This is a genomic window from Puniceicoccaceae bacterium (assembly GCA_040224245.1).
In the GTDB taxonomy this organism is placed as follows: Bacteria; Verrucomicrobiota; Verrucomicrobiia; order Opitutales; family JAFGAQ01; genus JAKSBQ01.
This window is the reverse complement of record JBEGIR010000099.1, coordinates 1-57,671: the sequence shown is the minus strand read 5'-3', so window position 1 is coordinate 57,671 and position 57,671 is coordinate 1. Positions and strand designations below refer to the sequence as shown.

The following is a 57,671-nucleotide window of genomic DNA, read 5'->3' as shown; positions in this document are numbered from 1 at the left end:
CATTTGAAAAACGATTGGGCGTTGCGATAGGCAATGTTGCGCACGATGGAGCCAACATGCTCCATCTGGCCCGGGATGATACCCTTTTCGATGTCTTCACCGAGCAAGCTGCAGAGCAGTCGGCGGAAATACTCGTGGCGTGGATAGCTCATGAGGCTGCGCGAATCGGTCAGCATGCCCACGAAGTGAGCGAGCAGACCCAAGCTGGAAAGCGCATTGAGCTGCCATGTCATGCCTTCCCACTGATCCAGGAACCACCAACCACTGCCAAACTGGATTTTGTGTTTGACCCCCGCCTCGAAGAAGTTTCCGCACATGGTTGCAAAGGGGTAGTTTTGGGCGGGGTTGAGATTGTAAAGAATCGTGTGGGGTAGTTTTTCACGTAGGGAAAGCTCGCCGAGAAGGCAGGTCAGCCCGGTAATCTGGCTTTCGTCGTTGATGGAATCGCAACCGATGTCGGCGCCAAGGGTTTGGAAGAGGTGGGCATTGTTGTTGCGGGCGGCACCCAGGTGCAGCTGCATGACCCAGTTGCGCTCGGCGTAGCCCTCGCCGAGAAAGGCGAGCAGGTTACCGGCAAAACCTTCGGCTGCCTGTGGATTTGGAGTTTGACCCTCGCGGGCGTGAAGAAAGATACGTTCGGCTTCGGAATCTGCGGCGATGTGGGTCGGGCAGTGGCTCAGTCCATGGTCGGATGCGCGGCAGCCCATGGCGTCAAAAAAGTCCATGCGCTGCAGCAGGGCGGACTTGAGGTCGTTGAGGCAATCGATGGAGTCACCCGTAACGGACTGCAGCTGGTCAACCCATGCATTCCACGTAACAGTATGGTCGATGCCCAGTGCCTTGTCGGGACGAAAAGTGGGGGCAACGGTTGCCGGACAGTCGCTGCGTTGCAGTGTTGCGTGATCGTTGAGCGAATCGGTCGGATCATCCGTGGTTCCGATAAAAGCCACATTCATGCGCTTCAAGATGCCCCAGGTTGTGAGATCGTCGCCCTGTAGCTGAGCGTTCGCACGTTCCCAGATGGACGGAGCGGTGTCTGCATCGAGCAACTCGTGAATTCCGAAATACCGAGCCAGCTCGAGGTGAGTCCAGTGGTAGAGTGGGTTGCGCAGCGTGTAGGGAACGGTTTTTGCAAATGCCAGAAATTTTTCGTAAGGGTCGGCATCACCCGTGCAGTATTGCTCATCAATGCCGTTCAGGCGCATGGCGCGCCACTTGTAATGATCTCCGGCCAGCCAGATTTCGTAGAGGTTGGAGAAGCGACGGTTTTCGGCAAGATCTTTTGGCGAAAGGTGACAGTGATAGTCGAAGATGGGTTCGTTGGCCGCGTAGCTGTGATAGAGTTCACGGGCAGTTTCGGTGTGGAGCAGAAAGTGATCGTGAATGAAGGCAGTCATGGAATTTTGGGGTGTGGTGGTGACGTGAGCAGGTAGACTCAGTGGAGTTCGGACGACTCACTCAATCGATGGAGTGAGCCGTCCGATCCTGTTCATTTGGGTTCTGATGCAAAAGGGAAAAGGGGTAGAAAACAGATGAAGTTAGCTGCGGATTTCGTTGGCCTTGGCGAGTGCCTGACGGGTTTGCTCGGTGATGAGCTTCCACTCACCGTTGTTGATTTGTGAACCAGTAGCGAGCCAGGAACCCCCGATGGTGAAGACCTCTGGCAGGGCAAGGTAGTCGGCCATGTTCTTCAGATTCAGTCCTCCCGTCGGGCAAAACTGAATGCCGTAAGACTGGAAGGGAGCGTTGGCTGCCTTGAGGTAGCTGGCACCTCCCGCAGGTTCGGCGGGGAAGAATTTCAGCCTGCGATAGCCGTGTTCAAAGGCGGTGGTGATTTCGCTTGGAGTGCAGACCCCGGGAATGAAGGGGACATCGTTCATTTTGAACACCCGAAGGATTTTGCGGCTGAATCCTGGAGCCAGACCAAAGGTTGCACCCGCATCGATGGCTTGTTGGGCAAGGGCTTCGGTGATCACAGTTCCGGCGCCGACCCGCATTTCGGGGAGTGCTTTGGCGATGCGGCGGATGGATTCCAGAGCCGCTTCCGTGCGCAGCGTGATTTCGATCCAGTTGAGTCCGCCTTCCAGCAGGGCTTCCGCAAGTGGGATGGCTCGCTCGGCATCATTGATTACGATGACCGGCATAATGAGCGGATTGTTGGTTTGGTCAAAGAGGGACATGGAATGTTGGATTTTGGGATTCAGTGAAAAGTGGAATGATTTCGGAGGGTCGGTGACTTGTGCGGTTAAAGAGGTGCTTTTGGGATGATAAGGGAAAGAGGCCTCCGGTGACCGGAGGCCTGTTGTGAATTCTGGAGTCAGGCATTCAGTTGCGGACGATTGGGCTTGGGCCAGTCGATGTGAAACTTGAGTCCCCGTTCCTTGTCCGTGCGCTCATAGGTATGGGCGCCGAAGAAGTCGCGCTGTCCCTGGAGCAGGTTTTGTGGCAAATTGGCGGTGCGATAGCTGTCAAAATAGGCCAGGGCACTTGAAAAGCACGGTGCTGGAACCCCGTATTGCGCCGATGCGACCACGACCTTGCGCCAGTGGTCCTGTGCTCTTGAGATCTCATCCTTGAAGAAGGGATCGAGCAGCAGATTTTTCAGACCGGGATTGCGGTCATAGGCTTCCTTGATTTTTTGGAGAAAGCTCGCGCGAATGATGCACCCACCACGCCAGATCATGGCGATTTCTCCAAAGTTGAGTGTCCAGCCATATTCTGCTTCGGCTGCCTTCATCAATTGAAAACCCTGCGCATAGGAGCAGATCTTGGCGCAGTAGAGCGCATCGTGAATCGCTTCCAGCCAAACATCGCGGTTCAGTCCTTTGGGATGTTCGGGACCCTGCAGTTCGCGCGAAGCGCTCACGCGTTCCTCCTTGATTGCACTGATGCAGCGCGCAAACACGGCTTCTGCGATGGTTGCAGCGGGAACGCCCATATCCAGCGCACTCACGCTCGTCCATTTTCCAGTGCCCTTCTGTCCAGCAGCGTCAAGGATGACATCGACGAGCGGCGCACCGGTTTCCGGATCGCTTTGACCCAGTACCTCGGCAGTGATTTCAATCAGATAACTATTGAGCACCCCTTCATTCCAGCGCTTGAACACATCAGCCATTTCGGAAGGCTTCATGCCGAGCAGGTTCCGCATCATATCGTAGGCTTCGCAGATCATCTGCATGTCGCCGTATTCGATGCCATTGTGCACCATTTTCACATAGTGGCCGGCTCCATTTTCGCCGATGTAGGCAGAGCAGGGAGTGCCGCCCTTGACGGGATTGCCCGGAGTGGCTCCGCGAATTTCGTGTCCGGTATCATCCACCTTTGCGGCGATGGCGTTCCAGATGGGTTCGAGTGATTCCCATGCGGTGCGAGTGCCACCGGGCATGAGGGACGGACCAAAACGTGCGCCTTCTTCACCTCCGGAAACACCACTTCCGACAAAATGAAAGCCCTTGTCACTGAGTTCCTTTTCACGCCGGATGGTGTCTGTCCATTTGGAGTTTCCGCCGTCGATGATGATGTCTCCCTTGTCGAGCACCTGGGTAAGCTGTTCAATGACGGCGTCTGTCCCGGCACCAGCCTGCACCATGATCACGACTTTGCGTGGCGTTTTCAGTGAGGCGACAAATTCACCGAGATCTTCAAAACCGACAAGCGTATCGCCGAGATAGGTGTTGTCAGCGAGAAATGCCTTGGTCTTGGATGCGGTGCGGTTGTAGACCGAGATCCGGAAGCCGTGGTCGGCAATGTTCAAAGCCAGATTTTGTCCCATAACGGCGAGTCCGATGAGACCGATTTCTGATGTTCCTTCAGTCATGTTGTGATTGTGTGGTTGTGCGCGGTGCCTTCGTGCCCGCGTCAGTAATCAATGCGGAAAGTGGTCGGATGAATCAAGTGGATTAGTCAGCGTGATGGCGTTGGGGTGGGTTTAGATGGTCATGGCATTAAAACCGCCGTCGACGACCAGTTCGTGACCGGTGATAAAACTACCCGCCTTGTCGCTGGCGAGCAGCAGGGTTGCGCCGATCAGTTCTGCAGCTTTTCCAAAGCGTTTCATGGGGGTGTGTCCCATGATCTGCTCAACGCGTTCGGGAGTGAGCACCTTGCGGTTTTGCTCGGCAGGGAAAAACCCGGGAACGAGCACATTGACGCGCACTCCGGTGGCAGCCCATTCCCGCGCCAGATTTTTGCTGAGATTGTGCACTGCTGCCTTGGATGCGGAGTAGGTGAACACGCGGGACAGCGGCATCAGTCCGCTTGCCGAACCGAGATTGATGATGCTGCCGGAACCCTTGGCAACCATGTGTGCTCCAAAGATCTGACAGGCCAGAAAAGTGGCCTTGAAATTGACCTGCATGATCCCGTCCAGCTCGTCCTCTGAAACCTCGAAAAATGGAGTTGCCGAGTTAACACCGGCACCGTTGATCAGGATGTCTACCTTGCCGAATGTTGCGACGACCTCATCGAGTAATTGTTGCAAGGCGACCCGAGTGGAGACGTCGGTGCTGTGAAACGTAGCCGACCCTCCTGCTTCGGCGATTGCCTTGAGGCGGGCCTCGGCCTTGCTGGCACTGCGGCCGACGATCACGACGGTTGCCCCTGCTTCGGCGAGACCTTGGGCCATGGCGCCGCAGAGTTCGCCAGTGCCACCGATGACCACGGCGGTTTTTCCAGTCAGATCAAAGAGTTGTGCAGTGTGGGTGTTCATTGGGTGAGTTGGGGAAGTGTAAGGGTTTCAGCAGTAACACAGGAGGGAACCGCACAGGCGTATGATGCAGCGTGCGCAACAACGCCCGGGTTCCCACTTGGAAATCAGCGCACGACGCGTGCTCCACCACCTCCCATGATCTTCTCGACCTCCTTGACAGTTGCCATGGAAGTATCGCCGGGAGTGGTCATCGCGAGTGCGCCGTGGGCAGCACCATAATTGACTGCTTTCTCCGGATCACCGGTGGTCAGGAAGCCGTAAATCAAGCCACTGGCAAAGGAATCCCCACCGCCGACGCGATCCAGGATTTCCAGTTCCGGGTAAGCACGGGACTCAAAGAAGTTTCCATCATGCCAGACAATCGCACCCCAGTCATTGACTGTCGCCGTGCGCACCTGGCGCAGCGTTGTAGCGGTGGCCTTGAAGTTCGGGAATGCGGCTACGGCGGTTTGGATCATCTTCTTGAAGGCATCAATTTCAATGTGGGAGATGTTTTCATCCACGCCCTCGACCTCAAAGCCGAGAAAGGCGGTGTAGTCCTCTTCATTGCCGATCATCACATCCACGTATTTTGCGATCTCGCGATTGACCTCCTGTGCTTTTTTCAGCCCGCCAATTGCGTTCCAGAGGGAAGGTCGGTAGTTGAGATCGTAACTGACAATGGTGCCGTGTTTGTTTGCTGCCTTCACGGCTTCGATGGTGGTTTCGGCTGCGGTTTCGCTCAGTGCGGCGTAGATGCCACCCGTGTGAAACCAGCGAACTCCGAGCGTTCCAAAGAGATATTCCCAGTCGATGTCACCGGGTTTGATCTGACTGGCCGCAGTGTTGGCCCGGTCGGGCACGCCGACGGCTCCACGGATTCCAAATCCACGTTCAGTGAAGTTGAGTCCATTGCGCACCTCACGCCCGATGCCGTCGTATTTTTTCCACTGCACGAAGGATGTATCCACGCCGCCCTGAAGGATGAAATCCTCGATCAGGCGACCGACTTCATTGTCCGCAAATGCGGTGACGACCGCAGTTTTGAGTCCGAAGCACTTGCGAAGCCCTCGGGCGACATTGTATTCGCCGCCGCCTTCCCAGGCCTGAAACTGGCGGGTGGTTCGCACGCGGCCTTCGCCCGGATCGAGTCGGAGCATGACCTCGCCAAGGGAGACCTCGTCAAATTGACAGGATGATTTCGGTTTGATGGATAGTGGCATGATGGTCTGAAATGAATGAGTTTGGGTTGAATCTACAGCTTGCGTCATTGTGCGATGGAAAAATCGCTGAGGTTCCAGGGTGAAACCCCGCATTCGGACGCAACCTCCTGGAATGCTTCGATTTCTTTTTCGGAAAAAAGTAAACCGTTATTCAATTCGGATCGTTGGAAAAACTCGGCCTCCATCTGCCCGGGCAGCATGCAGTTCTCATTTCCATGACCCAGGATGTCCGCAATCACGGCTTTCACGTTTTCGCTCTGACTGCGACCCATGGCGAAGTTCCCACCGCTGAGTGCTTCGGGATGCATAACCTGGAAAAAGAAGGCGGGGGTGTGTTTTTCCTCGGGCTGCTGATCCCAGCGACTGCGCAGAGTTGGCAGGGACCCCCCGATATAGGCACCTACCAGTTCGTTGATCAGACTCAGTCCGTAGCCCTTGTGTGCTCCGAAGGGAACCAGGGCTTTCACTTGCGCAGGATCGGTGGTCAGCTTGCCGTCAGCATCCACGGCTGCGTTGGGCGGCAGGGACTTGCCCTCTCTCAGGAACTGCTGAACGCGCCCCATGGCAACGACGCTGGTTGCCCAGTCGACGACAAGATCGAATCCGATGGCCTTCCGGGTTGGAAAGGCCCAGCTGTGGGGATTGGTGCCCAGAGTCGGAAACTTGCCAGTAAAAGGAACCACTTCGGCGAGTGCCGCAGTACAGTTGGTGTAGGCGATATACCCCCGGCTTGCGGCCTCGAGCACATATCCGCCTCCCCAGAGATAGTGAAATGCATTGTCGACGCTCACCATGCCGATGCCGTATCGATCAGCCAGCGACATTGCGGTCTCGATAGCCTCGTAGGCTGTGGCCTGACCGAGTTTGCGGTTTGCGTTCCAGACTTCGGAAGCTGCAAATCGAGTGGGGATTTTTTCGATCTGGGCACCGGGCTGGCATCCCCCCGCGCTACTTCCAAACAAGTGATCGAGGTGCAGGGCCTTGAGAGCGTTATGCGTGCGAATGCCATGACGCGTGGCGTAGGCACTGAATCGTGCGGCATAATCTGCCTCGGTGGAATCGAATCCGCGCTGCTCGTAGGCGGCCTTGACCAGAGCGTTGTGCACGGATTCCGGAACGACGTAGAAGGTTTCAGTCATAGTGGATCAATGGATCGGAACGAAAGTGTTCGCTATTGCTAACACAGGGGTTTCGGGGTTGCAACGGGATCTTATTTGACAATGGGAACCTGATTCACCTGTGCCAGAGGCTGCTTGCCCTCAAATGCATTTTTCAGGTTTTGAATCGATTTGGTCGCCTGTCGCACCACACTTTCGTAGGTGCGTGATCCGATGTGGGGCGTGATGATGCAATTTTCAAGGGAAAGCAGGGCATGGTCGGGACGGGGCGGTTCATCGTCGAGAACATCGGTTCCATAACCGGCAACCTTTCCCGATTGCAGGGCCTGCACCATGTCCTGGGTGTGAACGATTTCTCCGCGTGCGCAATTCACGATGTAGACCCCGTCCTTCATTTTGGCGAGTGTCTCGTTTCGAACGAGGTGATGGGTCTCAGCATTGAGATTGGTGTGCAGGGTGATGAAGTCTGCATCGCTCCAAACCTGGTCGTAGGATGCCGCACGTGTGATCCCATGTTCGCTTGCAAATACATCATCCCAATACACATCATAGCCAATGACCTTCAGTCCGAATGCTTTCGCGCGCAGGGCAACTTCCTTGCCGATGCGGCCGAGACCGACAATCCCGATGGTTTTTCCCCAGATCTCATTGCCGGTCTGACGCTTCCACTGGCCCTGCCTCACCGCGTTGATGTGAAAAGGTGCCTTTTTGACCAGCATGAGCATGAGCATGAAGGTGTGCTCGGCAACGGTCGTGTGGTTGACTCCGGGAGTAAAAAAGACGGGGATGCCGAGTTCGGTGGCTGCCTGAACGTCGATTTTGTCTACGCCGATACCGTATTTGCTGAGAAATTGAAGACGAGGAAGCGCCTTCTCGAAGACACGGCGTGAGAATACATCGTCGCCGCAGATGATGCCGTCAAAATCTCCGACCAACTCCAGAATCTGGTTCTCGCTGAGCGGTCCCCGTGCATAGGATACCTGCCAGTTGCAGGAATTGAGCAGGTCCTGGTGAGAACCCGGAGTATCTTGAAACGAAGTGGTGGTGACGAGTACCTTTTTCATTGCACATCCAGACCAATCGAGCCGAACAAAAAAATCAAGCTCTATCTCAAACGTTTGAGTTGATTTTGTTTTGAACCTCCACTAGCATCCTGCTTTACCTTCGCAGCCTTGGCATTTTGTGGGTGCTGAATTGGCAAAACGATCCTGAATCATGGCACGTGTGACCCAGAAAGAAATTGCAGCCCGGATGGGAGTTTCCATCTCACTGGTATCCCGTGTACTGTCGGGAACTGCCCGTGAAATCGGGGTTCCGCTCGATACGATCGCAGAGGTTGAGCGCGTAGCCAGAGAGGTGGGCTATGTTCCGAATCGTGCCGCCCAGGCACTCAAAGGGAAATCGACCCAGACGGTGGGCGTGGTGGTTTATGACTTCAAGGACCCCTTTTTCAGTGATTTTGTCGGCACCCTACAGGACAAGCTGCACTCCAAGGGGTATTCAACGGTGCTGGTGGGATTTTCGGATCGCCAGATTGATGAGCGCGACCTCACTCCGCTGCGGCAGCACATTCTGGATGCGGTGATCATCCTTGGCAGTGATTTCAGTGGGGCAGTGCATCGGGACATCCAGGTCGCACCAATCTTTCGCATTGGGCATACGGTGCCGGGTGAAGATTCGATTTCCTACTGTCCCGATGAGACGGGAGCGGCACGGGAACTGGCTGACTATCTTGATTCGCTCGATTACCGGCGCATTCTGGTGCTCGGTGCGGAACTTCCCAATCACACGATTCGCGCACGCGCGATGGAAGCTGCCTTTCGGGACAAGGGTTTTGATGTTCGCATGGCGCTTGTGAAAGGGAAGCCATTTTTTGATGCGGGCAATACCTTCGCGGGGCAGCTCTGCGATGAGGGATCCCTGCCCGATATCATCGTGTGTACGATTGACCAGATAGCGCTTGGAGTGATGAAAGGACTGTTGCAGCGGGGCATTGCGATCCCGGATGACATTCGGGTGACGGGCTTTGACAACATTCATTTCAGCGGGCAGTTTTTCCCGTCGCTGACGACTTTTTCCCAACCCATGGACGACGTGGTGGACCGCATCCTGGAACGCATCCAGGAGCGGGATTTCCGGCATGGGGTTGAAATTTTTCAATGCCCGCTGCTCAAGCGCCGTTCCTGCTGAACGCGGAGCAGCTGGCCGCATGGATGCATCAGACCTCGGAATTGGCCTTAAGATAGTCGAGCAGGCCATCCACCTGGGTAAAGGCGACGGCGGTATAGGTGTCGGCAGCCCCGTAGTAGATGGCGATGCGCCCGGTTGCCCCGTCGTGCAGAGTGGCACAGGGGAAGATCACATTGGGGACAAAGCCGCTGATTTCATAATCCTTCTCGGGCGTGAGAAGGTAGTCGCGGGTGCGGTAGCGAACCTTCCAGGGTTCGTCGAGATCGAGCAGTGCTGCGCCCATGCTGTAGACGAACCCGTTGCAGGTGCCGGAGACTCCATGATAAAAAAGCAGCCAGCCCTCGCGGGTTTCAATGGGGACCGGACCAGCACCGATTTTGGTTCCCTGCCACCATCCTGATCCCCCATTTTTCATGACGGGACGATGTTTTCCCCAGTAGGTAAGATCCTTGGAGTGGCTGAGGATGATTTCGCCGAACGGAGTGTGGCCGCTGTCACTGGGGCGGCTCAGGATCATGTATTCGCCGTTGATTTTGCGCGGAAACAGAACCCCATTGCGGTTGAAGGGCATGAATGGGTTTTCCGCTTTGACGAAGGTTTTGAAATCGCGTGTGTAACCCATGCCGATCGACGCTCCCGGGAAATCATCACACCAGGTGATGTAGTAGGTGTCCTCTATTTTCACGAGCCGGGGATCATAGGCGTAAGAATTGCACACAGGTTTCCCATTTGCATCCTGCCACTGGATCATTTGCGGCTCGATATCCCACTGCAGACCGTCCTGACTGCGGGCAAGGTGCAGTTGGGGACGCCCATTTTTGTAGTCAACTCTCAACACGCCGATGAATGCACCGTCGTAGGGAAGGGCTGCGCTGTTGAAAACCCGTGCACCACATGGAATGGGATTCCAGGAAATGATGGGATTGGCAGAGCAGCGCCACACGGGATCCGGGCAGTTTTCAGGTCGCTCCTGCCATGGAAGGTTGGGAAGTGCGGGTGCTTTCAGGGTTGTGGATTGGGTCATACGTAAGGTGTTGATTCGGTTTTGAAAATGCGGCTCATGCTATCAGGTGATCTGCTGGCAATGAATGAGAAATTTATTCACATAACTGCAAGATCACGGCATGATTCAATCGGATTTTCCCTGAACGCGCTGACGGTAGCGATTGGGGGTCAGCTGGGTTGATTTTTTGAAAACCACACACATGTATTCCGGGTGTTCGAAGCCGACCAGCTCTGCGATGTGGGCAAGGGTGTAGTCGGTCTCACGAAGCAACTCCTTGATGCGCTGGATCTGCAGATTGCGGATTTCGGCCTGGGGTGAGCGTCCGAGAAATTTTCGGAATCGACGTTCGAGCAGGCTGCGGGACACGTGGATCTCCCGCGTGATTTCATCCACGTTCACTCCCTTGCAGGCGCGCTCGCGGATGATTTTGAGGGCGGCGGAGACATGGGGGTCGTCAATGGAAAGAAAGTCGGTGGATCGTCGGGTGACGACATCAAGGGGTTCGACAAACACCTCTTTTTCACCGATGGGTTGTCCATGAATCAGACTGGTGATCATCTGGGCGGCCTTCTGACCGTAGTATTCCGTATTGAGGGGGACGCTTGACAGTTGCGGCAGTGACAACTCGCAGCGACAGGTTTCATTGTTGGCACCGAGAACTGCGACCTCACCCGGAACCTCCAGACCATGATTGCGACAGGCATTGATGACCTGTAGGGCGCGCATGTCATTGCAGGCCATGATTGCGATGGGTTTGGGAAGGGACTCGAGCCATTTGCCGATCTCGCTTTCCTCCTGTTCTTCCCAGCCCGGGGTGGAAACTTTTGGGTATTCGTTCTCCAGACAATGGCAGTCATGCCCTGCCAACTGCAGGGCTTCAACAAAACCGATGCGACGTTCTGCCGCCCAGATTTCGTTTTGAAATCCGCAAAACCCGAAATGCCGGTATCCACGTTCGAGGAAATGTTCTGCTCCAGAATGCCCGATCGCGGCGTTGTCCGGGCGGATCTTGGGCACCCCGGGGGTGCGGTGGGGATCGTCACTGAGGTCGACCACGGGAATGCGCTGTTGAACGCAGGCATCGAAGAGGGCTGGTGCGGAGTGTCTGCAAATGATTCCATCCCACCGTGCTTTGCTCAGTAACCAGTCGGGATCCTTTTGGGCATGGGCTTGATCGTCGATGAAGGCACTCCATTTTTCATGGAATCGATTGTAGGTCGAAATTGCGTTGAGAATGGCGACATTTTCTTCCAGTCGCAGCATGAAGACGAGAGCGATTCGGGGAAGTCGGCTGATGGTCATCGGGTGGGAGTGGTGTGTCAGGATGGGGAGTGCGAAGGCAGGTGCACCTTGTGATCGCTGCGAGATGAGAATGGGGCATCATTGCAACAAAGCTGCATGAAATTCAACCTTCATTGTATGAGATCCGCTTGTCGCGAGAGGAAGGGTAAAGGTGTGCCGTGTCGCTTCAGCAACCTCTGTTCAGCGGTAGGATCTGTCGAGCATGCTCAGCGGTTGAGGTATTGGGTGAGAAATTCGAGGATTTGGGTGTAGGCTGCTTCGCGGGAGCGCTGTTTGCCTAATCCATGGGTCTCCCATCCGAAGTAGGATTCTTCAACGGGGGTGCCTGCTTTGCGTAGTTTGCTGGCCATGCGCTTGCTCTGGCTGATTGGAACGGTGCTGTCTTCTTTCCCGTGAATGAAGAGTACGGGAACGCGGATTTGATCGGCAAAAAAATAGGGTGAGATCTCCTGGATCCGCTGTTCGTCGAGCGTGGGATCACCGATTTCTTTCATCCAGAAGGCAGATGCACGCCGGTATTCCGGACGCGTGCTGTCGTTGCGGAACATGGCATGCCAATCACTGACTCCGGCAATTGAAATGGCACAGCGATAGCGCTCGGGTTGGGTGCCGACTGCAAAGAGTGCGCTGTAACCCCCATAGCTGTGCCCAAGGATGGCGAGGCGTTCTGGGTCGGCAATACCGGTCTTCACGATCCATTGGGTTCCGTCGTCGATATCATCCTGTATTTTTCCACCAATTTCCCGGGTTCCGGCCATGCGAAACTCGGAGCCGTAACCAATGGATCCACGGTAGTTCACTTGCAGCACCGCATAGCCACGGCTTGCGAGCAACTGCACGAGTGGATCAAAACTCCAGACATCCCTTACCCAAGGGCCACCGTGGGGGAGGATGACTGTTGGCAGAGCCTTGGGTTCGAGATGCTGTGGCAACGTGAGGTAGCCGTGCACCGTCAGCCCATCCCGGGTTTCATAATGGATTGCCAGCATCGGAGAGAGTTGATCAGGGTTTAGCCAGGGCATGCGCGAACCGATGGGACGAAGGGAACGCGCATTCTGGTCGAGCAGGTGATAGATCCCGGGTTGCACGTCAGACATGGAAAGGAACAGCAACTTCGATTCATCTTCGGAGGAGCCGATGAAAAGATTGACAGTCTCAGGCAATGCCCGGTCGACGCTTAACTGGATCTTGGCATAGTGCTCGTCAAACCACGCGACCCGAGGGGTCTCGCTGACCCAGTGCATCCCCAGCAGACGATTGTCTTTGGCAGAAGAAATGGGGGATGAAAGTGAAATGCCGGCGTAAGATGGAACCCGACCCTCGGGCACGGAATCATAGAGAGCATCCGACAAAATGGCATCTCCGAGCTGCTGAAGTTCGAGATCATAAGGGTAGAGGCACCAGCGGTCATGTTCGTTGAAGCCGCGCACATAGAATTGGGAGTCCCTGCCAAAACCCAGCACTCGCAGTTTTTCGCGTCCCCTGCCGGGCAGTGTGATGGAAGTCCACGGAGCGTCTGAATCCTTGCGGTAAATCAGCTCATTGGACGCTCCCTGTTTTACGCCAATACGAATGTCACCATTTGGATCGAGGATCCAAGAGGCGATGTCACCGGGATTTTCCTGGAGGGTTTGAAACGTCCCCGACACGGTGTTGAGACGAATGACATGAGGAAACATGCGATCCCGCCCATCCAAAGCCCGGCGGTCGAGCATGAGGATTTCATCCCCATTGTCGCCTGCAGTGGACAAGACTTCCAATGCGGCCACAACCAGGTTGGAATCGGGAGCGTTTTCGTAGCCGGTGAGTCCCTTCCACCGGGAACCGTCCTTGTTGATCGCGATACTGCCGTACGTGCGGTCCCATACCATCGTGGTCAACAGCAGACGGTCATTGTTGATCCATGTATAGCTGCCGACTTCCCGGGAAACACGGGTATGGTAGGCAGGGGCTGAGCCGAGTTTGAGACGGCGGATTTCTTCGGACTCGAGATCGAGGAAGCAGAGGTACGAAAGATTTCCAAATTCGCGAAGAAATGCGATGGAATCACCTTCCGGGGACAGCGAAGCGTGAGTGAATAACGGATCGGCGGCAAAGTGCTCGACCGGAATAGCAGCGGGATCACTGGCTTTTGAAGAAATATGGATACAAAGGAGGGTGAGGCAGGGAAGGAGGATTCGCATGTCGGTTTGGGATGGCTTGGGGTTGAGTGATGTCTGACATTGTGTTGTCCGGACAGGATCGTGCAAGGCCATCAGAAATCGTAACGTCAGATTGACTGACCCAGTCGAATTGGGGCTTTGCAGTCAAATGGGATTCTGACTTCGACAGGGTTGAAAATTTGTATTCCTTTTTGAAACATCTCTGTTGATGGTGACGTCTCCATTGAGAAGCCAATCAGGATTCCAATGTTCAGGAAAGCGAGATATCAAAAATGCGTGCTCGATCACAAGGATCGGGTGTTCCGCTACGCCTACTACACGTTGCGCAACGAGGCGGACGCGCAGGATGCGACTCAGGAAGTATTCATCAAACTTTGGAATCATTTTGACGAAATCCAGATGCTCAAGGTGAAGAGCTGGTTGATGCGAACGACCTACAATCACTGCATCGACATGATTCGCAAGCGACAGCGCACGGGAGATCGCCATGTGGAAATTCAAGAGTACCAGAATTTTGACATGGATCCACCTCATGATACCGATCCCCGGGATCAACTGGAGCACCAAACCTTGGGAAAACGTATTGAAAAAGCCATTGCGTCCCTTCCGGATAAAATCCGTCCGATTTTTCTCATGTATGAAATCCAGGGGCTGAAATACCGGGAGATTGCCGACGCGACGGGAATTCCGCTGAACACCGTAAAAGTGCACCTACTGCGTGCACGCAAACTTTTGCAACAGGAGCTGAGATATGAAAGGAACATTTAAAGGACGTCCATACCTGGTAACACCGGTCATGGAGGAGCGCATCCTGCTTGTCGCCTACGAAGACGGGAGCTGGTTTGACCGCCTGATCGTGCACCACGTGCGCCGACAGAATCCCCGGGTGGAAGCTCTGTATCAAGCGCATCGCAATGCGGTCAGGGACGTGCGCCTCGCAGCGCAGGAGATCTGTTGTCCGGATACCCTGAGTGAACGACTCGAATCCATTGCCGGAACGGATGAAGTCACGATTCCATGGTACGTGGGTTTAGGGCAGGGGCTTCGATCCCTCCAGGCGGTGAGTGCGGTTGCAGCGATTGCGGTGATGTCGTTTCTGATGGTGCAACACTGGCAGGAACCAACGATCACCGACTATGAGTTGCAGCAGGCTACTCTGGAGGCGAAGGCATCGCTCGCGCTGATTTCGGAAATCATGAACGGCACCCGCGACACCATGCATCGGGAAGTGCTGCTCGAACAGACTGCACGCCCGCTCCGGGAAAGTATTTATCAAGGAACCGTAACCATCAAAAACAACCTGTAATCATGAAATTCAAATTAATCAAAATGGCATGCCTTTGGGTGGCCATGCTCGGGCTGCCTGTGGTCGGTTCCTCTCAAGAGGAGGCGCCCATTGAGTCCCATCCGGGATACCTCAACATCGACAGTGTGTTGCAGGGATCGGAACGTTATCTGACTTCGGAGGTTTACCTTCGGAATTATATTCTTCGCATGATCGCAAGGGTTACCAAAAAGAGTGAACCCGATTTTGCCAAGATGTTGGCTGCGATCAAACTGATCCGTGTCGTCGAGTTTGAGTTTGATGCAGAAGGCATCAACAGCACGCTTGAAAAGGCGGAATCACTGGTCAATCACTTGCAGAAGAGCCGCTGGGATACTTTGGTACGCAGCAAGCAGTCCGATAAGACCCTGCAGATCTGTATCCAGTCTGACCGCGAGGATCACATCTATGCCTTGGCCATTGTCTCGTGGGATTCCTACAAGATGACGATTGTCAATGTCGTCGGTGACATCGATCTCGACATGCTCTCACGTTTGGGAAGCCAGTTTGGCATCGATGAACTCGAGGACCTTGAAGAATCCGAGCACGATGAATAGGAACGGAATCTGGACCCGTGCAGTCACCCTGATGGTGTCTGCACTGTGTCTGCTCAGCCTGACGGGCTGTTTTGGTGTGGATGGTTCATTCCATCGCCTGCGGGATTCTGTTGTTCGTGGGGCTGCATCGGGATATCAGGTCGAAGCCGAGTTTGGCATTGGCTCACTCATGCTGGGACTGGCCCGCAAGGTTATCTCCTTGTCTGACGATAGTGATGCTGACGTAGCACTGGGGATCTTGCAGCAGGTGAGCAAAGTTCAGGTGGGAGTCTATTCACTGGATCACTCCCTCGTGACCGGAGCGAATCCATCCTGCCGACAGCGGCTGGTCCACCTGCTGGAATCTTTGATGGGGGAAGGGTATGATGCCATCGTGCGCAACTATGAGGATACCCGTGGCAGTCTCATTCTGGTGAGATCGGACCCCAGGCACCTTGAGCGGGTTCGAGAGATCATTGTCGTGTCCTTGGAACAGCAGGAACTGCATCTGGTTCAATTGCGCGGAAACGTCAATGGAATCGTGGAACTGGTCGCCAGGGAACACGAGTTGTCGGGTGTCGATAAGGTCGTGGAGCAGGCACATTGAGTGAGATGTGCTCCAGCATTTGGATGTGCTTCGGAGTTGTCATATGATTTCAAAGTCATAGGTTAAGGTTGTTGCACCAACAACCTTACCAATCATTCAGCTTCATCCCCATCCAACTCTTTTTCTATGGTGAACTATCAAGCACTCAGCGACTTTGAAGTGAACTATCCGCACCCGCTGGAGGTTCGAATTGGGGATCAGGTAAGGATTGAAAAACGGGATACGACCTGGACGGAATGGGTTTGGGTGAACGTTGCGGGTGAGCGGGTTGGTGCATGGGTTCACGAATCCGTTCTAAAGGATGCGCAAGCCGCTCAAACGGAAGTGATCGAGAATTTCTCATCGCGTGAACTCTCCGTCAAAAAAGGCGATATTGTGCAGTCCCAGAAGGAACTGGGAGGATGGCACTGGTGCTGCAAGCAAGATGGAGCAGAGGGCTGGCTGCCTGACTATGTTATTTCACCTGTGTAGTGAATCTGTCTTGGCAGGAAAGCGATCCGTGCTGCCGTTGAAGGCCGCCTGCAAAATCACTCTCCCGGTGCGTTGGGATCTACGGGTTCAGCGACCGGATGCCGCTGCAGCACCTTTTGATCCTCGATACCACCCCTGATTGTCACAGGTCCATCCAGCACTTGTTTTGAAATGGCACTGTCTTTGAGGAAGGCATCAAAAAACATCACCTGCAGCGTGCGCGATTCCCGCAAGGCGGTCTGTGAAAAATTGTGACCTTCTCCCTGAAATTGAAACGCATACGTGGGGCCAGAAGTGTGCTGCAACCCCTCGAGCGCACGGTCTGGTGGTGCAACGGTATCACGCTCACCAACCACTGCGAGAAAGGGTGCTGTGATGTTGGCGAGGCTGGCATAATCGTCGGGGAAGGGGACATCGGGTCCTGCTCCCAGCCAGGGAACGGTTGCAAACCCGGCCTTGTAGCGAATATCGCTCTGTGAACTGGGGTGGTTTAGAAATTTTGCACCCAGTACGGTCAAACCCGTGAATCCGCCAAAACTGGTGCCCGAAATTCCCATGCGCTCAGAATCGATCATCCCGGTAAAGAACGGGTGAACGAGTAGATAGTGGGTGGCTGCCTTGATCATGAGTGGCCGCAGAAAACGCTCTGCCTGGCCATCGGAAATACGCCCGTCCCCGTGGAAAATGCCGGCCACCACATAACCGTGGCTGGCAAGAAAGCGCATTTCCTCAAGGTTTTGCAAGGCATGGGATTGATGCCCATGGGACATCATGATGAGTGGAAAACGCTTCTGCGGATGGAAGGGGATGGGCGGATGGCCCGGAGGCTGCATGCGCGGAAAAAGGGTATCAGGCTGTCCGTCATAGGGAAAGCGATAATCGTCGTGCGAATTGTCAGGGTGAGTGGGGTAGAGCACCACCATGAGGACGGGTAGGCTCTGGTCTGCATAGACGCCATACAGTTCAAAATCATTGGGAACCTGAACTGTTGTCATTGCGGCGGACAACGGGAAATCCAGCAGGGAGCTGACATAACGTGCTTCCCCATTGATGAAGGTACCACGCAGGTAGTGAGCCATGGTCGCATCGGTAGGGCGGTGAGCCTGCAGGTTGCTGGTTGCAACGGGATACGATCCGTGTTCGAGCGGGTCCACGGGGAAGGCGTTCAAGTGGATGCCTGCAGCAATCCACAACATCCAAAGCATACTGACTTTTCTCATACAATACCTCCCTGCGACACGGAAGAACCCCACGTTGTTCAAAAACAGTTGGAAACGCAAGGAGGAATGCAATGGGAGAAGCGACGGTTTGCGCTTTGAAATGACTGGGATCTGCATCTGCATGGCAAAATGCAGAGCAGGTTGCATTCCTGATCGATTCGCTCCTTGCTGAAAGTGGTCTCTGTAGGAATGGGAGAATTCCCCATTTCTGCAGGGAAAGAATTCATGCGCACTAGAGCGTGGGTTGGCGAAGGGAGTCGTCCAGTTGCATGGGGTAGGTTTCACCAATGATCCAGTCCCGCCGGCAGGGTTCGCGCAAGAATGCGTTGAGTTCGGGACGGTTGGTGATGCGTCCCTGTGCGGCATCCCAATCGAGACGCCCGCCGAAGCGTTGTGCAAGCACACCGAGAAGGGCCACCTCGGTGAGGCGTGCGGCGTATTCAAATCGGGAACCCGGCAGTGGGCCTTCGCCCTTGATGGCGGCGACCCATTCCTTGAAGGGATCTTTTTCGACGGTGCGTTCGTAGCGTTCTGCGGGTTGTCCGTTGCGGGAGAATGCAATCATTTCCTCACGGTTGACCAATCGCGGATTGTTGGAACGCTCATCGAGGAAAAGGGTATTCTCACTTCCCTCAAAATAGGAACCCCGTGCAGGGACTGGACCCCAGCTCCACTTTTCCGGGCGTTGTGGGCGAAGACCCCCATCATACCAGAAAAGGTCACAGGCAGGATGGTTTGCGCGTGCGGGGAAGTGCCACTTGACGATGGAGCGGTCCGGGATGAACGTCAGGCCGTTGTCGCCGTCCTTGCCGATCAGTTCCACGTATTCGGGTTGGTAGAGGCCCAGACTCCAGACGGGTCCATCACAGGTGTGGCAAAACCAGTCTCCCAGCATGCCAGTTCCCAAATCCCAGAACGAACGCCATTTCAGTGGATGATAGTAGGAGCTGAACTCCCGGGGGTAGAGTGGACCCAGCCAGAGATCCCATTCGAGTGTTTCCGGAATTGCTTCGAAGGGAGGTGGAAAACTGGGAGGTTTCTGGAACCAGCGGTTGCCCCATTTGGGACCCGATTCGAAACTGTGCACGGTTTTGACCTCACCGATGAGACCGTGTTCGATCCACTCCCGTGCCTGGCGAATTCCATCATAAGTATGACCTTGGTTGGCCATGTTGGTGATGAGGTGGGGCTTTTCGCTTGCCGCCTGGAGCAGTGCGCGGGATTCCCAAACGGTGCGGGTAAGCGGTTTTTGCGTACAGACATGACAGTCGTGCTGCATCGCCCAGAGCGTTGCGGCAAAATGCGTGTGGTCTGGAGTGGAAATGCAAACGGCGTCAATTTCGCCACCCATTTTGTCAAACATTTCCCGGAAGTCGCGAAAGGTTCTGGCGTTGGCAGCGTTGGCATGGGTTGCCTTGGCTTCGTCGAGATAGGTGGAGTCGACATCGCAGAGCGCAACCCAGTTTTCATTGGGGGTTCCCGCATAGGCCATGCTTGCAATGTTGCCCGCACCGATCATGGCGACATTGAGGCGGCTGTTGGCGGGAATTCCCGCTCGGCCAATGCTGAACAGTGGGGCTACAAACGCAGCGGCTGTGGCGCCGCTGGCAGTTTTTACGAAATCACGTCGATTCATGGGGTGAACATTCAGATTGCAGAAATGGGCGTAGCGAGGGGTGTTCGCAAATGCCGGAATTGAATGGATTGCAATAGGTACAGAAGGATGCCGCTGTCAACCCTGCATCGCTCAAGTGTCAGGGTGTCCAACCAGAGAGAATTTGCGGGGTTCTAGAACTCGGCATTGCCCGGGGTGCGGGCAAACGGAATGACATCGCGAATGTTGGGTACACCTGTCACAAGCATGAGCAGACGCTCAAACCCCAGTCCAAATCCGCTGTGAGGGACCGAGCCGTATTTGCGCAACTCGGTATACCACCAGTAGTCTTCAGCTTCGAGACCGTGGTGCTGAAGGTTGGATTCAAGCACATCGAGACGTTCCTCTCGCTGGCTTCCCCCAATCACTTCACCAATGCCTGGCACGAGCAGGTCCATGGCAGCGACTGTCGACTGGTCGTCATTCAGACGCATGTAGAAGGGTTTGATCTGCTTTGGGTAGTTGAAGACTGTAACAGGTGTGCCGAAGTGTTTTTCGGTGAGATAGCGCTCGTGCTCCGATTGCAAATTGGTGCCGTGAGCGACGGGGTATTCGAACTCTTGGCCCGACTTGAGCAGCAACTCAACCGCCTCAGCATAGGCGATGCGATGAAAGGGAGTGGAGCGAATCTTGTCCAGTCGATCCGTCAAACCCTTGTCGACAAAGCGGTTGAAGAGTTCCAGCTCGTCGGCACAGCTTTCGAAAGCGTCGTCGATCAAATATCTGATGAAGGTTTCGGCGAGATCCATGTCACCGATCAGGTCACAGAAGGCCATTTCGGGTTCGATCATCCAGAATTCGCTGGCGTGGCGAGCGGTGTTTGAATTTTCCGCCCGAAAGGTGGGGCCAAACGTATAGACTCGGGAAAGTGCGGTGGCAAAAATTTCGGCTTCGAGTTGCCCGCTGACGGTGAGGTAACTCGGACGTTTGAAAAAATCCCGGGTTGGGTCAATCAGTTTGCCATCACTGCGCGCCTGGTAGGGATCGAGTGTGGTGACGCGGAACATTTCGCCGGCGCCCTCACAGTCACTGGCGGTAATGATCGGAGTGTGGATGTAGTGGAAATCACGTTCCTGAAAAAACCGGTGAACGGCGAATGCCATTTTGCTGCGCACACGAAAGACGCTTCCGAACAGATTGGTGCGCGGGCGCAAATGGGCGATTTCACGAAGAAACTCGATGGAATGCCCCTTTTTTTGCAGTGGGTAGTCGCTTGGGCAGGCTCCGATGACTTCGATGGAATGTGCCTGAACCTCCCATTGCTGACCTTTGCCCTTGGATTCCACGAGCGCTCCCCGCACCCGGATGGAGGTTCCGGTGCCGATTTCTTCAATTTCCGCGTAGTTGGGAAGATCGCTTTGAGCAATGATCTGTAGGTTTTTGAGGCATGAGCCGTCATTGATTTCAATAAACGAGAACGACTTGTTGGATCGCCGTGTACGCGTCCAGCCGCAAACTTCTACCGAGTCCTTGGCAGACTCGCTATCAAGAATCGTTTTGATCAGCATGGTGTTTGGATCGGCGCAGCATGTCTGCACCGTGTCAATGTGTTGTCGTTGGAAGCTTAGTTCTGTGCAGGTTGTCCCAGTTTCAGCGACAGCAGTTGATCCATGATTGCCTGGTAGCGGGCGAAACCTGAAAAGCCCTCCAAGCTGCTGGAAATGGCGGCATAACGGGCATCTTCAGCCGTCACTTCCGGAGTGTTTCTTGCAGTAATTTTGAGAAAATATCCAGCATCACCAACGGTGATCATGTCGCTGACCTCACCCTGCTTGAGTGGTTCCATGGCCTGGAGCAGTTGGAAACTCAGACCTTCTGGCCGGTCGGCAAAGGTGAACGACTCGTAGGTTTCGAGTGCGAGACCCTCCGCTTGAGCAATGGCAGCAAGATTGTTGTCAGACTGTGAAATTGTATCTGCGATTGCCTGGCCTTTCGCAGCAAAGGCCTCCTGTTTTTGGGATTCTCTGTAGTCGGCTTCAACCTGTGCGCGTACCTCGCTGAGCTGCGGAATGCGCGCAGGAGCACGGGATTCGAGAAATCCTACCAGAAATTTGCTGCGATCACGGTTTGCGATCACATCGGTGAAGTAGCGGTTGCCGCCCAGGCGCATGGCAGCATCGTAGAGTTCGGCAGGCACCACGCCGATGAGTTGAGTGGATGCTGCTTCGGTGAACGGTGGCAAGTCCTTGAGGCGAATGCTGTGATCGAGAAGCATTTTCTTAAATTCGACGCTCTGGTAGGGAATGTTCTCCTCGAAGAGTTTGCTGATGAATTCGTTGGCAACCTCCTCTGCGAGGGCAGTGCGGCGTTCGGCGGCCCAGGTATTGAACACCTGCCCCCGGATTTGCGCAAAAATCTCAAGCGGAGCTGGAGCGACCGCATCCTCACCCTCTGGAGTCAGAGCCTCTTCGGCCTCAGCAAACTTGCTGCGCTGGGTGAGAAAGTAGCGCTGCAACTCCTCATCACCCGGATCTGCTACGGGTCCACTCACCTGATCAGCTCCAAATTCCACGAACTGGAGGGTGAACTCCTCAGGGATGCGATAGGTCAACTGCTGTTCTGCAAAGTAGGCTTCAATTGCGGCATCGTCGATCTCCAAGACTGGGCTGAAAGTGGTATAATCAAGCTTTGCAACTTCGACAGACCAGGTTGTCTGCTCCCGTGCCAGCGATGCGAGTACTTCTTCTTCAAAAAGAAATCCGGGTTGGGTCATGAGCGTGTCGAGCTGCTCGAGACGAAAATCTTCCTTGAGCACGGCCATGACAAATGAATCGTTGATCAAAGCGTCGGACTGGAGGGTGGAAACAAAATTCTCCAACAGTGCTTTTTCAAAACGTCCCGATGCATTTTGGAAGGCGCGCTTGCTTTTGAGGAAATCTGCGAGCTGTGACTCAGTGGGGTTGGGTATCGAGAGTTGGTCCGCAAGGTGCAAGCGCACTTGTCGTGTCAGCATCTGCTCCTGAAACTGGCTGTCATCAAACTGCCGGATGCCATCCAGATAGCGGCTAACCATGGTGGCACTTTGCAGTTGTTGCACCTGGCCGGAGGAGTTCAGATCGATTCCGTAGAAATCGCGCTGAAAGTTGGATCGCTCATCGGGCACGATTCCTGGTCCGGCACCAATGGTGAATACAAACGCAACAATGATGATAGCGAGCAGGACGGAGAAGATAATTTTCCCACGTTTTTGCAGGAGATTGGCAATCCAAGAAATCATAGTTCAGCTGTCTGGAAGTCAGTTAGGTGATAAAACCTTATGCCCTAACCATGCATCTGCCGATTAGCAAGCGCATTGATGAGTGTGTGGGAAAATCTGGAGTTTTTTGCATTCGATCCGGGAATGAAACGTGGGGTCTGCATCTTTTTTCAATCGATTGCAAGGATTGCGTGTACGAAACTCAGTGCTATTTGACATTGCATTGCGGTCGACCAAGCTTGCCTGCAACTGAAACTCACCCGGTTTACCATGATCAAAGACCTGATCCGATTCCTCTCTGAAGACATCTGGCGCCTGCGCCAGCGCGATTTGCCAAAAGGAAAGTCCATTGGACTCAAGGCCCTTCGTGTTGTGCTCTATGCATTCAAGGGGTTTAATGAAGACAAGTGTCAGCTGAGCGCGGCTGCGCTGACGTTTTGGACCTTGTTCTCGATCGTGCCGCTTTTTGCCATGGCCTTTGGCATTGCGAAGGGGTTTGGACTGGAGAAGTTGCTGCGGGAAGAGCTTTACCAGCAAATCCAGGGTCAGGAAGAGGTGATGGCGCGCATCATCGAGTTTTCGGAGCGCATGCTGGAAACCACCTCCGGGGGATTGATTGCGGGGATCGGTCTTGGCATTTTATTTTTCACGGTAATTCGGCTGTTGGGGAATATTGAAATGTCCCTCAATGAAATCTGGGGTGTGAAAGAACATCGCAACTGGGTGCGCAAGTTCAGTGATTACCTTGCGATCATGGTCGTGTGCCCCTCACTCTTGATCGTTGTCAGCAGTCTCAATGTCTACATCGCCACAAAAGTGGAAAACATGACGGAGCAGGTGGAAATCCTGAACATGTTCAGTCAGTTCATTCAGTTGGGGCTGAAAATCCTGCCGTTTTTTGTTCTGTGGAATCTTTTCTCGTTCATTTACGTCGTGATCCCGAACACTCGGGTGAACATTATTGCGGGAATCGTGGGCGGAGTGGCGGCTGGAACGATTTACCAGCTCTTTCAGGGACTCTATCTCAACCTGCAGTTCTGGTTTTCCAGCACCAATGCGGTCTATGGTAGTTTTGCAGCACTGCCGCTCTTTCTGTTCTGGCTGCAGACAAGCTGGCTGATCATGCTGTTGGGAGCTGAGATTTCGTTTGCTTACCAGAATGTCGATACCTATGAGCTGGAACCAGACTGTCTGAAGGCCAGTGAGCGCTTTCGCAAGCTTGTCGCGCTACAGATCGCCACAGTAGTGATCAAGGCTTTTGTGTCAGGCAAGGCACCTGTGTCTGAGTCGTCTATTGCGGAAAAAGTGGAGATGCCAAGCCGACTGGTCAAGGATCTGCTGCACCAGCTCGTGCAGTCGGGAATATTGATTGAATTGCGTTCTGCCGGGACCCGGGAGATGTCCTACACTGCAGCCAAGGATCCAGATTCGCTTACAGTGAGTCACGTTCTGAACGCCATGGAGATGCAGGGTCTGACGGAAGTTCCCGTTCCCGAATCTTCAGAATTTCAACGCCTCAAATCTCTCCTGAATGAATCGGATGTGCTGCTGCGGGATCAGTCGCTCTCCCTCGCGCTCAAGGATCTTTGACTTTCATTCCCGGAAGAGCGTGACGTTTCCGTGATATCCGCAAACAGGGATCAGGCACAAAAAAAGCCCCGAAGAAGGAGCTTTGAGAGATGAAAAATATGGTGTCAAGGGAGGGATTCGAACCCTCGACCTCAGGCTTATGAGTCCCACGCTCTAACCAACTGAGCTACCCTGACACACTGAGAAAGGCTTTAGCAAAAAGCTTGAAATGGAGATGTCAATACTTCGCTCGAAAAAGATGAAATTTGTCAATCATGCAGACATGCGTCCCGACCCGGGCCTGAACCTCAACATCAGCGAAGTCCGCGAGGCAAACCACCACCGCCCGGAAGGTTGGGCATTCCCCCCTGTCCCTGCATGGACTGGAGCTGTTTCATCATTTTGCGACCCTTGGCCCCTTGCATTTTTTTCATCATCTTGTTCATCTGGGTCTGCTGTTTGATGAGCTGGTTAACATCCTTCATCTGCACTCCAGATCCCTTGGCAATGCGCATGCGCCGACTACCGTTGATCAAGTTGGGATTTTGCCGCTCTCGCGGAGTCATGGAGAGGATGATGGCCTCGGTGCGCGCCATCTTGCGGTTTTCCTCATCCCCGATCTCGACGTTGCTCATCCCGGGAAGCAGGTTCATGATGGAACCAAGTGACCCCATTTTTTTGACCTGTCGAAACTGCTTGAGCATGTCCTCAAAATTGAAATTTGCCCGACGCATCTTTTCCGCGAGTGCTTCGGCTTCATCCTGATCGATGGTTTCCTGGGCGCGCTCGACGAGAGAGACCACGTCACCCATCCCAAGGATGCGGGAGGCGATACGGTCGGGATGAAAGACCTCAAAGTCTTCCACTTTTTCACCCGTTCCGATGAATTTGATCGGGAGTTCAGTGATTGATTTCATGGAGAGTGCGGCTCCACCGCGAGCATCTCCATCCATTTTGGTCAGCACCAGTCCGGTCAATCCGACAGATTCGTGAAAGGACTGGGCTACGTTGACTGCCTCCTGTCCCAAGGCACTGTCGGCAACCAGCAGAATCTCATCGGGTTGAACGGTTTTTTTGAGATCCTTGAGTTCCTGGATCAGCTTGTCATCGATCTGCAGGCGACCTGCGGTATCGAACAGGAAAAGGTCTGCATTGCCCTTGAGCAGCTGGGCATGACCTTTTTTGGCGATGCCCGGCACGTCGCGACTGTTGCGGTCACCGTAGAAGGCGAACTGATTGTGGGTTGCGAGGGTTTCGAGCTGGTCGATGGCAGCGGGACGGTAGATATCGCAGGCGATGAGTCCGGGGCGATACCCCTTCTTTTCGAGAAGCTTTGCCAGTTTGGCTGCAGCGGTGGTTTTCCCCGCACCCTGCAGGCCGACCAGCATGACCTTGAGCGGTTTTTTGTCGAGCAGGGTGGTGGTTCCCTCACCGAGCAGTTTGACGAGTTCGTCGTGAATGATCTTCACTACCTGTTGCCCGGGAGAAACGGACTTGAGCACCTCCTGCCCCACGCAGAGTTCCTTGACGTTGTTGATGAACTCACGGGCTACCTTGAAGTGCACATCAGCAGAGAGCAGGGCGGTGCGCACTTCTTTGAGTGCCTCTGCCATGTTGTCCTCGGTGAGCTTGTTTGTGCCGCGCAGTGAGCGAAGCGCAGCATTCATCTTGTCAGTCAGTGATTCGAGCATGGTAATTAATGGTCTTTGCCTTTGGAGGAACGCTATGTCACACCATTTTCTCTGGATGGCAACAAGAGTTTTCCGGTAGGAGCACGGGGTTGTTGGGATAGAAATCCAAGTTTCCTCGGATGGATTGTTCTGCCTGTTTCAGCCCTTTAGGGCTATCGTTGCGATCAAGTAAACAGCATCCAGGAATCGGTTTTACCCCACAACAAGGGTTTGAAAAACGGTCGAAGATCGTTGGGTTGTTGCGGATTCAGCTGCAGGAACCAGTTCTTCTTTCACCGGGAGTCGAAAACTGAAACACATTCCCGTTGGGAAGTGAACGGTTGGATTGATTTCAAGGCTGGAACCAAAGCGATGCAAAATGCGTTGCACAATCATCAGCCCAATACCACAACTGTCGACGTTCACTTTGGGTCGCCCTGAGAACTTCTGGATGATTTCTTTTTGAACTTCGGAAGGGATTCCAGACCCGTTGTCGTCTACACTCAACCGCACGTAATCCTCTCCTTCGGGACTGGCGGAGATCACGAGCTTACGGGGAGTTCCACCGTATTTTAATGCATTGCTCATCAAGTTGTCCCACACTTCTTCGAGCCAGGCTGGATAACAATAGACCTCGGGCCATTGCTCGGGCCACTCTACTTCAACTGTTTGTTTCTTCCGAAGATGACTCAGTCCCTCCCAGGCCCGTCTGGCAGGGAAAGCCGGATTGGTTTTGACGATCTGGACAGGTTTGCGTTCGAAAAGCGCAAGTCGGAGTAATCCGTCAACGGTCGAAAGCATGCGATGGGATTGTTGCTCCAGTGAATCCAATAATTCCATTGAAACGGCATCCAATTTATCCTGCCACTCCATGCGAAGATGCTCAGTGCCGGATGCAAAGCTTGCCAGAGGGTTCTTTAAATCGTGGGCGACCATCCGGGTATACGCTTCCAAATCTGCGTTGAGTCGTCTTGCCGTGATCAAATCGCCATACAACAGTCGATATTGATCAAAAAGGGTTCCAATCAATCCAGCCATCAACGCGATGAGTCCGTGGGCAGCGACGTAGGAAAGGCTCATTGCACCTACTGAATCCAACGTGTCGAACCATGAGATGAACACCAAGTGTGCAACTAAAGTGAGGACTGTTGCAAGTAAGGCAGTTCTACGGCTCCAACCCCATGCTGCAATTACAATGGGAATCAAGCCCAGCATGATCGCTCCCATTCCGAATACTGCATATCCGCAAACGAAGAGAAACGGATATCCCAGAAGCAATGCGACTGCAACAGGTCGGTAGCGCTTGCGGCTGGCCAGCAAGCGTTCAATCATCACTCTTCGTGGTGCCTGCATTCTATTGATTAAACTGGAGCATGAGACTTGCGAGTCAACCGGGATTTCTGCTCTACATGCAATTATCATTCCTGAATGCATCCGTTCTCACAAAGAACACAGGGAAACGAATTCCATCCGATCTTGCCTTTGCAAGTATGGAGATACAGGATGAGGGATGAAAATTACTCCCCCCTTTTTCATCATTTTGCTCTGCATTGCCTGTGGTATTGCAAGTGCATCTGAAACACAGCAGCGTGTGATCTCGAAGTCGGATCTGCGCGACGCGATTGAAGGTTATTGGATTGGTCAGTTGGCTGGAAACTACATTGGTTTTCCCTTTGAAAACATGTATCAGGACGAGCCGATGCCCCTGTTGGTCAAGCGCTACTATACGTGGAAAGACGCCGAAACTGAAGGACTATTGATGAATCTGGAGGATCGGCGGGCGTATCTGCCCATTCTTGCTGACGCTTTGGGTGGTTCTTGGAGTGATGATGACAGCGACATCGAATTTGTCTACCTTCATGCGGTGGAATCCCATGGACTCGATTTGAACTATGAACAGGTTCGCGAGGCATGGATGAACAGCATCAACCGGTTTGTGTGGGGTGGCAATGCCGTTGCGCGCAAGTTGATGGATGAGGGGCTGATTCCTCCTGCGACGGGCAGCAAAGCAAACTCATCGCAATGGTATCGCATCAGTTCCCAGCTCACGACTGAGATTTGGGGAGTGTTCTACCCTGGCATGACGAAGCAGGGCGGTGATCGTGCGGTATGGGCGGCACGTATTTCGACGGATGACTGGGCAACACATCCTGACCTGTTTTTTGGCACGCTCTTCAGTGCGGGATATTTCGAAAAAGACATGGATCGCCTCATTGAACTGGGGCGCAATGCACTTCCGGAAGACAGTCCCTTCCGCGAAGGCATCGACTTGCTTGTGCAGTGGCACGAGCAAGGTTTGCATTGGCGCGAAGCGCGAAAGGGACTGCATGAGCGATACTATCATCAGGTTGGTGATTTTGTAGTTCCTGCGCCCGAGTGGGGTGCCATCATCAACGGATTGGCAGGCGTGCTGGCCATGCTCTACGGGGAAGGTGACTGGTTGGAAACAGTGGCAATTGCAACGGCTGCCGGGTATGATTGCGACAATCAGGCTGCGACTTGTGGAGCGTTGATGGGGCTGATTCATGGGGCTGCTGCCATTCCGCGCAGTTTGACGCATGAGATGCCGAGCCGCAGTGAGTGGAGTGAAGCCTTCAACGACACCTACATCAACTACTCCCGTGATGGGTTGCCCGCATACAATCGAAACAGCGATATCATCGACCGAATCCTGGCAGTTGCCGGGCAAGCCATTGTTCGGCAGGGCGGAAAGCTCCTTGAGACTGCGGACGGGGAAATGTATGAAGTCGTGACGGATTTCTGAACGGAAGGATAATGCGTTCATCGCGCGAACCCGACACCTATTGGGTCAGGCATCGTCAATAAGGCAGGTCGCCATCGGGGACCAGAGGTCGAACACAGGGCGAGAGCTTTGCGATTCATTCAAGATCCTTGCAGGCCTGGGCAATGAGTTCGAAGGAGTGCAGACGGGCCTGATGGTCAAACACATCGCTGACCACAATGAGTTCGTCGGCTCGGGTTTCCTCAATTAAGGAACGAACGCCTGATCGTACCGTATCCGGGCAGCCATAGATGGAGCGGGTCAGCATCTGACCAGCGCGGACTCGTTCAAACGCAGTCCAGTAATCGTCAATGTTGTTGATGGGTGCACGGCTGAGAGCTGGTGTTCCCCGCAGCAGATCCGTAAAGGACATTTGCTGGCTGGTCGCCAGTCGACGGGCTTCGTTGTCAGAATCAGCCGCGATGATGTTGACTCCCACCATGGCATACGGCTTTTTGAGCTGAGCGGAAGGGCGAAAGGAGTCGCGGTAAATTTGAAGGGCGGACAACAGTTGTGCCGGAGCGAAGTGGGATGCAAAGGCGTAGGGAAGTCCGAGGTGTGCTGCCAGTGACGCTCCAAATTTGCTGGACCCAAGGATCCAGATCGGCACATTCGTCCCAGCGGCGGGAACGGCCTGCACGCGTGCGGTTGGTTCTGTTTCGGCAAAGTATTGCTGCAGCTCGATGACATCTTGCGGAAATGTGTCTGCTGCAGAGGGAGAGCGACGCAGTGCGCGCAGGGTGGCTTGGTCGGTCCCCGGAGCGCGCCCCAGCCCGAGGTCGATGCGATCAGGAAAGAGGCGGGCGAGGGTTCCGAACTGTTCGGCAATGACCAGAGGTGGGTGATTGGGCAGCATGATGCCGCCAGCACCGACACGGATGGATTTCGATCCGGCAGCAATGTGAGCAATTGCGATGGAGGTAGCCGCACTGGCAATGCCGGGCATGTTGTGGTGTTCGGCAACCCAGATACGGTGGTAACCGTAAGTCTCAGCGTGGTGTGCCAGATCGCGGGCCTGGTCCAGTGCAACTCTGGCGTCAGTTGCTTCGGTGATGCGAACAAGTTCGAGAATGGAAAGCGGTACCATGAAAATGCGAATTAGCGGTGAGTGCAGTTGCGATAAACCGAAATCCTATCGCATTCGCACTGGCTCGCAAGCCGTGCTGGTAACGAATCTCAAGCGTATCCATCTTGTGCAGGTCTGATACGTGGAGTTCCTCCACAGGAGCAGATATTCAGCGGCATTTTAGCGTTTAGTCATTTGCCAGGGAGTCGTCCATCCGGGTGTTCGACACCAGGGCGACAAACTGGCTGCACGGGGACCAGCTGGGCACATTGATCGTCCCCTGTCCACCGTAGACATAGGCAATGGTACGCGGCACACCTCCCTTTGCAGGCATCAGGCGTAGGTACACATGCTGATAGAACGGGTGGTCCGTCGGGTCGATGTCGGGCGGATATGCCAGGTAGACGATCCACTTTCCGTCGGGTGAAATGTGAGGGAACCAGTTATTGTAGGCATCAAAAGTGACTTGTTCCGGATCGCTGCCATCGGCGCGCATACGCCAGATTTGCATCGTGCCGGTGCGCACGGAATTGAAATAGATCCATTCTCCGCTGGGGGAGTATTCGGCTCCGTCGTCCAGCGTCGGTTCATTCGTCAGTTGCGTTTCCTCGCCTGTCGCGATGTTGATCTTCCAGATGTCATACTGTCCATTGCGTTCGCCAGTGAAAAGCAGTTCGCGGTTATCCGGTGACCAGCCATGCAGATAGGAATGCCCACGGGAGGGATCGGTGATTTGCGTCGGTTCGTCGCTGCCGTCGACAGGCAGGGTATAAATCACAGAAGTCCAATGGGGTTCCACATGATGGCTGATGCCGAGTTGGGCACCGCCCCATGACAGAACATGATCGTTGTTATTGCGGATGCATGGACCCGTGTTCAATGGTTCCGGTTTGCCGCTGGCCAGGTCAAAACGAACCATGCGCCCATCTGCATTGTAGATCAGGAATTTCCCGTCGGGAGTCCAGTTGGGTGCCTGCAGGGATCGGTTTTCACTGTGAACGATGCGGCGGTGTCCGCTGTGCACGTTCAGGATTTCGATGTGGCTGCCGAGGTAGTCCCGGTAGGGAACAAAATCCGGTTCTGCCGGAATAATGATGCGCACATTGCGGAAGATCGCAGTTTCGGTGGTGTCTGCAAGATGGGAGCAGATGAAGAGTCCTGCATACACTTCGTCATGGAGGTCCACTTGTTGGCTTACCGATTTGAAATCCTCACCCAAGACAGCAGCGGAGAGAGTGAATACGTTTCCCTTACGCGTGAACTGAATATCGGTGGGGTGGAACACGCTCAACTGGACTTCCTGCGTATCGGCCCCCTCTGCCGTGCGAAACTGCAGGGAAGTCAATGTATCACCGTGAACTGAGGCATTGGCGTGGGCGGAAGCTGCGGATAAGTCGTTGCGCGCCATGATGCCGATTTTTCGGTGCTCGTGGGACCCCTTGCCCACAAATTCAATCGTAGCGCGTATGAGAAAGTCACCCTTGAGCTTCTGGTAGGCAAAATGGAACTGATCCTCGCCAAACCACATGTTTTCACCAGCACCAGTCAAGGTGTAGGTTTGGGTGTCGGCATCGTAACGAGCTGAGCCGGGCGTGGTTGGGTCACCGACATCCTGATGGTGTTCAAAGATTCCAAGTGGGGTATGGGAGTGCATGGTAGCAAAGCTGGGACTGAGCGCAAACGCGAGCGCGGCGGTGATCAACAAACGGGATGGTTTCATGGGGGGTATTGGGGAAACGTGGACAGTCTCTCCAAAATACTGCTGAAACTCAAGTCTGGCGTCAGTCGTTCAAATGCGTACAGCAGCGCAACTGCACTTGTCGAATAGCCAAAGGCTTTCTCTTACACCCTGCCTTTTATCGGTGACGGTGCGGAAATGGATGCGCTGTAGTTCGGGAGTGTTATGGCTGCACTTCGAGTTGGATCCACTGGAATGCGCGACCGCGCCAATCCTTGACGGAGACCACAAAGGTGAAGCTTCCGGGTTTGGTGGGAATGCCGGAGAGCAGGCCTGTTTCACCGTTGAGGGAGAGTCCCGGAGGAAGGGAGCCACCGACGATGCGGTAGCTGAAATCTCCCTTGATGAAGTCCCAGCTGAAAGCGAATTCGAGTGTTTCATTGACCGGCACTGCAGCGACGTAGAGCGCGGTTTCAGCGGGGCGGGTATGGGTGGAGGATTCCAGCAGGGTAGTGGGCTGAAAGTTACCGTTGAGCGTGATGCCTGTGAAAATCGGCTGCAGCGTGGGAGCCATTACCTCAAGTGTGTAGTTCAGGCGCTTCTGGTAGATGCCATTGCTCAACTGGATGGAGAAGGTGTAGGTGCCCTGGTCGGGAGTGACCCCTTGCAAGGCGCCATCCACGATGCGCAATCCCCTGGGCAGCGTACCGATCACACTGTAACTGACCGGTTCAGGGATGATTGCATTTTCATTGAGAGTGTAGAACTGGTAGCTTTCGGTATTGGCGTACAGCTGATAGCTCTCGGTGCTGCCCACGGTCAGGCTGAGGTTTGAACTGGCTGAATCGGTTCCATCGGTTGCGGTGACGATGAAGTGATAGGTGCCTGGAGTGGTGGGAGTGCCGACGATCTGGTCGCCGGAAATCGAAATCCCATCAGGGACATCTCCTGAGAGCGAATAGGTGACCGACCCATCGAAATGTTGTGCATGGAGGGTGCCATTGATGGATTCTCCGAGCGTGATGGTGGCTGGAAATCCGCTCACCGAGAGGGAGGCTTCGAGCACGGTCAGGCTGAGACTTACGCTGGCGGAATCTTCGTCATCAGCACCGGTGACGGTGAAGGCATAGGTGCCTGGAGTGGTGGGAGTGCCGACGATCTGGTCGCCGGAAATCGAAACGCCTGCGGGTACATTACCGGAGAGCGAATAGACCAACGGGTTAATCCCTGTGAAAGCTGATGATTTAAGGCTAACATTGATAGAGTCACCTAATCGAATTGTATCTGGAAAATCGTAGACCAGCACCGTGGGTGTTGCCGTAGTTCCAACACGCATGATGATGCTTTCGCTGGAAGTCAGTCCTCCCCAATTCCAAGTGTAGGTGGAGCCGTTGGTCATTTGCAATGATGCTATTGTTGTTCCCGGAAATGTTACAACGGCATATAGCGGATCGCCGGATTCATAGGTTCGGGACAAGGTGAGATAGTTGTTGCCAGTGAAGTTGAGCGTATCGTTGCCCGGCGAAGCGGTTCCATTGGTTTGGCCCGATAAACCAAAACTGTTCGGTCCATTGATGGAACTATAGACCCAGTTGGTCGAAGTGTTGAGCGTTTCAAACGTGATAGAGGCAAGCGAAGGGTAGATTCGTGGTGGGCCGATCGCAGAACTGATGATGGTTAGTGCGGAAATATCTATTGAGCCGTGTGCTGTTGCCACCACATCGCTGCCCTTCTCCACGATGTCGACGTATAGTTGCGCATGCGAGGAGCTTAAGGTGGTCAAGAGGGCGAGAAGCAGCGGTATTTTTTTCATCAGTGAACAGAATCGTTAAACGGTATTCAGGGTTGTAACAGTGGATGGGCTGAATGCAGAAGCGAGACCGTTGCCGACAGGTGTTGAATCGGCGAAAGTTGGGTGGACATCGCCTGTTGTCATTCCATCGCCAGATGGGATGGAGCGTAACTCGAAACGATGCAACTGAATGGTCCTACCGTAGAACGAACCTAGCGGGTGTCAAATATGCGGATCGATTTGCGTTCGAGCATACCGAACCTCACCCTGTTCGGCAGGATATCATCGCTGTGAAACAATCTCTTGCCATAAACGGCTGAAGCTTTGCGAGGGTCCTGCTCAGCGGTGACCGTAGGCCTGTTCGATGATGCGAAGATCGTGCCCCAGATCCTCGATGCGCCAGATCTGCAGGCGCGTGTGAGGCTGGTTAAAGTAGCGGTGCAGGGCCATCATCAACTCTCCGTCAAAAGTGCGAAAGAGGTTGCCGTGTCCGCGATCTCCGGCAATGAGCGGTTCCTCACGGTGGGACCAGTTGCCCGTGAGCTTTCCATTGTCCGAGAAAGCGAGGGATGTGGTGTAGCGTTGCTGCGTGTCAATATTCCAGCTGGACCAAAGCAGCATCAGTTTCCCTGTTTTTGAGACGTAAGGCCATGGGCCATCCGTGACCACTGCGCGGGAAGTGACGCCACCATAGTCGGAGACTTTTGCGGTCCACTCCACATCGGCAGCGTTGATCAGTGTGATGGCTTCACCAATGGTTTCAGACAGGTCATCGGAGAGTCGGATGGCCTTGATCAAACCATCACCGATCTGCACCCATTCGTGACAGTAAATCATCCAGGGTTGTCCGTCTTCGACATAGAGCGTTCCATCCAGTGCCATTTCATCTGCGGGTGTGTGGGCCTGGTTGTGCATGCGCTGGAAGGGTCCCAACGGGGAGTCGGAAACCAGGATCTGCGAACCCCGCTTGTACATAGTGGGGCGCCCCGGCTTGGAATCGATGATGGTATCGTAGTCGTGAAACGTGAGAAAAAGGTAGTATTTGCCCTGATAGTAGCTCACTTCGGGTGCCCATGGGGCGTGGTCAGAATTTGCCCAGGAATCCGCTTCAATGGCATAGACAAGTTCGGGTCCATGCCAGTGCACCAGGTCCTCGCTCCAATAGCCCTCGACGCCAGCAGCACCTGTCGGCGATTCTAGTTTTTCCATGGGGTGCCCCACATGCAGACTGTCGTAGACGTAGTAGCGCCTGGATACAGGGTCGGCGAGAATGGCAGGGTCATGAATATTGAGCGTGTCAACGTGGTGTACCTGTTTTTCCGGCACCGACGACGACGGAATATTTTGGGGCAGTTCGAGTGCGCTTGCGTGCAGCTGCGCGAGAAGTGCGACGCAGATCGATGGGAAAACATGGAGTGAATTCATAGGACAACAGGCGTTGAAAGCTCGACCAAATTTCGGGTCAGAGTCAGCACAGCGCAAGTCGTTCAGTAACGCAAAGCGATCCGGTTTCGAACAGTCGGAAAAAGATCAGGTTGTGGCGTTTTCGAGTGCCTTCATGCCTGTAAATCTGCGGCGGCTGCATCTGCCTTTGCCACCTCGTCGAAAAGTCGGTCGATCAGCTCGGGAATACCTGCATGATCCGCGCAGTTGATGCAGAGTGCTTTTCGGCGCAGCTTTTTGTTGAAACGTTGAATGGGGGTTTCATCTTCGAGCAGATCGGTTTTGTTGAGCACGACAAGCTGGCGTTTGTCGAGAAGATCGGGGGAGTAGAGCTTCATCTCCTTGCGTAGCTGCTTGTAGTCTTCCCATGGGTCGCGCTGATCTTCAGCTGCAATATCGATGAGCAGCACCAGCACCTTGCAGCGCTCAATATGGCGAAGAAATTTGTGGCCAAGTCCACGATTCTGACTGGCCCCTTCGATCAGGCCCGGGATATCACCGATGCGCAGACGGCGAAAATTGGCCTCATCCTCGAGCAGTCCCACCGAAGGCTGTTTGGTGGTGAACGGGTAGGGTGCGGTCTTGGGGTGAGCGTTAGTCAGCACACCGATCAGGGTGGACTTTCCCGCATTGGGAAAGCCGACCAGCCCCACATCGGCGATGGTCTTCACTTCCACATCGTAGTCGCCCTCCTGTCCAGGCGTGCCGTAGGTGAACTCACGGGGTGTCTGGTTGGTGGAAGACTTGAAGGTGGAGTTACCATTGCCACCCTTTCCGCCCTTGAGCAGTTCGATGCGCTGTCCGTGTTCATTGAGTTCGGCGATGATGCGCCCGGTATCGGGATGTTTGAAGATCGTTCCAACCGGAAATTTCAGTTCCAGATGCTTTCCCCCGCGTCCGTGTTGGTTTTGACCGCGGCCGGGTTGACCATTTTCTGCGATCCACCTTGGATTGAAGTGGTATTCGCGCAGATCCCCGATGTTTTCATCGCAGATGACAAATACACTGCCGCCCCGTCCCCCGTTGCCTCCGTCGGGTCCGCCTTTGGGGATGTATTTCTCGCGGCGAAAGCTGACACATCCGTCGCCTCCCTTTCCTGCCTTGAGCTGAATTGATAGTTCGTCGTAAAACATGGTGAAATCCTGGCAGCGTGCTGCTGCATCCGTGCATCATGCGGTAAAGATTGGTCACCGCGCAAGTGCGAAACGGTCGGCTGTTAGACGCGGAAATGGATGGGAATGCAAGGATTTTCAGACGGCAATTGCCTTGATCAACCCTTGGCCAGCAATTCCCGAGCATGGTTGAGTGCGGAATCTGACTCACGGTCACCGAGCATGCGCGCCAGCTCCTGAACGCGTGCGGCACCGTCGCTTTCGAGGTGCTCAATGGTGACCTGTGTGGAATCGTCGGTCTGAGACTTGACGACTACAAAATGTTCGTCGGCAAGTGCAGCGACCTGTGGCAGGTGGGTAACGCAGAAGACCTGATGCTGATGGGCAAGAGCTGCCATTTCTCGACCGACGGCCTTGCCGATTTCACCTCCGACGTTGGCATCGACTTCATCGAAGACGAGAATGGGAGTTGCATCGAAGTCGGCCAGCACTGTTTTCAGAGCGAGCATGACGCGCGCCGTTTCCCCACTCGAAGCGATCTTGTTGAGCGGCAGCAAGGGTTGCCCAGGATTGGGAGCAAAGCACATCTGGCAGCGGCTGGTTCCATGCGTGGTGGGTTCGGGTTCGGCAATCAGTTCAATCTGAAACAAGGCTTTTTTGAATCCCAGCTTGTGCAGATTGTCCGTGACCTTTTGGGAGAGCAGTGTAGCTCCTTTTTGCCGAATGGCATTCAATTCGGTGCCAAGCTGAATGGTGCGCTTGAGGGCCGCACTTTTTTCCGCTTCCAGTCGCTCAAGGGTGGCTTTGATGTCGCCGTGGGTGGCGAGTCGTTCCTCCATCTCTGACTTTGCGCCCAGAATTGCGTCAGAACTCTTGCCATGCTTGCGCTTGAGGTCCATCCAGAGTTCCATCTTGTATTTGAGTTCCTCGACCGCGACTTCATCGAGATTGGCAGCATCGGCCAGTTCTGCGATTTCGCTGTTCAGGTCCTCCAGTTCGATGGAGAGCGACTCCAGGCGCTTCCAGATCGCCTCACTTCCGGGGTCGATTTCCTGAATGGAAGCGGACAGGTGGATGGCGGTTGCAAGTTTTTCCGATGCACCGCCTTCTTCAAAGAGGGCTTGCTGAAGGGTTTGCAGGAGCTGCAGCAATTCCTCGGAGCGGCTCATGCGCTGAAATCCCGCTTCGAGTGCTTCGAGACTGTCCGCATCGACGCCGAGTTCCTCAATCTTGCGGATTTGATCCTGCAGGTAGTGGATTTCGTCCGGGCTGAGCTGGGTCTCGCGCTGCAGGGCTTCGAGTTTGCGCGTCAGCATCACCCATGCGTCATAGGCCTGCTGGTAGCTTGCGAACTTTTCGGATGCAGCGGAGAAGAGATCGAGCAATTCCAGCTGGAATTTTTCCTTGAACAATTTCTGGGGTTCGCCCGGACCGTGAAAGTCAATCCAGTATTCACCCAGTTCTGAAAGGTTTGCCAAGGTGGTCAGTGCACCGTTGACCTGGATTTTGGGCAGTTTTTTTTGATGCAGTGTGCGGGATAGCAGCAAGGCTCCATCCTCGCATTCGGGCAGCTCGAGTTCGCGAAGCTTAGCATTGATCCGGTCGGGTTGTGCAATGGCAATTGTGGCTTCGACCTTCGCAAAATCCTGCCCGTGACGAATGATGGTGCGGTCGAGACGATTGCCCGAGAGCATGGCCAAGGCACCGAGCAGTACGCTTTTGCCAGCACCGGTTTCCCCGGTGATACAGGTAAACCCCTCATCAAACTCAAGCGTGGTCTGGTCGATCAGCGCGAGATCCTGGATCTGTAGGTACTGCAGCACAGAGGTGGGATTTTTAGGTGTTGAGATAACTGAGCACGGCTTCGCAGACCTCGTCCAGTTCGCTCTGGGTCAGTTCAGGGAAAACGGGAAGGCTGATCACCTGAGAGCAGGCCGTTTCGGTGGCAGGAAGACAGCTGTTTTCAGGGACAACGGATCGGAAACACGCCTGCTGGTGCAGCCCGAGTGGATAGTAGACACCACAACCGATCTGGCGATCACGCAGCCACTTTAGCAGCTGGTCGCGCTCGCCGGGTTGTGTGACACGGATGGTAAACTGGTGCCAGGTATGCTGGTTGTTCGGGTGGGTTTCCGGAAGGATGATGCGTGTCGAGGCATCGGCAGCATCGAACGTGGTCGCCACCTGGGCATGATTGCCGAGATACTGATGATAGTGGCGTGCATTTGCGTCGCGCTGCTGGTTTTGTGCGTCAATATCGGGAAGTTTGATGCGCAGCAACATGCCTTGCACGGGATCGAAGCGAAAGTTTCCACCCACCATGTGGTGGTAGTAGACCGGATCCATGCCGTGGATGCGCAGGATGCGCGCTTTTTGGGCGAATTCGGCGTTTTGAGTGCAGAGAAAGCCCCCATCCCCAAACCCGGACAAATTTTTGGTGGGGTAAAAACTGAAGGAGCCGAAAATGCCAAAAGTTCCCGCTTTCTTGCCCTTGAAGGTAGCCCCAATCGCCTGGGCACAGTCTTCGATGATGAGAAGATCGTGCGAACAGGCAATGCGCTGAATGGCATCCATGTCGGCGCACTGACCGAACAGATGAACAGGAATGATGGCGCGGGTTTTGGGGGTAATCTTGGCCTCAAGATCAGAGGGATCCATGTTGAAGGATCCTGGCAGGATATCGACAAAGACCGGAATCGCACCGAGTCGGGAAACCGTGCCAGCCGTTGCAAAAAAAGTGAATGACGGGCAGAGCACCTCGTCACCCGGTTGCAGGTCAAGAGCCATGAGCGCGAGCAGCAGCGCGTCGGTGCCCGAGCTGACGGCGATACAGTCACTCACACCGAGATAGTCGGCCAGTTCGGCCTCAAATCCGGCGACATGGTCGCCACCAATGTATTGCCCGGATTCGATGAAGGAATCGAATGCCGCCTTCATGCGGTCGAAGTAGGGACGGTTGTGTCGGGGAATGTCGAGAAGTGGAACGGCCATGTTGGCAAACTGTGTGATTTGGTGTGCAAATGACAATCAAAACCTCTGAGGGAACAGGGAAACTGTTTGAGGCGCACACACATCCAGTATGCAGTATGTAAACACAAAAAAGGCAGGGTCCTTCGAACCCTGCCTTTGATTGCCAGTGATGGGATCACCAGCGAGAGTCGTTCCGTTATCCAACGAGACGCAATACTGCCTGATTGGCCTGCGATGCGAGCGACAGTGAACTGATACCCAACTGCTGAGCAGTGTTGAGGGACAGGAGGTTTGCACCTTCTTCGTTCAAGTCGGCAAGCGTCAGCTTGTCAGCACCTTCCTGGAGGATGTTCACCTGCTTTGCAGTGAAGTCCTGACGGGTGGTGATGATGTTCAGGTTGTTCGCGAGTGCTTTCGAAGCAGCGTCGAGCTGAGTTTCGAAGCTTTCCACGTTGGCGATGATCACATTCATGGAATCCGCGTATTCGTCTCCTGCGAAGTCAACCGCATTGGCGCTTCCGGTTCCTGCAGTTCCATCCACGTGTCCCTGGATCGTGACGTTGGTCAGACCACTTTCACCACCAGTGATGGAGAGCGCAGTGCTGACAACTTCGTTTCCAATGCTGAAGCCTTGCAGCTGCAGCGTGGATTCATCGAGCTTTTCATTGAACTGCACGTTCAGGGTCTGGTTGCCCTTGACCGTGGAATTCGCGTCCATGTCAGTTCCCTGCAGGAAGTTGGTACCGGAGTAAACAGCATCCTTTGCAAGGGTATTCACCTGTGCGATCAGTTCATTGAACTGTGCACCCAGGTTGGCACGAACGTTGGAGTCGGTTTCACCCTTGGCGTCTTCAGCAATCGCCTTCATCTGCTCAGTGATCGCCTTCATGGAGGTGATCGCCTGGTCGGCAGATTTGATGGCGGAAACTGCCTGACCCATGGAGTCGAGACGAGCGTCGAGTTTGCCAGCGCGATCCGTCAAGTTAGCAGCCTTAAAAAAGCTGTTCGGATTGTCGATAGCGGTGTTCACCTTCTTGCCCGTGGCAAGGCGTGACTGCGTGCGGCTCAGCAGATCGTTGGTTCCCCGAAGAGAATTCAAGTTCGTACGGATACCCGCTGATAGAGTAATATCGGCCATAATTTTACCTTTCTGGTTTTTTGGTGATTTCTTTCACGCCAGCGTTCTTGCTGACGCCACAATCAACGGATATCCGGAGAATTACTTTAGCCGATTTTTTGCGAAAATGTGTAGATCCAGGTGAGTCGATAGGGTTTTAAATATTTTTCACAATCGTGTTGGGATCTGGTCGATACCGGGCCGAATGGTTGCATGCAAAACGGTGAGCACCAGTGATGCCTGGGAATGGAGAAAGCCGAAAACAACCCGTTTGAGTGAGGGTAGATCTCAGGCTTCGGGCGTGCCGACTCCCGCATTTCGAAGCGTGTTGAGAAAATGCTGGGCAAAGCGGTTGGCATCGCAAAGTGTCGATTTGAGCAAGCGATCCCTCAAGCACGCGCGAAGGGCTGCCAGCTTGTCCAGCTCATTTGCCGCGCTCAGGGCACGCTCAAGGTAGGCTTCGCGCGTTTGCGTCGTCCAGTCGCTCAATCCGAGATGAGTGAGAATGCTTGTGGAGACCCGGGAACGGTGACTGTTGCCCGATAGGGTGAGGACCGGGCAACCCATGAGCAGCGACTCAAACGTGGTTGTGGTTCCGTTGTAGGGAAAGGAGTCGAGCGTGAAGTCGACATCTGCGAAAGAGGAGAGATGATCGAATTCATTTTGAAATGCCGGGATGAGTTCAATGCGTTCGCTTGTGATTCCCTGCTCTTCGAAAGCGAGGCGTAGACGCGATGCTACCCTGGGCACAGTGACCATTGGACTCTTGATGCGCAGTCGGAATCGCGGTTCCCGTGCCAGTAACATGGCCCAGGTGTTGAGCATTGTGGGAGTGACCTTGTTCAGATTGTTGTGACTGGCCAGGGTAATCCATTGCTTTTGCAGAGCAGGCAATGGTGTGACATCCGGAATCGCATCGGAAGGTTCGTAGCAGAGGAAGCACGAATCGAGATAGAGGCGTTGTTCCGAGCAGGATTCGCTGGAATCAGGTGGATCGGTGATCGAATCCACGATGCGGAAATCAAAGCAGGCAAACCCGGTCGTATTGGGGTATCCCATCCAGTGAGCGTAGTAAGGGACCAGCTTGCGATTGTGAACAAGTGCTTCAAAGTGACTGCTGTGCGTGTGACCTGCGAGATCGATGAGAATGTGCAGTTGATCCTTTTCGATCTGGTCAAATTGCTCGCTTGACTGCAGCTGGCGAAAATCCGACGTCTGGGTTTGAATCTGCCGGGTTACCTCGTCCTCAACCATGGCAGTGGCGTAGCAGAACGTCTGAACATCGCAGCGGGACTTCAGTCCTCGAAGCAGGGGCAGTAGGAAATAGCTGACGGAGTGACGCTTGAGATCCGGGCTGATGAATCCGATTCGAAGCGGCGGATCTGAGGATAAACGCTCGACGATCTCAGCGGGGGCAGAAGGACTGGGAAGCAGCACCTGCATGGCGGAACCGATTGCGATATGCTCGTCTGCAGCGCAGGTCACACCGTTTTTGTCCTCAAGATAGTTCAAGGCCATCAGATACTGACAGATGAGGTCAATGGAAGTTGGCTGCTTACGGATTGCACGTTGGATGTGCTGAACATAGCTTTGAACATCCCAGGACTGGAATGCGAGCTCGGCCCTTGCAGCGATGACGCGCACGTGGTCGGGGTGGATGGATTCGAGCGAACGCAACTCTGCCTCGACCTGGTCGTGCTGTCCGGCCTTCAATCGGCATTGCAGCAGATTCAGGCGGCGGTCGATCGAATCAGGCTCGAGCATGCAGGCCCTTTTGAATGCTGCAATGGCAAGATCAAAGCGGGAGATTGCCTGAAAAGCACCGCCCAACGCATTGTGACAGTTTGCCTGAAGTGGCGAACCTGTTGACTCCGGTGCACGGTTCAGGGCGGGCTGCAGGCAGTCGATGACCTCTTGATGACGCTTGAGGTTCAGCAGCGCGATACACTTGAAATAACTGGCATCCAGCTGGAACGGAAGAACCTGCAGCACGGATTCAAACTGTTCAATGGCCTCAGCGTAGCAGGCCTTCTGCAAGAGCTGGACACCTTTGCGAAAGGTGGATTCAATCTTTGGAAGATTCATGGGGCACTGCAGGTTGAAATCAGTTCCAGGCGGGTTAAGAAAACGGCGTTTGTGTCGATTTTACGGTTTATGAACGGGCAGCAGGGTTGCAACACTGGAACCAAGAAGTTCCTGGGAATACACTTCCTGGGCTGCAATACCTATGGACGTCTGTATCCCAACAAAGCAAACACGCATTTTGAAGGAAGATGCCCTCGCTGTGGACTGACCTTGAAAGTGAAAATCGGGGAGGGTGGATTACCAGATCGTTTTTTCCGCTCCCCGTGTCTCATGAATCGCATCGGAGGTGTGCAACCTCGCGTTTATTGATCGGGTGAGGCCGCTTCGAAAAGTCCAAATACCCTCTCCTTGTGGGGAATATATGCCCGTTCGACCAGTGCTCGCTCGACGCGTGCATCGGGATCGGTGAACCAGTCGGAAATGACGAGAAATCGCTGATTTCGATCTTCGATAGCCTGCCGCACAGCGGGAAGATGCAGGTCTTCGATGCTTGTGATCAGAACGTCGGAGCGGGTTGTGCTGAGTGCAGCAGGCTCTGCAGTATGCAGGTTGATGACTTGGAGTTCCTGCATGGCAGATTTCCAGTGATCCTCGAAGGAGGCCGGATCGATGAAGAGGTGCTGCGATAACCGCTTCAAATCTCCTGCATCGGACAGGATGAGGGGGTGGACACTCTGGGAAAGGTGTACCCGGACAGACTCCTCGGTGCGGTGCAGCTCCTGAAGCAGTTCATAGAGCTGGAGTCGAAACACCAGAGAATCGCGATACTCCGATTCGGCAGGCGGGAGCTGGCAGCGCGGTTCATCCTCCAGGCGAAAGATGGACGGTGCTTCGTGGTTCTCGAGCAGGGCGAAGAATGCTTTTCGGCGGGCCTCAAAGGAGAAGTGTTCTGTGGTGATGGCATTTCCGTTTGCAGCAATCTGTCTGGCGCCGTCGGGGTTTCTCGAAAGTTCATGAATGGTCTGCAGCAGATCCTCGACATCATCGTATCCGAGGTACGAAACTCCGTCTTGGTAGAGAAGGTCAAAGCCCGTGTGTGGTGTCAAACGATCGGTCAGCAGTAAGGCTCCCATTGCGGTGCTTTCGAAGACGCGCAGGTTGAGTTCACCATTGAGAGAAATATTCAGGGAAACCAGACTGCGTGCTGCCAATTCGAGGGATTGGGTTCGGGGGAGTTTTCCTCCAACGATGGGGATTTTGTGGCGCTGCAGTTCCTTGATGATGCGATTTCTGCGTGGATGATAGTCTCCGAGTTGACCAAAAAAACAGAGTTGGTTACGACGTTCCCGAGCTGCCTGTACTTTGGGAATCTGAAAGATCAATCCTGGCATCCAGAATACATTTGGAATTCCAAACTGCCTGAAAAAATGGGCATTGTGCCGATTCCAGACCACGACGGTTTCGAACTCCTGCTCCAACGCATAGGAGATCATGGATTGCAGTGGGTTTTTGAGAATGTGGGTGGCCCCTCCCACCAGTAAAACCTTGCGAACCTGTGGGGGAAGATTTTGGGGCAGGCATGCCCGTGTGGCGTCGGCGTGCACCAGAATCAGATCGGGCTGTTGCGAAGGTCCAAGTTTGGAAATGAGCGCACTTGCGTCAAAAGTGCCACGTGGGGTATTCAGGTATTTCCAGCGCCCCTGCTGGCGCAGGGGATTGTAGTGGGGACCACAGAGACAGGCATCTGCGTCGAGAATGAGGGGGGGCAGAAACTTGGGTTCAGCGTGGGTGAAAAAAAGGATGTTCATGGCTGTGCGATCAGGTGTCCGGGTGGATGAGGGTTAGGATTTGTTGAGTTCCACGTATTTGATGATGGAGGCGGGATGGCTCTGATCCTCGTTCCAGAACTGCATTTCAAGCGGAACCTCGCGACGGTCATGCCAAACCTTGATGGGGCCAAACATCGAACGATGCCAGGAGGGACGGAAATTCCAGTTGAGCGGTAGCACAAATGGATTGAATCCGGTGTCCGTCATTGCCTGCGAGAACCCGGCCTGATCATTTTTGGGCATGATGCACTTCTGGTTGTCCCGGTAGAACACGATGGATGAATCGATGCTGGCAGAGCAGGAACTCCAGCGCTCCAATACGGGCAGTGCCTGGCGGGTAAAGAAGAGAACACCTGTATTGTATTCGATCTGATCCCCACCAATGTCGGCATACCGACGTGCCCAGGGACACTCATTGATGCAGCAGGCAAGTCCGAACTGTTCGGCTTTTTCGAAGCCAAAATCGAGCCGGTCAAGCACCACGGTGTCCGTATCGAGGAAGAGAGTGGATTCAAATGGAGTTTGTGTCATGGCGCGAGCCTTGTCGAGCAAGGTGGACTGTTCGGGCAGTTCCAGGCACTTGTAGGGGAGCTCAGGGTGGAGTCGTTTCAGGGATTCAAGGCTGCGGGTGAGTTCCTTTTTGGCCTGATCTCCCCAGAAAACATAGATCACGCCGCGGTTTGATGGAGTGTTGTGTTGTGACATGGCAGTGCGTAAAAGTGGGTTGGCGATTACCTGGAAAAGTGAGGCATTGTGGGAATCAAAACCCAGCAGGAATTCGAGAAAATGACGAGGCCTAAATGACCCGGTACGCGGGGCAACTGATGTTTGGGATTTTCCTCAGAAGCGGTGGCTGAGGAGGTTTTTCCAGAGTCAATCTCAGTGATCTGCTCTTCGTGCATTCGTAGTGAAAAACGCCTGTTGCAGCTTGAATTCGGCGAGAATTCTTCCAAGGTTCGCGGCGAACCCGTGAACATGCCATGATCGATCCATCCCTGAATTTTCTTGGAAAGCTGTTACCACAGTGCACCCGTGCGCTGGAACTCGCGGAGACCGGAATACGCCGCAATCTTAATCCATGGGAGGCGATTTCCCTGCGATATCATGGCAATCTCTGCCTGTACTGCTCGTGCAAGAAGGACAAGTTTGAGCAGAAAAAACGGGAGATGCAGCAAGCCAGAGTACTGCGGCGCCGTGACAGGTGAACGCTGTGATACCGTGTTGGTCGCTGCGTGGAGTGTCACTCAGGGAGCGATTGAATCGTAAACGATGACCTTGCTCCAAAGGTGTGAATTCTGTTCGACAAAGGCTTGGTGAATCGGGTGGTCCTGATAGGTATTCTGTCCTTCGACATCGTCAAAAAACAGCATTTCCGAGACTTGGAAACTATTGTCCACGACCTCGCGCTTCTCGGTAGAGGCAGGTACGCCGACGTGCAGTCCTCTTACCGTTTCGATAGTGGCCAGCGTGCGAATACCACGGATCAGTTGCTCACGATCTTCAACCGAATCCGGACGCTTGAGCCAGAAGTAGACCATGTGGACAAGCTTCGGAAGTGCCAGAGGAGCGGATGCACCTTCTGCGTGGGCTGGCAGTGTTAACAGCGTGGATGCGCCCAAGGCAGCGCTGGTGGACAGGAACTGGCGACGGGTGGATGTGTTCATGGATGGCAGTGTTGATGGCTAGGTTCAGATTGCAACCGGAGCGAACCAGATATTCGGGATTTTGAATGAAATGGGCTAGAACTGCCCCGTGCGCAACAGCACGAGGGTGCAGGCCTGTTCGCAGTGGATGCCCGCCTGCTCAAGCTCGGCCTGTTGCAATTCGGATTCGGTGCCGGGGTTAAAAATCACGCGTTTCACTGCCCGATCAAGGATTGACGGAAGGTGGCGTTCGAGGATTTCGGGACGCACATAAAGGGTGACGGTATCGATATGCCGGTCGGCGGGAACATCGGAAAGGCTGGCGTAGGCGTCAATCCCACCCACGCTGGTTTTCACGGGATTGATTGGAATCACGTGATGACCCTTTTCGATGAGCAGCTCCTGGGCGCGTTTGGCGTAGCGGCCCTCCTTGTCGCTGGCTCCGATGATGGCGACGGTTTCCGTTGAGCGGTTTGTGGTCATGCAAATAAGCTAGGCGACTGCTGATAAAGCGCAAATGCAAAGCGTTGGAACACGTTTGGCAGTGATCGATTTCCCGGCGTTGTCTGAAGTCGGGGATTAATCCTGATCCGAAAGAGCCTGCTGGATGAGCGAGCGTGCACGATCCGACAACGGAAGTTCGAGGGCGGCACGTCTGGCGATCTCACTCATCTTGCCCCATGTTTTCCGGAGGATGCGGATGACCTTGTCGACATCGGTCCATTGGTCGAGGTAGTGTTCGAGCTGGGTTTCGAGAAAGACGAGGCAGAGTGCGTCTTCGATGGCTTGCACGTTGGCATTGTGGGACAAGTCGGATTTGAGGTTCATCTTGCGCACCTCAAGGATCAAGGCTTCTTCGTATCCGAGTTCACGCAGTACCTGCTCGCTGCGATCTGCGTGGAATTGTTTCAGATCGTTGCGCCATTTCAGATACCCCGCACGTCCCTCCGGATAGGTGTTGCGGGGAATTTCCCAGCGGCAAAGGTGTTGACAGCGGGCAGCAAGTCGAACCTCCTCAGGGGCATCGGGATAGAGCGTATCGATCCAGCGGCTCATTGCACGGGCGTCGTGCAATTCCCGAGGCAACGAATTTCCGTTGGGTTCGGTGACCTCATTCGGGTCCGCTGCGTTGAGGGCGTCAAAGGCCTCAATGGCGCGTTGAAAACGTTCGGTCGACATGAGCCAAAACTGAAGATTTTGACGGGTTTCGGCAAGTCCGGATCCATACTGCGGAGAAGGAATGAGGCACTTATCCCACTGCTTTTGCATATAAACCGTGCTTCTGTTTTTGTTGGCTCGATGATGCTTGATTGATGCGAAGCCTTGGATTTGTCTAGATACCGGAGCGTTTGTCCGCGTAGTGGTCGTGGTCAAAGGAAGCCCTCTTTATTCGCTCAACGTAGCTTCACTATTCTTCAAATCATGGCTAAAATCAAAGTAACCAATCCGGTGGTAGAATTGGACGGGGATGAAATGACCCGCATCATCTGGAAGTTCATCAAGGAAAAATTGATCCTTCCCTACCTCGACCTTGACATCAAGTATTATGACCTGGGCATGGAATCCCGCGATGCGACGGATGACCAGATCACTGTGGACGCTGCAAAAGCGATCCAGCAGCACGGCGTTGGCATCAAGTGTGCAACGATCACGCCCGATGAAGCGCGGGTCGAAGAATTTGGACTCAAGCAGATGTGGCGCTCGCCCAATGGAACCATCCGTAATATTCTGGGAGGCACGGTGTTTCGTGAGCCCATCATCATGAAGAATGTTCCGCGCCTGGTGACAACCTGGAATCAGCCCATCTGCATCGGGCGTCACGCATTCGGCGACCAGTATCGCGCGACCGATTTTCTGACCAAGGGAAAAGGAAAGCTGACCGTGAAATTTGAGGGCGAGGACGGCAGTGTGATCGAACACGAGGTCTACCAGTTCGAAGGGGATGGAATCGCCCTGTGCATGTACAATACGGATGAATCGATTCGCGGATTCGCACGCGCTTGTTTCAATCAGGCGTTGATCAAGAAGTGGCCACTCTACATGTCCACCAAGAATACGATTCTCAAGCGCTATGATGGCCGTTTCAAGGACATCTTTCAGGAAGTCTACGAAACCGAATTCAAGTCGCAGATGGACGCTGAGGGCCTGGTATACGAGCATCGCCTGATTGACGACATGGTTGCTGCAGCCTTGAAGTGGGAAGGCGGATTTGTCTGGGCCTGTAAGAACTACGACGGTGACGTCCAGTCGGACACAGTTGCGCAGGGATTTGGTTCATTGGGACTGATGACGTCGACTCTTGTGACCCCGGATGGAAAAACAATGGAAGCGGAGGCAGCGCATGGTACGGTGACCCGCCATTTCCGTCAGCACCAGCAGGGCAAGAAAACCTCGACCAATCCCATTGCGTCGATTTTCGCATGGACGCGAGGACTGGAATTTCGTGGAAAGCTTGATGACAATGCGGATCTCGTGAAGTTTTGCCACGATCTCGAAGCGGTTTGCATTGAGACTGTGGAGTCGGGAACCATGACCAAGGATCTTGCGCTCTGCATTCATGGCAAAGCGATGACGGATGCGCACTGGGTGACAACGGAAGCTTTTCTCGACGCCCTGGATTCCGGGCTGCAGCGCAAGCGTGCCAGCTGAGTGCTCAAACACTTCCCATTTTTTCGAAACGGAAACGTCGAATGGCGTTTCCGTTTTTTTTTGCTCAGACAAGCAGAGGCGACATGATGGATTGGCATGCACCCGAGAATGTGGACATGCCTGGACCGCAGCGGACTGAAGGTCCAGCCTGGAGGATTTTATGTGGATCCCGCTCGGGTGGTTTCGACGGCGGTAGTGACGCACGGACACGCGGACCATGCTCGGGCAGGGCACACAACTGTAGTTGCGACCCCGGAAACCCATGCCCTGATGCGGGCGCGCTATGGTGCGAAGTATTGTGAGCGTGCGGTGGAGCTGCGCTTGCACGAGAGTCTGACGCTCGGAGAGGTGGAGATTACTTTTTATCCGGCAGGACATGTGATGGGCAGTGCGCAGGTGCAATTGAACTATCGGGGGAGTCGGCTTGCGGTTTCCGGTGATTATAAGCGAGGAGGTGGAGATCCAACCTGCGCAGACTATGAACCAGTGCCCTGTGACGTTTTTTTGACCGAAGCGACATTTGCCTACCCACTGTTTCGATTCCCGAATCCGGAGTGGGAACTGGAGCGTTTGCTTCAATCCATGCTTCAGTTTGCGGACCGTGCACATCTGCTCGAAGTGTATTCCCTTGGCAAAGCACAGCGATTGATCGCAATGTTGCGAGCAGCAGGATGGCAACATCCGCTCTATGCCCACAGCTCGATACTGGCGATCAACGAAGTCTATGAAAATTTTGGCGTTGATTTGGGGGAAGTGCGCCCGCTCGCAGAGTTTCGGCAGATGGAAAATAGGGAGCGTGCTGCCCTGTTGTTGAACCCACCCCATGTGCAACTGCCATTGCAGGCAAACCCGGATGGACGCATGCTGTATTGCAGTGCATCGGGCTGGAATGCAGTTCGCAAGCATGCGCGTTCCCGGCGAGTGGATTTGCCACTGGTGGTTTCGGATCACTGTGATTGGGATGAATTGCGTCAGAGCATCCATGCAACGGGCGCATCAGAAGTGTGGGTGACGCATGGTCCGGCAGACTCCTTGCGGGAATGGGCAAAGGAGTCGACGGACTTGCGCGTTCTGGATCTGAAGGAGGTGTGGAATGCATGATTCCTATCATCCTGATCATCGCTCGCGGATGAAGGATCCGGTAGTTGCGCTTTTTGAAGCACTATATTTTGCGAATGACGATGCCATTCGAAGGACGCACCTTCGCAAGTATCTGGAGACGTTGCATCCTGCGCACTCGGTGGTATTGGGATGGTTGCTGCTGGGTTCTCCGAAAGTGCCGGTGCGAACGACTCGCCTGAAGGCAATGCTGTGCGAGCGCATCTCGACCTGGCAACTGCAGCACAGCCAGAAATTCATTGGAGACCTCGCCGAGAGCATCGCAGCACTGTGGCCGGGTGATTCTGATGGAAGGGAGGTGGACTGGGAGCGATTGTCGCAACGCATGAAATCCCTGGAGCAACATGCTGAATCGCAGATCGCGGATGTGCTTGATGGGATGTGTGAGGCGCAGCGTTGGCTGTTTCTTCAGGTTTTTGTGAAAGGGAACGACTGGAACATCCGTCCACAGGTCTTGCTGGAGTCTCTGCCACCGGGGGCTGAGCAGAATGCTGCGCTTGAACCGCTGGTGCGGGAACTCAGAGTGCGTGTGAATGCGGCAAAACAGAGTCCGCGACGTTCCTGGAGCATGGTGTTGATGTACGGAGAGAAAGCGAGAGGGGGGGCGGGCTGGTTGAGCTGGACGTTGGGCCTGAAGGATGTTCAGGAGCGCTGGCTGCCCATCGTAAAGGTGGCACCTGCATGGGTTGACGAACTGGAAGCCGTGCGCCTTGAGGACCGGATGCGGGATCACACAAGCGGAGGACGCGGTCCCATCGTGGAGTTCGAAAAAAAGCTGGTGGTCGAGGTGGAATTTTCTGCCGTGAAGTCGGCTCCCCGACGCAAGTGTGGTATTGCGCTGGAACAAGAGGTCATGTGCGGCATTCGATGGGGAGCAGCGGTGGAAATAGTGGAAGATCTGGATGCTTTCCTGCGGGCAAATCCGGTGGAAAAGTAGAGTGTACCCCCTGTGTGAGCATGGGTGATGCAGCTTTCGGATCTGTTGCTTGTAAAAAAAATTAAAAAAGGTACTATTGTGTCGATAATACTGTGGTTGAAGGATCATGTTCCTGGAATGAAACATCGCTATTTCAGTCAGGAACGGGTCAAGGTTGTCAGTGGAAAAACTCTGACTGACGAACCGCTCATCCGCTATCTCCAACAGAATTTCACCGCTCCCATCGGCATTCATGCCTGAGGGAACGGATTCCACACCGCTTTGAAACATTCCAAACGAGCCACGATCATCTGTGGGAGCCCGGGTTCGGGTAAATCCACCTACGCGCGTGCACTGGCAAATGCGCAGCATGCGGTTCTGCTGGATATTGATACCTGTTCAGAGCGACTGGTGATGGCCGGACTGAAAATGGCGGGACATGATCCCATGGATCGCGACAGTGAGGTGTTCAAGGAGCACTTTCGCGAGGCGATTTACGAGACGTTGTTTGATATTGCGAAAGAAAATCTCGCTCATTGTGACGTGGTGATTGTCGGACCCTTCACACGTGAGCTGCGCATCGACGACTGGCCCGAGCAGGTGAGTGAGCGACTGCAGAGTCGCGTGAGTGTCGTGTATGTCTATTGCGAACCCAAAGAGCGCAAAGCGCGTTTGCGGGCGAGGGCAAATCCGAGGGATGAGGGAAAATTCATCGATTATGAAGCCTTCAACAGCTACTATGGCACTGAGGATCGCCCGGTATTTACGCACTCGTTTATCGATACCTCGCAGTTCAAAACCCAGTTCTGAAGCGGGATAAAGCATTCTTGATCATACTGGGAAATCGGCGAAAAGCATGCTCTGCGCGGTGAGCTAAGTTTTGTCGTACTAATATCAGTTTTCTCAAAAACTCGCTCCTAGTAAAGCAAGTTGGGGTGTGCGAGAGTTAGGAAGTTCCGGGATTTCAGCCCCATTGTTGGAATGTCGGCTTACTCCATAAAAACTTGTATCGTACTCTATACCCCACCCATGAGTTGCTTTGTATCGGTCACACGAGGGAGGCGGGAGTACCTACTGAAAACCACTAGAAACAAATGAATTCTGATAGACTGAAACCCACGAATTGGTCGGGAATTTTTCGGCAGCGCTGCTTTTGGGCAGGGCTGCTTGGCCTGACGGCCGTATCGGTCCTTTCCGCTCAGACAACTGAAAGTGAAGCGGACATCTACGAACTGGAAGCTTTTGAAGTTACAGCTGGATTTGCGGACTCACTCGCTGCCGCTGCAGTTGTGAAGCGAACACAACCGGTGATTGTCGAAATGATCGTCGCTGAAGATATCGGAAAATTGCCTGACTCCAGTATCGCCGAGTCGCTTGCGAGATTGCCGGGCTTGACGACTCAGCGCATCAATTCCCGTGCGCAGGGCATCGTGATTCGAGGACTGGAAGGGGACTTCAGCACCGGTCTGCTCAATGGGCGTCAGCAGGTGAGCACCTCGGGAGACCGTTCTGTAGAGTTTGACCAGTATCCGGCTGAACTGATGAACGGAGTTACCGTTTACAAAACCACAACACCGAACCTGATCGGTCAGGGATTGGCCGGGACCATTAACATGCAGACCATCCGTCCGCTCTCGCTGGACAAGCGACTGCTCGCGACGAACATTTTTTTCGAAAAAGCGAGCTTGGGGAAACTCAATCCGGATTCTGAAGATACGGGCATGAAGTATTCCCTCAACTATGCAGACCAGTTTCTGGATGATACGCTTGGAATTGCGATCGGATACTCGAACACAGATCAGGCGGGTCAGGGTGAGCAATGGGAAGCCTGGGGATACCCGGAGACCGGCGACGGAGATTTTGTGATCGGCGGAGCGAAACCCTTTGTTCGCTCGAGCGAACTGAAGCGCAAGACGTACATGGGTGTGCTTGAGTTTCGCCCGAATCGCTACTTCCACACGGTGCTGGATGTGTTCATTTCGGACTTCAAGGAAACCCAGATCCTGCGCGGGCTGGAACTCCCCTTGTGGTGGAGCGGTGCTCAGCTGCAGCCCGGATACACTGTAGACAATGGGTTGGTGACCTCGGGTACGTTTAACAATGTGTTTGCGGTGATGCGCAATGACAACGTCTGGCGGGATGCAGATCTGAAGAATTTTGGTTGGAACCTGCGCTTTGGTGATGGTTCGGGATGGGTGCTCGAGCTTGACCTGAGCAACTCCAAGATGGAACGCAAGGACAACGTTTTGGAAACCTACTCCGGTTCGGGTGAAAATCAGACGGGAACTGCCGACAGTCTGGGCTTTCGCATGACGGACGACGGGGTTCGCTTCACGTCGAGCGTTGACTACACCGATCCGAACGTGATCAAACTCTCCAGCCCGCAGGGCTGGGGTGGCGATCAGGTGCCGGGCGGACAGGTCGGGTTCTTCAAGGGACCGATCGCCGAGGACGATCTCAAGCAGTACCGTGTTTCCGCAAAACACGAATACGACGGGCTACTGCGCGGGCTTGATTTTGGGGTCGCCTATACGCGTCGCAACAAATGGGAGGTGGAAGCGGGACCGAACGGACTCGAAGGATGGTTCCTGGCGTTGCCTAATGGTGCAACCTCTGCAGATTTGCCACCCTCCATCGGGGTGACCAAGCTCGATTTCCTCGGTTTTGACGGCATGTATAGCTACGATTCCCGCGCGCTGTGGAACAGTGGATACTATGACCTCATCCCCAACGCGAACATCAATGAGGCGGCCAACAACTTCGACGTGACCGAGAAGGTGACCACATTTTACATCCAGGCGGATTTTGAAAAGGAAACGCGTGGGGGACGCTTCATCACCGGAAACATCGGTGCGCAGGTTGTGAAGTCGGACCAGAGTGCGTCGGGATTTTCCGCCAACGGTGTCACCCTGATTGCAGTGGAAGATCAGCATGATTACTGGGATTTTGTACCGAGCCTCAACCTGATCTTCAACTTCGACGAATGGCGCAAGGTGCGGTTCAGTGCAGCGCGTCAGTTGGCCCGGCAGGAGATGGTGGACATGCGGGCGAATTCGAACTACGGATTCAATCAGGCACTTTACCTTTCCACGGATGTGCAGAACAGTCCCTGGAGCGGAAGCGGTGGAAATACGAAGCTTGAACCCTGGCGTTCCAATTCATTCGACCTGACCTACGAGAATTATTTTGAGGACGGTCGTGGGTATTGGGCCTTGAATGCCTTCTATAAGGACCTGGTGAGCTACACCTACGATGAACAGGTTCTGAGTGACTTCACCGGATACGACACAAATTCGAATGTAGTGCCTGCCATTTTCCAGGGCTATCGCACGGCTCCGGTCAATGGCGAAGGTGGTCGTCTTTGGGGCTTGGAAGCGACCCTCTCCATGCCGGGTGAAAAGTTGACCAGTGCGCTCAAAGGATTTGGGCTGATCGTGGGTGCGTCGATGACCCAGAGTAACATTGAGACTTCACCGGGCAATACGCAGGAGATTCCGGGGCTGTCCAAATACGTGGTCAATACAACGCTGTATTATGAAAAGGGAGGTTTTTCTGCCCGTGTGAGCAGTCGTTACCGTTCGGAATATCGCGGCGACATCTCCACCTTTGGACCTCGCGGCGAAAACTTCCGCGAATTGCAGGCCGAAACGGTGGTCGACGCGCAGATGGGTTACAGCTTTCAGGACGGAAGCAAGTTTGATGGACTGTCGATCACATTCCAGGCCTACAATCTGACGGACGAGCCGCTCTTTGGCGTGGACAACGGGGATACCCGCCTGGTTCGCAACTATCAGCTCTACGGTGCCCAGTATTCGCTCGGCATTTCCTACAAGTTCAAATAACCGAAAATCGGCAAGAGCGAATTCCGCAGCCGACTCTGTCGAACCTAAACAGCCACTGGAAATGATGCCAGTGGCTGTTTGTCTCTACTCAATTTTCTCTCGAATCCCAGCTGACTGACCATGAAACTCATCCTCTGCTGCCTTTCTTCACTGCTCTGTGTATTCACGACCCTGAACTCCGCTTCCGTTGAGCGCGTGGAACCCGCCCATTGGTGGGTTGGCATGAATGAACCCGTTTTTCAGTTGATGCTGTATGGCCCCGAAGTGGGGAAAAAGACCCCGGAAATTCACGCCGAGGGGATTCGCATCGAACGCGTGGAACGGGTGAACAGTGCAAATTATCTCTTTTTATACCTGCATGTAGGTGAAGTTGCCGCCCCTGGAGAATTCGAAATCGAGCTGCACGACGCAAAGGATGGCAGCGTCGAGCACCTTGCGTATTCCCTGCGACTGCGCGATCCCAACGCATCTCAGCGCAAGGGCTTTGACAGCTCGGATGTGATCTACCTTCTGATGCCGGACCGATTTGCCAACGGCGATCCGTCTAATGACTCGGTTCCCGGGATGCGGGAAACCAAGGTAAATCGTGGCGAACGCTACGGGCGTCATGGTGGAGATCTTGCGGGTATTATCGAGCATCTCGACTATGTGCAGGACCTTGGCATCACGGCCCTGTGGCTGAATCCAGTGCTCGAGAACGACATGCAGGAATCCTCCTATCACGGCTACGCGATTACGGATTTTTATAAGGTGGATCCCCGACTGGGAACCTTGCAGAACTATGAGGAACTGGCCCGGCTGGCGCGTTCGCGCGGGATCAAGCTTATCATGGACATGGTGCTCAACCACTGCGGACTGTATCACTGGTGGATGGAGGATCTTCCAGATCCAGACTGGATCAACCATGTTGAATCCTATCAGGAAACCAATCATCTGCGAACGACCAATCAGGATCCCTACGCATCGCAACGGGATACCCTTCGCATGCGGGAAGGATGGTTTGTTCCCTCCATGCCCGATCTCAATCTCAGTCATCCCTTGCTCGCAGACTACATGACGATCAACAGCATCTGGTGGATCGAAACGCTTGGTCTGGGCGGCATCCGCATGGATACCTACCCGTATCCCGATAAACACGCCATGTCCCGCTGGTGCGCACGCATTCTTGAGGAGTATCCGAACTTCACCATTACCGGCGAGGAATGGTCGGTGAATCCACTCACCTTGGCCTATTGGCAGCGTGGCAAGGTGAATCAGGATGGATATCAGGGCAACCTTCCATCGCTGATTGATTTTCCGATGCAGCAGGCGATCAAGGATGCGTTCCAGCAGGAGGAGGCTTGGGGCCAGGGCTTGATGCGCCTCTACGAAGCACTCTCCAATGATTTTCTATATCCCGACCCAATGAATCTGGTGACCTTTCTTGGCAACCACGATACTCCGCGATATTACATGGAGGTGGGGAGTGATGAAAATGCCTACCGAAATGCATTTGTCTGGCTGATGACAATGCGCGGCATTCCACAAATTTACTATGGTGATGAAATCCTCATGACGCACTATGAGAGCGACAGTCATGGACACATCCGCAATGATTTCCCGGGGGGATGGAAAGGGGACGTGACGAATGTCTTCACCGGACTTAACCTTTCGGAGCGACAGGCACGCAATCTGGAGTTCACCCGCAAACTGCTGCGCTGGAGAAAGAATCAGCCCGTGATCCATACCGGAGATCTCGTGCATTTTGGTCCGGAAGAAGGATGCTACGTCTATGTTCGTCACGATCCGAATTCGGCGGTCATGGTGGTGTTGAACAAAAATTTGCAAGTTCACAGGCTCGACCTTGCGCGTTTTGATGAAATCCTGAACGGCTACCAGAGTGCCTACGATGTGATCGATGAAAAAGAAGTGCATTTGGGTGAAGCACTTACACTTTCCCCGCAGCAGCCACTCATTCTGGAGCTGCGCAGATAGACTTCGGGAGCAACACCATTTATGACAATGCGGACAAAAATGAGATCCACTTCCCATGCAATGCTCGGCACGCTTCTTGTCGCCGCAGTTGTACCATGGCAACCGTCGATACTCACTGCTGAACCTGATGCGGAAAAATGCGATCCCGGAGAGAAGCTTGTCATCTATCAGGTGTTTACGCGTCTCTTTGGCAACACCCAGAGCGAATGGGTTCCCTGGGGTACCAAAACACAAAATGGAGTGGGGAAATTTGCGGATTTCACCGATGCTGCGCTTGAGGGAATTCGCGAACTCGGCACCACTCACATCTGGTATACGGGTGTGTTGCACCACGCGCTGGTGGGGGACTATGAGCGCTATGGAATCACATCCGATGATCCTGATGTGGTGAAGGGCCGTGCGGGCTCGCCTTATGCCGTGAAGGACTACTATCAGGTGAATCCGGATCTTGCAGTGGAACCGGAGCAGCGTCTGGCCGAATTTGATGCGTTGGTGAGACGCACCCATCGGCATGGCATGAAGGTGCTCATCGACATCGTTCCCAATCACGTTGCGCGCCGTTATGAAGGGCTGAATAATCCTGAAGGTGTGGTGGATTTTGGGATGAATGATGATGTGAGTGTCGAATATGCGAGTGACAACAATTTTTATTATCTTCCAGGGCAGGCCTTTGAAGTTCCGGATTTACCAGAGTCCCTTCGTCCGCTTGGAGGGACTGCACATGTGCTTGCCGACGGACGTTTTGACGAAAATCCTGCGAAGTGGACTGGCAACGGTGCCCGGATGGCCAAACCCACTGCTGACGACTGGTACGAAACTGTAAAGATCAATTATGGGGTGCGTCCCGACGGGAGCATCGATTTTCCCGAATTGCCGCAAAGCGATGCGGAGCTGGGCTATGAGCATCACCACGCATTCTGGAGTGACAAGCAAGTGCCGAACTCCTGGGAGAAGTTTCGGGACATCGTGCATTTTTGGCTGGATCGCGGGGTGGATGGATTTCGTTTCGACATGGCGGAGATGGTACCTGTGGAGTTCTGGAGCTACCTGAATGCATCGATCAAGATGCGCAAACCGGATGCGCTCCTGCTGGCAGAGGTATATCAGCCAGAGCTTTACCGGAAATACCTGCAGATTGGAAAGATGGACTACCTCTATGACAAGGTGGACCTTTACGATACCTTGAAGGCCATTTTGCACGGTGAGGCTGATCCCATGCGTATCGCTGAAATTCAGGATGCCAAGGCAGACATTGAACATCACATGCTGCATTTTCTGGAGAATCACGATGAGCAGCGCATCGCGTCACCCGAGTTTGCGGGAGATGCGTTTCGCGGGCTGCCTCTGATGGTGCTCTCTGCCACCCTCGGAACCTCCCCCACGTTGCTGTATTTTGCTCAGGAGCTTGGAGAGGATGGAAGTGAAGCAGCCGGATTTGGTCAGCCCTCACGCACCAGTATTTTTGACTATATCCCGGTGCCTTTTAAAGCCTGATCAAAAAGGGAATATTAGTTGCGATTTTCATAGGAAAACTCTTCCACTGCAAGCTTAAAATCAAGCTCTGGGTTGTTGAAGTTTTGCTTCGATACTTAGTGTGGCGTGTGGCACAATGCGCAGCCGTTCTTTTGGAATCAGTTTGCCTGTAACCCTGCAAATGCCATAGGTTTTGTTTTCGATGCGAATCAAAGCATTTTCAAGGTTGTTGATAAACTTTTGTTGACGGGCTGCAAGCCGTCCATTTTCTTCCTTCGAAAGCACCTGATATCCTTCTTCCAACAC

General features: G+C 54.1%; 47 protein-coding genes, 1 tRNA gene and 1 pseudogene (1 of these 49 running past the window's edge). 17 read left to right on the top strand and 32 right to left on the bottom strand.

The window, feature by feature from the left end; translation table 11 throughout:
• The 7 genes from uxaC to ABQ298_16340 all read right to left on the bottom strand — a co-directional run.
• Positions 1-1,397, bottom strand: the 5' portion of a protein-coding gene (gene uxaC, locus ABQ298_16370) for a glucuronate isomerase (GenBank protein MEQ9825959.1). Its footprint begins 1 nt before the window's first position; the window shows 1,397 of its 1,398 coding nt (coding positions 1-1,397); its start codon is at positions 1,395-1,397; the stop codon is cut by the window's left edge — 2 of its three bases fall inside, at positions 1-2.
• 141 nt (positions 1,398-1,538) lie between these two features.
• Positions 1,539-2,180 carry a bifunctional 4-hydroxy-2-oxoglutarate aldolase/2-dehydro-3-deoxy-phosphogluconate aldolase gene (gene eda, locus ABQ298_16365; protein MEQ9825958.1) on the bottom strand — a complete coding sequence of 214 codons (642 nt, stop codon included), beginning with the start codon at positions 2,178-2,180 and terminating at the stop codon, positions 1,539-1,541.
• Positions 2,181-2,317: 137 nt separating this feature from the next.
• The gene (gndA, locus tag ABQ298_16360; GenBank protein MEQ9825957.1) at positions 2,318-3,817 is read right to left on the bottom strand and encodes an NADP-dependent phosphogluconate dehydrogenase; all 1,500 of its coding nucleotides are present in this window, start codon (positions 3,815-3,817) and stop codon (positions 2,318-2,320) included.
• A 111-nt stretch (positions 3,818-3,928) separates the two neighbouring features.
• On the bottom strand, positions 3,929-4,708 hold the full coding sequence (locus ABQ298_16355) for an SDR family oxidoreductase (protein MEQ9825956.1): 780 nt from the start codon (positions 4,706-4,708) through the stop codon (positions 3,929-3,931).
• Between the two features lie 104 nt (positions 4,709-4,812).
• The gene (locus ABQ298_16350; GenBank protein MEQ9825955.1) at positions 4,813-5,910 is read right to left on the bottom strand and encodes a sugar kinase; all 1,098 of its coding nucleotides are present in this window, start codon (positions 5,908-5,910) and stop codon (positions 4,813-4,815) included.
• Positions 5,911-5,954: 44 nt separating this feature from the next.
• Positions 5,955-7,049, bottom strand: coding sequence for an Ldh family oxidoreductase (locus ABQ298_16345; GenBank protein MEQ9825954.1), 1,095 nt, complete (start codon positions 7,047-7,049; stop codon positions 5,955-5,957).
• A gap of 71 nt (positions 7,050-7,120) precedes the next feature.
• Positions 7,121-8,092 (bottom strand): phosphoglycerate dehydrogenase, encoded by a 972-nt coding sequence (locus ABQ298_16340; protein MEQ9825953.1) that lies wholly within the window; start codon positions 8,090-8,092, stop codon positions 7,121-7,123.
• 151 nt (positions 8,093-8,243) lie between these two features.
• Here ABQ298_16340 and ABQ298_16335 point away from each other — a divergent pair, with 151 nt between their 5' ends.
• Entirely contained in the window at positions 8,244-9,218 is a 975-nt protein-coding gene (locus tag ABQ298_16335; protein ID MEQ9825952.1) for a LacI family DNA-binding transcriptional regulator, read from the top strand.
• Between the two features lie 28 nt (positions 9,219-9,246).
• On the opposite strand, the gene ABQ298_16330 is transcribed toward ABQ298_16335, so the two are convergent.
• From ABQ298_16330 to ABQ298_16320, 3 genes are all read right to left on the bottom strand, one after another.
• The gene (locus ABQ298_16330; GenBank protein MEQ9825951.1) at positions 9,247-10,242 is read right to left on the bottom strand and encodes a glycoside hydrolase family 130 protein; all 996 of its coding nucleotides are present in this window, start codon (positions 10,240-10,242) and stop codon (positions 9,247-9,249) included.
• 105 nt (positions 10,243-10,347) lie between these two features.
• Positions 10,348-11,526 (bottom strand): XylR family transcriptional regulator, encoded by a 1,179-nt coding sequence (locus tag ABQ298_16325; protein ID MEQ9825950.1) that lies wholly within the window; start codon positions 11,524-11,526, stop codon positions 10,348-10,350.
• 206 nt (positions 11,527-11,732) lie between these two features.
• Positions 11,733-13,709 (bottom strand): S9 family peptidase, encoded by a 1,977-nt coding sequence (locus ABQ298_16320; protein ID MEQ9825949.1) that lies wholly within the window; start codon positions 13,707-13,709, stop codon positions 11,733-11,735.
• 255 nt (positions 13,710-13,964) lie between these two features.
• Here ABQ298_16320 and ABQ298_16315 point away from each other — a divergent pair, with 255 nt between their 5' ends.
• The 5 genes from ABQ298_16315 (at position 13,965) to ABQ298_16295 (ending at position 16,626) form a co-directional block, all read left to right on the top strand.
• A complete protein-coding gene (locus ABQ298_16315; GenBank protein ID MEQ9825948.1) occupies positions 13,965-14,456 on the top strand; it encodes a sigma-70 family RNA polymerase sigma factor in 492 nt (163 codons plus the stop codon).
• Positions 14,440-14,994, top strand: a complete 555-nt coding sequence (locus ABQ298_16310) for a hypothetical protein (GenBank protein ID MEQ9825947.1) — start codon at positions 14,440-14,442, stop codon at positions 14,992-14,994. Before ABQ298_16315 ends, ABQ298_16310 begins: the two co-directional genes overlap by 17 nt.
• A gap of 2 nt (positions 14,995-14,996) precedes the next feature.
• On the top strand, positions 14,997-15,569 hold the full coding sequence (locus ABQ298_16305; GenBank protein MEQ9825946.1) for a DUF4252 domain-containing protein: 573 nt from the start codon (positions 14,997-14,999) through the stop codon (positions 15,567-15,569).
• A complete protein-coding gene (locus ABQ298_16300) occupies positions 15,562-16,155 on the top strand; it encodes a hypothetical protein (GenBank protein ID MEQ9825945.1) in 594 nt (197 codons plus the stop codon). Before ABQ298_16305 ends, ABQ298_16300 begins: the two co-directional genes overlap by 8 nt.
• A 126-nt stretch (positions 16,156-16,281) precedes the next feature.
• The gene (locus ABQ298_16295) at positions 16,282-16,626 is read left to right on the top strand and encodes a hypothetical protein (protein ID MEQ9825944.1); all 345 of its coding nucleotides are present in this window, start codon (positions 16,282-16,284) and stop codon (positions 16,624-16,626) included.
• A 56-nt stretch (positions 16,627-16,682) separates the two neighbouring features.
• Here ABQ298_16295 and ABQ298_16290 read toward each other — a convergent pair whose 3' ends face one another.
• The 4 genes from ABQ298_16290 to ABQ298_16275 form a co-directional block, all read right to left on the bottom strand.
• The gene (locus ABQ298_16290) at positions 16,683-17,846 is read right to left on the bottom strand and encodes a hypothetical protein (protein MEQ9825943.1); all 1,164 of its coding nucleotides are present in this window, start codon (positions 17,844-17,846) and stop codon (positions 16,683-16,685) included.
• Between the two features lie 232 nt (positions 17,847-18,078).
• On the bottom strand, positions 18,079-19,482 hold the full coding sequence (locus tag ABQ298_16285; protein ID MEQ9825942.1) for a Gfo/Idh/MocA family oxidoreductase: 1,404 nt from the start codon (positions 19,480-19,482) through the stop codon (positions 18,079-18,081).
• A gap of 152 nt (positions 19,483-19,634) precedes the next feature.
• Positions 19,635-21,008, bottom strand: coding sequence for an asparagine--tRNA ligase (gene asnS, locus ABQ298_16280; GenBank protein MEQ9825941.1), 1,374 nt, complete (start codon positions 21,006-21,008; stop codon positions 19,635-19,637).
• Positions 21,009-21,064: 56 nt separating this feature from the next.
• A complete protein-coding gene (locus ABQ298_16275; protein MEQ9825940.1) occupies positions 21,065-22,717 on the bottom strand; it encodes a hypothetical protein in 1,653 nt (550 codons plus the stop codon).
• 249 nt (positions 22,718-22,966) lie between these two features.
• Here ABQ298_16275 and ABQ298_16270 point away from each other — a divergent pair, with 249 nt between their 5' ends.
• The gene (locus ABQ298_16270) at positions 22,967-24,286 is read left to right on the top strand and encodes a YhjD/YihY/BrkB family envelope integrity protein (protein ID MEQ9825939.1); all 1,320 of its coding nucleotides are present in this window, start codon (positions 22,967-22,969) and stop codon (positions 24,284-24,286) included.
• A gap of 99 nt (positions 24,287-24,385) precedes the next feature.
• Here the strand turns inward: ABQ298_16270 and ABQ298_16265 are convergent.
• From ABQ298_16265 to ABQ298_16255, 3 genes are all read right to left on the bottom strand, one after another.
• Positions 24,386-24,462 (bottom strand) — tRNA-Met (locus ABQ298_16265).
• A gap of 117 nt (positions 24,463-24,579) precedes the next feature.
• Complete coding sequence (gene ffh, locus ABQ298_16260; protein ID MEQ9825938.1) at positions 24,580-25,956, bottom strand: signal recognition particle protein; 1,377 nt, start codon at positions 25,954-25,956, stop codon at positions 24,580-24,582.
• 192 nt (positions 25,957-26,148) lie between these two features.
• Positions 26,149-27,015, bottom strand: coding sequence for a HAMP domain-containing sensor histidine kinase (locus tag ABQ298_16255; protein MEQ9825937.1), 867 nt, complete (start codon positions 27,013-27,015; stop codon positions 26,149-26,151).
• A gap of 430 nt (positions 27,016-27,445) precedes the next feature.
• Here ABQ298_16255 and ABQ298_16250 point away from each other — a divergent pair, with 430 nt between their 5' ends.
• Complete coding sequence (locus ABQ298_16250) at positions 27,446-28,699, top strand: ADP-ribosylglycohydrolase family protein (protein ID MEQ9825936.1); 1,254 nt, start codon at positions 27,446-27,448, stop codon at positions 28,697-28,699.
• Between the two features lie 115 nt (positions 28,700-28,814).
• On the opposite strand, the gene ABQ298_16245 is transcribed toward ABQ298_16250, so the two are convergent.
• From ABQ298_16245 to ABQ298_16195, 11 genes are all read right to left on the bottom strand, one after another.
• Entirely contained in the window at positions 28,815-29,804 is a 990-nt protein-coding gene (locus tag ABQ298_16245; protein MEQ9825935.1) for an LLM class flavin-dependent oxidoreductase, read from the bottom strand.
• Between the two features lie 166 nt (positions 29,805-29,970).
• Positions 29,971-31,503: a biopolymer transporter TolR gene (locus ABQ298_16240; GenBank protein MEQ9825934.1), complete on the bottom strand. Its 1,533-nt coding sequence runs from the start codon at positions 31,501-31,503 to the stop codon at positions 29,971-29,973.
• Between the two features lie 181 nt (positions 31,504-31,684).
• Positions 31,685-33,274 (bottom strand): putative Ig domain-containing protein, encoded by a 1,590-nt coding sequence (locus ABQ298_16235; protein ID MEQ9825933.1) that lies wholly within the window; start codon positions 33,272-33,274, stop codon positions 31,685-31,687.
• Between the two features lie 318 nt (positions 33,275-33,592).
• Entirely contained in the window at positions 33,593-34,678 is a 1,086-nt protein-coding gene (locus ABQ298_16230; GenBank protein MEQ9825932.1) for a glycoside hydrolase family 43 protein, read from the bottom strand.
• Positions 34,679-34,809: 131 nt separating this feature from the next.
• On the bottom strand, positions 34,810-35,829 hold the full coding sequence (obgE, locus tag ABQ298_16225; GenBank protein MEQ9825931.1) for a GTPase ObgE: 1,020 nt from the start codon (positions 35,827-35,829) through the stop codon (positions 34,810-34,812).
• Between the two features lie 137 nt (positions 35,830-35,966).
• A complete protein-coding gene (gene recN / locus ABQ298_16220) occupies positions 35,967-37,631 on the bottom strand; it encodes a DNA repair protein RecN (protein ID MEQ9825930.1) in 1,665 nt (554 codons plus the stop codon).
• A gap of 13 nt (positions 37,632-37,644) precedes the next feature.
• The gene (locus ABQ298_16215) at positions 37,645-38,799 is read right to left on the bottom strand and encodes a DegT/DnrJ/EryC1/StrS family aminotransferase (protein ID MEQ9825929.1); all 1,155 of its coding nucleotides are present in this window, start codon (positions 38,797-38,799) and stop codon (positions 37,645-37,647) included.
• Positions 38,800-38,974: 175 nt separating this feature from the next.
• Positions 38,975-39,916, bottom strand: a complete 942-nt coding sequence (locus ABQ298_16210; GenBank protein ID MEQ9825928.1) for a flagellin — start codon at positions 39,914-39,916, stop codon at positions 38,975-38,977.
• Positions 39,917-40,183: 267 nt separating this feature from the next.
• Complete coding sequence (locus tag ABQ298_16205) at positions 40,184-41,980, bottom strand: tetratricopeptide repeat protein (GenBank protein ID MEQ9825927.1); 1,797 nt, start codon at positions 41,978-41,980, stop codon at positions 40,184-40,186.
• A 302-nt stretch (positions 41,981-42,282) separates the two neighbouring features.
• Positions 42,283-43,728 (bottom strand): glycosyltransferase, encoded by a 1,446-nt coding sequence (locus ABQ298_16200; GenBank protein ID MEQ9825926.1) that lies wholly within the window; start codon positions 43,726-43,728, stop codon positions 42,283-42,285.
• 33 nt (positions 43,729-43,761) lie between these two features.
• Positions 43,762-44,454: a hypothetical protein gene (locus tag ABQ298_16195; protein MEQ9825925.1), complete on the bottom strand. Its 693-nt coding sequence runs from the start codon at positions 44,452-44,454 to the stop codon at positions 43,762-43,764.
• Positions 44,455-44,729: 275 nt separating this feature from the next.
• On the opposite strand from ABQ298_16195, the gene ABQ298_16190 reads away from it, so the two are divergent.
• Entirely contained in the window at positions 44,730-44,954 is a 225-nt protein-coding gene (locus tag ABQ298_16190) for a hypothetical protein (protein ID MEQ9825924.1), read from the top strand.
• 39 nt (positions 44,955-44,993) lie between these two features.
• On the opposite strand, the gene ABQ298_16185 is transcribed toward ABQ298_16190, so the two are convergent.
• The 3 genes from ABQ298_16185 to ABQ298_16175 form a co-directional block, all read right to left on the bottom strand.
• Complete coding sequence (locus ABQ298_16185; protein ID MEQ9825923.1) at positions 44,994-45,413, bottom strand: Dabb family protein; 420 nt, start codon at positions 45,411-45,413, stop codon at positions 44,994-44,996.
• A gap of 75 nt (positions 45,414-45,488) precedes the next feature.
• Positions 45,489-45,875, bottom strand: coding sequence for a CoA-binding protein (locus tag ABQ298_16180; GenBank protein MEQ9825922.1), 387 nt, complete (start codon positions 45,873-45,875; stop codon positions 45,489-45,491).
• A 96-nt stretch (positions 45,876-45,971) separates the two neighbouring features.
• On the bottom strand, positions 45,972-46,571 hold the full coding sequence (locus ABQ298_16175) for a DUF4202 domain-containing protein (GenBank protein ID MEQ9825921.1): 600 nt from the start codon (positions 46,569-46,571) through the stop codon (positions 45,972-45,974).
• Positions 46,572-46,814: 243 nt separating this feature from the next.
• Here ABQ298_16175 and ABQ298_16170 point away from each other — a divergent pair, with 243 nt between their 5' ends.
• The 8 genes and pseudogenes from ABQ298_16170 to ABQ298_16135 all read left to right on the top strand — a co-directional run bounded on the left by ABQ298_16170 (position 46,815) and on the right by ABQ298_16135 (position 57,374).
• Positions 46,815-48,041, top strand: coding sequence for an NADP-dependent isocitrate dehydrogenase (locus ABQ298_16170; protein MEQ9825920.1), 1,227 nt, complete (start codon positions 46,815-46,817; stop codon positions 48,039-48,041).
• Between the two features lie 96 nt (positions 48,042-48,137).
• Entirely contained in the window at positions 48,138-49,142 is a 1,005-nt protein-coding gene (locus ABQ298_16165) for a ligase-associated DNA damage response exonuclease (GenBank protein MEQ9825919.1), read from the top strand.
• On the top strand, positions 49,135-50,097 hold the full coding sequence (locus tag ABQ298_16160; GenBank protein MEQ9825918.1) for a hypothetical protein: 963 nt from the start codon (positions 49,135-49,137) through the stop codon (positions 50,095-50,097). Before ABQ298_16165 ends, ABQ298_16160 begins: the two co-directional genes overlap by 8 nt.
• Before the next feature lie 117 nt (positions 50,098-50,214).
• Complete coding sequence (locus ABQ298_16155) at positions 50,215-50,337, top strand: hypothetical protein (protein MEQ9825917.1); 123 nt, start codon at positions 50,215-50,217, stop codon at positions 50,335-50,337.
• A gap of 21 nt (positions 50,338-50,358) precedes the next feature.
• Positions 50,359-50,886 (top strand): ATP-binding protein, encoded by a 528-nt coding sequence (locus ABQ298_16150; protein ID MEQ9825916.1) that lies wholly within the window; start codon positions 50,359-50,361, stop codon positions 50,884-50,886.
• Positions 50,887-51,170: 284 nt separating this feature from the next.
• Positions 51,171-53,918, top strand: a complete 2,748-nt coding sequence (locus ABQ298_16145) for a TonB-dependent receptor (GenBank protein ID MEQ9825915.1) — start codon at positions 51,171-51,173, stop codon at positions 53,916-53,918.
• Between the two features lie 120 nt (positions 53,919-54,038).
• Positions 54,039-55,892 carry a glycoside hydrolase family 13 protein gene (locus tag ABQ298_16140; GenBank protein MEQ9825914.1) on the top strand — a complete coding sequence of 618 codons (1,854 nt, stop codon included), beginning with the start codon at positions 54,039-54,041 and terminating at the stop codon, positions 55,890-55,892.
• A gap of 39 nt (positions 55,893-55,931) precedes the next feature.
• A pseudogene (locus ABQ298_16135) lies at positions 55,932-57,374 on the top strand (alpha-amylase family glycosyl hydrolase).
• Between the two features lie 72 nt (positions 57,375-57,446).
• Here ABQ298_16135 and ABQ298_16130 read toward each other — a convergent pair.
• A partial coding sequence (locus tag ABQ298_16130) for a TraR/DksA C4-type zinc finger protein (GenBank protein MEQ9825913.1) occupies positions 57,447-57,671 on the bottom strand: 225 nt, incomplete at its 5' end.

Coding starts and splice junctions, on each gene's coding strand:
- eda (MEQ9825958.1), bottom strand. CDS start 2,180: ATGTCCCTCTTTGACCAAACCAACAATCCGCTCATTATGCCGGTCATC.
- gndA (MEQ9825957.1), bottom strand. CDS start 3,817: ATGACTGAAGGAACATCAGAAATCGGTCTCATCGGACTCGCCGTTATG.
- ABQ298_16355 (MEQ9825956.1), bottom strand. CDS start 4,708: ATGAACACCCACACTGCACAACTCTTTGATCTGACTGGAAAAACCGCC.
- ABQ298_16350 (MEQ9825955.1), bottom strand. CDS start 5,910: ATGCCACTATCCATCAAACCGAAATCATCCTGTCAATTTGACGAGGTC.
- ABQ298_16345 (MEQ9825954.1), bottom strand. CDS start 7,049: ATGACTGAAACCTTCTACGTCGTTCCGGAATCCGTGCACAACGCTCTG.
- ABQ298_16340 (MEQ9825953.1), bottom strand. CDS start 8,092: ATGAAAAAGGTACTCGTCACCACCACTTCGTTTCAAGATACTCCGGGT.
- ABQ298_16335 (MEQ9825952.1), top strand. CDS start 8,244: ATGGCACGTGTGACCCAGAAAGAAATTGCAGCCCGGATGGGAGTTTCC.
- ABQ298_16330 (MEQ9825951.1), bottom strand. CDS start 10,242: ATGACCCAATCCACAACCCTGAAAGCACCCGCACTTCCCAACCTTCCA.
- ABQ298_16325 (MEQ9825950.1), bottom strand. CDS start 11,526: ATGACCATCAGCCGACTTCCCCGAATCGCTCTCGTCTTCATGCTGCGA.
- ABQ298_16320 (MEQ9825949.1), bottom strand. CDS start 13,709: ATGCGAATCCTCCTTCCCTGCCTCACCCTCCTTTGTATCCATATTTCT.
- ABQ298_16310 (MEQ9825947.1), top strand. CDS start 14,440: ATGAAAGGAACATTTAAAGGACGTCCATACCTGGTAACACCGGTCATG.
- ABQ298_16305 (MEQ9825946.1), top strand. CDS start 14,997: ATGAAATTCAAATTAATCAAAATGGCATGCCTTTGGGTGGCCATGCTC.
- ABQ298_16300 (MEQ9825945.1), top strand. CDS start 15,562: ATGAATAGGAACGGAATCTGGACCCGTGCAGTCACCCTGATGGTGTCT.
- ABQ298_16295 (MEQ9825944.1), top strand. CDS start 16,282: ATGGTGAACTATCAAGCACTCAGCGACTTTGAAGTGAACTATCCGCAC.
- ABQ298_16290 (MEQ9825943.1), bottom strand. CDS start 17,846: ATGAGAAAAGTCAGTATGCTTTGGATGTTGTGGATTGCTGCAGGCATC.
- ABQ298_16285 (MEQ9825942.1), bottom strand. CDS start 19,482: ATGAATCGACGTGATTTCGTAAAAACTGCCAGCGGCGCCACAGCCGCT.
- asnS (MEQ9825941.1), bottom strand. CDS start 21,008: ATGCTGATCAAAACGATTCTTGATAGCGAGTCTGCCAAGGACTCGGTA.
- ABQ298_16275 (MEQ9825940.1), bottom strand. CDS start 22,717: ATGATTTCTTGGATTGCCAATCTCCTGCAAAAACGTGGGAAAATTATC.
- ABQ298_16270 (MEQ9825939.1), top strand. CDS start 22,967: ATGATCAAAGACCTGATCCGATTCCTCTCTGAAGACATCTGGCGCCTG.
- ffh (MEQ9825938.1), bottom strand. CDS start 25,956: ATGCTCGAATCACTGACTGACAAGATGAATGCTGCGCTTCGCTCACTG.
- ABQ298_16255 (MEQ9825937.1), bottom strand. CDS start 27,015: ATGAGCCTTTCCTACGTCGCTGCCCACGGACTCATCGCGTTGATGGCT.
- ABQ298_16250 (MEQ9825936.1), top strand. CDS start 27,446: ATGAAAATTACTCCCCCCTTTTTCATCATTTTGCTCTGCATTGCCTGT.
- ABQ298_16245 (MEQ9825935.1), bottom strand. CDS start 29,804: ATGGTACCGCTTTCCATTCTCGAACTTGTTCGCATCACCGAAGCAACT.
- ABQ298_16240 (MEQ9825934.1), bottom strand. CDS start 31,503: ATGAAACCATCCCGTTTGTTGATCACCGCCGCGCTCGCGTTTGCGCTC.
- ABQ298_16235 (MEQ9825933.1), bottom strand. CDS start 33,274: ATGAAAAAAATACCGCTGCTTCTCGCCCTCTTGACCACCTTAAGCTCC.
- ABQ298_16230 (MEQ9825932.1), bottom strand. CDS start 34,678: ATGAATTCACTCCATGTTTTCCCATCGATCTGCGTCGCACTTCTCGCG.
- obgE (MEQ9825931.1), bottom strand. CDS start 35,829: ATGTTTTACGACGAACTATCAATTCAGCTCAAGGCAGGAAAGGGAGGC.
- ABQ298_16215 (MEQ9825929.1), bottom strand. CDS start 38,799: ATGGCCGTTCCACTTCTCGACATTCCCCGACACAACCGTCCCTACTTC.
- ABQ298_16210 (MEQ9825928.1), bottom strand. CDS start 39,916: ATGGCCGATATTACTCTATCAGCGGGTATCCGTACGAACTTGAATTCT.
- ABQ298_16205 (MEQ9825927.1), bottom strand. CDS start 41,980: ATGAATCTTCCAAAGATTGAATCCACCTTTCGCAAAGGTGTCCAGCTC.
- ABQ298_16200 (MEQ9825926.1), bottom strand. CDS start 43,728: ATGAACATCCTTTTTTTCACCCACGCTGAACCCAAGTTTCTGCCCCCC.
- ABQ298_16195 (MEQ9825925.1), bottom strand. CDS start 44,454: ATGTCACAACACAACACTCCATCAAACCGCGGCGTGATCTATGTTTTC.
- ABQ298_16190 (MEQ9825924.1), top strand. CDS start 44,730: ATGATCGATCCATCCCTGAATTTTCTTGGAAAGCTGTTACCACAGTGC.
- ABQ298_16185 (MEQ9825923.1), bottom strand. CDS start 45,413: ATGAACACATCCACCCGTCGCCAGTTCCTGTCCACCAGCGCTGCCTTG.
- ABQ298_16180 (MEQ9825922.1), bottom strand. CDS start 45,875: ATGACCACAAACCGCTCAACGGAAACCGTCGCCATCATCGGAGCCAGC.
- ABQ298_16175 (MEQ9825921.1), bottom strand. CDS start 46,571: ATGTCGACCGAACGTTTTCAACGCGCCATTGAGGCCTTTGACGCCCTC.
- ABQ298_16170 (MEQ9825920.1), top strand. CDS start 46,815: ATGGCTAAAATCAAAGTAACCAATCCGGTGGTAGAATTGGACGGGGAT.
- ABQ298_16165 (MEQ9825919.1), top strand. CDS start 48,138: ATGCACCCGAGAATGTGGACATGCCTGGACCGCAGCGGACTGAAGGTC.
- ABQ298_16160 (MEQ9825918.1), top strand. CDS start 49,135: ATGCATGATTCCTATCATCCTGATCATCGCTCGCGGATGAAGGATCCG.
- ABQ298_16155 (MEQ9825917.1), top strand. CDS start 50,215: ATGAAACATCGCTATTTCAGTCAGGAACGGGTCAAGGTTGTCAGTGGA.
- ABQ298_16145 (MEQ9825915.1), top strand. CDS start 51,171: ATGAATTCTGATAGACTGAAACCCACGAATTGGTCGGGAATTTTTCGG.
- ABQ298_16140 (MEQ9825914.1), top strand. CDS start 54,039: ATGAAACTCATCCTCTGCTGCCTTTCTTCACTGCTCTGTGTATTCACG.